This is a genomic window from Microbacterium sp. J1-1, from assembly GCF_024498615.1.
GTDB classification, from domain to species: domain Bacteria; phylum Actinomycetota; class Actinomycetes; order Actinomycetales; family Microbacteriaceae; genus Microbacterium; species Microbacterium aurugineum.
The window spans coordinates 2206899-2264569 of the sequence record NZ_CP089590.1; the positions used below are offsets into that span (position 1 = coordinate 2206899).

Annotated in this window: 54 protein-coding genes (2 of these 54 cut by a window edge); 11 read left to right on the forward strand and 43 right to left on the reverse strand. The window is 67.9% G+C overall.

The window, feature by feature from the left end; all coding sequences use genetic code 11:
* The 25 genes from LRQ07_RS10500 to LRQ07_RS10620 form a co-directional block, all read right to left on the reverse strand.
* Positions 1-230, reverse strand: partial view of a hypothetical protein gene (locus LRQ07_RS10500; protein ID WP_256534535.1) — the 5' portion only. Its footprint begins 961 nt before the window's first position; 230 of the gene's 1191 nt are visible here — the first part of the coding sequence; its start codon is at positions 228-230; its stop codon lies beyond the left edge, outside the window.
* A 71-nt stretch (positions 231-301) separates the two neighbouring features.
* On the reverse strand, positions 302-3820 hold the full coding sequence (gene dnaE, locus LRQ07_RS10505; RefSeq protein ID WP_256534536.1) for a DNA polymerase III subunit alpha: 3519 nt from the start codon (positions 3818-3820) through the stop codon (positions 302-304).
* Between the two features lie 61 nt (positions 3821-3881).
* Positions 3882-4028 carry a hypothetical protein gene (locus LRQ07_RS10510; RefSeq protein ID WP_256534537.1) on the reverse strand — a complete coding sequence of 49 codons (147 nt, stop codon included), beginning with the start codon at positions 4026-4028 and terminating at the stop codon, positions 3882-3884.
* Positions 4029-4090: 62 nt separating this feature from the next.
* Complete coding sequence (locus LRQ07_RS10515) at positions 4091-5206, reverse strand: hypothetical protein (protein WP_256534538.1); 1116 nt, start codon at positions 5204-5206, stop codon at positions 4091-4093.
* Entirely contained in the window at positions 5193-5783 is a 591-nt protein-coding gene (locus LRQ07_RS10520) for an RNA polymerase sigma factor (RefSeq protein WP_256534539.1), read from the reverse strand. Before LRQ07_RS10520 ends, LRQ07_RS10515 begins: the two co-directional genes overlap by 14 nt.
* Before the next feature lie 31 nt (positions 5784-5814).
* Positions 5815-6414 carry a GNAT family N-acetyltransferase gene (locus LRQ07_RS10525; protein ID WP_256534540.1) on the reverse strand — a complete coding sequence of 200 codons (600 nt, stop codon included), beginning with the start codon at positions 6412-6414 and terminating at the stop codon, positions 5815-5817.
* A 48-nt stretch (positions 6415-6462) separates the two neighbouring features.
* Positions 6463-7383, reverse strand: a complete 921-nt coding sequence (locus LRQ07_RS10530; protein WP_256534541.1) for an RluA family pseudouridine synthase — start codon at positions 7381-7383, stop codon at positions 6463-6465.
* Position 7384: 1 nt separating this feature from the next.
* Positions 7385-8041: a signal peptidase II gene (gene lspA / locus LRQ07_RS10535; RefSeq protein ID WP_256534542.1), complete on the reverse strand. Its 657-nt coding sequence runs from the start codon at positions 8039-8041 to the stop codon at positions 7385-7387.
* A gap of 9 nt (positions 8042-8050) precedes the next feature.
* Positions 8051-8650 carry a DivIVA domain-containing protein gene (locus LRQ07_RS10540; protein WP_047524063.1) on the reverse strand — a complete coding sequence of 200 codons (600 nt, stop codon included), beginning with the start codon at positions 8648-8650 and terminating at the stop codon, positions 8051-8053.
* Between the two features lie 181 nt (positions 8651-8831).
* Positions 8832-9131, reverse strand: a complete 300-nt coding sequence (locus LRQ07_RS10545) for a YggT family protein (RefSeq protein WP_047524064.1) — start codon at positions 9129-9131, stop codon at positions 8832-8834.
* Positions 9132-9134: 3 nt separating this feature from the next.
* On the reverse strand, positions 9135-9608 hold the full coding sequence (locus LRQ07_RS10550) for a cell division protein SepF (protein WP_131491280.1): 474 nt from the start codon (positions 9606-9608) through the stop codon (positions 9135-9137).
* A gap of 43 nt (positions 9609-9651) precedes the next feature.
* Positions 9652-10359, reverse strand: a complete 708-nt coding sequence (locus LRQ07_RS10555; protein WP_232761629.1) for a YggS family pyridoxal phosphate-dependent enzyme — start codon at positions 10357-10359, stop codon at positions 9652-9654.
* The gene (gene ftsZ / locus LRQ07_RS10560) at positions 10356-11498 is read right to left on the reverse strand and encodes a cell division protein FtsZ (protein WP_134351529.1); all 1143 of its coding nucleotides are present in this window, start codon (positions 11496-11498) and stop codon (positions 10356-10358) included. Before ftsZ ends, LRQ07_RS10555 begins: the two co-directional genes overlap by 4 nt.
* A 162-nt stretch (positions 11499-11660) precedes the next feature.
* Positions 11661-12608, reverse strand: a complete 948-nt coding sequence (locus LRQ07_RS10565) for an FtsQ-type POTRA domain-containing protein (RefSeq protein ID WP_256534543.1) — start codon at positions 12606-12608, stop codon at positions 11661-11663.
* A 3-nt stretch (positions 12609-12611) separates the two neighbouring features.
* A complete protein-coding gene (murC, locus tag LRQ07_RS10570) occupies positions 12612-14012 on the reverse strand; it encodes a UDP-N-acetylmuramate--L-alanine ligase (protein WP_256534544.1) in 1401 nt (466 codons plus the stop codon).
* 41 nt (positions 14013-14053) lie between these two features.
* The gene (locus LRQ07_RS10575) at positions 14054-15130 is read right to left on the reverse strand and encodes a UDP-N-acetylglucosamine--N-acetylmuramyl-(pentapeptide) pyrophosphoryl-undecaprenol N-acetylglucosamine transferase (protein WP_256534545.1); all 1077 of its coding nucleotides are present in this window, start codon (positions 15128-15130) and stop codon (positions 14054-14056) included.
* On the reverse strand, positions 15127-16332 hold the full coding sequence (gene ftsW, locus LRQ07_RS10580) for a putative lipid II flippase FtsW (protein ID WP_047522004.1): 1206 nt from the start codon (positions 16330-16332) through the stop codon (positions 15127-15129). Before ftsW ends, LRQ07_RS10575 begins: the two co-directional genes overlap by 4 nt.
* Positions 16301-17836 carry a UDP-N-acetylmuramoyl-L-alanine--D-glutamate ligase gene (gene murD / locus LRQ07_RS10585; protein WP_256534546.1) on the reverse strand — a complete coding sequence of 512 codons (1536 nt, stop codon included), beginning with the start codon at positions 17834-17836 and terminating at the stop codon, positions 16301-16303. The genes ftsW and murD overlap by 32 nt, the downstream gene beginning before the upstream one ends.
* Complete coding sequence (gene mraY, locus LRQ07_RS10590; protein ID WP_047522001.1) at positions 17826-18932, reverse strand: phospho-N-acetylmuramoyl-pentapeptide-transferase; 1107 nt, start codon at positions 18930-18932, stop codon at positions 17826-17828. Before mraY ends, murD begins: the two co-directional genes overlap by 11 nt.
* Positions 18929-20341: a UDP-N-acetylmuramoyl-tripeptide--D-alanyl-D-alanine ligase gene (locus LRQ07_RS10595; protein ID WP_232761624.1), complete on the reverse strand. Its 1413-nt coding sequence runs from the start codon at positions 20339-20341 to the stop codon at positions 18929-18931. The genes mraY and LRQ07_RS10595 overlap by 4 nt, the downstream gene beginning before the upstream one ends.
* A gap of 27 nt (positions 20342-20368) precedes the next feature.
* Positions 20369-22135, reverse strand: coding sequence for a peptidoglycan D,D-transpeptidase FtsI family protein (locus LRQ07_RS10600; protein ID WP_256534547.1), 1767 nt, complete (start codon positions 22133-22135; stop codon positions 20369-20371).
* A 30-nt stretch (positions 22136-22165) separates the two neighbouring features.
* On the reverse strand, positions 22166-22726 hold the full coding sequence (locus LRQ07_RS10605; protein WP_134351543.1) for a hypothetical protein: 561 nt from the start codon (positions 22724-22726) through the stop codon (positions 22166-22168).
* Entirely contained in the window at positions 22723-23661 is a 939-nt protein-coding gene (gene rsmH, locus LRQ07_RS10610; RefSeq protein ID WP_248540754.1) for a 16S rRNA (cytosine(1402)-N(4))-methyltransferase RsmH, read from the reverse strand. The genes LRQ07_RS10605 and rsmH overlap by 4 nt, the downstream gene beginning before the upstream one ends.
* A 102-nt stretch (positions 23662-23763) precedes the next feature.
* Positions 23764-24195, reverse strand: coding sequence for a division/cell wall cluster transcriptional repressor MraZ (gene mraZ, locus LRQ07_RS10615; RefSeq protein WP_017830220.1), 432 nt, complete (start codon positions 24193-24195; stop codon positions 23764-23766).
* Positions 24196-24439: 244 nt separating this feature from the next.
* A complete protein-coding gene (locus tag LRQ07_RS10620; protein WP_134351547.1) occupies positions 24440-24814 on the reverse strand; it encodes a DUF3040 domain-containing protein in 375 nt (124 codons plus the stop codon).
* Between the two features lie 97 nt (positions 24815-24911).
* On the opposite strand from LRQ07_RS10620, the gene LRQ07_RS10625 reads away from it, so the two are divergent.
* The gene (locus tag LRQ07_RS10625; RefSeq protein WP_256534548.1) at positions 24912-26000 is read left to right on the forward strand and encodes a polyprenyl synthetase family protein; all 1089 of its coding nucleotides are present in this window, start codon (positions 24912-24914) and stop codon (positions 25998-26000) included.
* Between the two features lie 13 nt (positions 26001-26013).
* Here the strand turns inward: LRQ07_RS10625 and LRQ07_RS10630 are convergent, their stop codons facing one another.
* The gene (locus LRQ07_RS10630) at positions 26014-26379 is read right to left on the reverse strand and encodes an Rv2175c family DNA-binding protein (RefSeq protein ID WP_372491382.1); all 366 of its coding nucleotides are present in this window, start codon (positions 26377-26379) and stop codon (positions 26014-26016) included.
* 121 nt (positions 26380-26500) lie between these two features.
* Here LRQ07_RS10630 and LRQ07_RS10635 point away from each other — a divergent pair, with 121 nt between their 5' ends.
* Both LRQ07_RS10635 and pknB read left to right on the forward strand, forming a co-directional pair.
* Positions 26501-27691, forward strand: a complete 1191-nt coding sequence (locus LRQ07_RS10635; protein ID WP_256534549.1) for a LysM peptidoglycan-binding domain-containing protein — start codon at positions 26501-26503, stop codon at positions 27689-27691.
* Positions 27692-27768: 77 nt separating this feature from the next.
* A complete protein-coding gene (gene pknB, locus LRQ07_RS10640; protein WP_256534551.1) occupies positions 27769-29715 on the forward strand; it encodes a Stk1 family PASTA domain-containing Ser/Thr kinase in 1947 nt (648 codons plus the stop codon).
* A gap of 75 nt (positions 29716-29790) precedes the next feature.
* On the opposite strand, the gene LRQ07_RS10645 is transcribed toward pknB, so the two are convergent.
* Positions 29791-31131: a class II 3-deoxy-7-phosphoheptulonate synthase gene (locus tag LRQ07_RS10645; RefSeq protein ID WP_131491295.1), complete on the reverse strand. Its 1341-nt coding sequence runs from the start codon at positions 31129-31131 to the stop codon at positions 29791-29793.
* A gap of 48 nt (positions 31132-31179) precedes the next feature.
* The gene (locus LRQ07_RS10650) at positions 31180-31869 is read right to left on the reverse strand and encodes a lysophospholipid acyltransferase family protein (RefSeq protein ID WP_052193411.1); all 690 of its coding nucleotides are present in this window, start codon (positions 31867-31869) and stop codon (positions 31180-31182) included.
* Positions 31870-32020: 151 nt separating this feature from the next.
* On the opposite strand from LRQ07_RS10650, the gene LRQ07_RS10655 reads away from it, so the two are divergent.
* Complete coding sequence (locus tag LRQ07_RS10655; protein ID WP_047521985.1) at positions 32021-33853, forward strand: AMP-dependent synthetase/ligase; 1833 nt, start codon at positions 32021-32023, stop codon at positions 33851-33853.
* A gap of 67 nt (positions 33854-33920) precedes the next feature.
* Here the strand turns inward: LRQ07_RS10655 and LRQ07_RS10660 are convergent, their stop codons facing one another.
* The 3 genes from LRQ07_RS10660 to LRQ07_RS10670 form a co-directional block, all read right to left on the reverse strand.
* Positions 33921-34412, reverse strand: coding sequence for a peptide deformylase (locus tag LRQ07_RS10660; protein ID WP_256534552.1), 492 nt, complete (start codon positions 34410-34412; stop codon positions 33921-33923).
* Positions 34412-35956 carry a MinD/ParA family protein gene (locus LRQ07_RS10665; RefSeq protein WP_256534554.1) on the reverse strand — a complete coding sequence of 515 codons (1545 nt, stop codon included), beginning with the start codon at positions 35954-35956 and terminating at the stop codon, positions 34412-34414. The genes LRQ07_RS10660 and LRQ07_RS10665 overlap by 1 nt, the downstream gene beginning before the upstream one ends.
* A 66-nt stretch (positions 35957-36022) precedes the next feature.
* Positions 36023-39430 (reverse strand): pyruvate carboxylase, encoded by a 3408-nt coding sequence (locus LRQ07_RS10670; RefSeq protein ID WP_256534555.1) that lies wholly within the window; start codon positions 39428-39430, stop codon positions 36023-36025.
* A 93-nt stretch (positions 39431-39523) separates the two neighbouring features.
* Between LRQ07_RS10670 and LRQ07_RS10675 the strand changes: the two genes are divergently transcribed.
* The gene (locus tag LRQ07_RS10675) at positions 39524-40336 is read left to right on the forward strand and encodes a ParA family protein (RefSeq protein ID WP_047521976.1); all 813 of its coding nucleotides are present in this window, start codon (positions 39524-39526) and stop codon (positions 40334-40336) included.
* Between the two features lie 75 nt (positions 40337-40411).
* Here the strand turns inward: LRQ07_RS10675 and LRQ07_RS10680 are convergent, their stop codons facing one another.
* The 3 genes from LRQ07_RS10680 to LRQ07_RS10690 all read right to left on the reverse strand — a co-directional run bounded on the left by LRQ07_RS10680 (position 40412) and on the right by LRQ07_RS10690 (position 42228).
* Positions 40412-40957, reverse strand: a complete 546-nt coding sequence (locus tag LRQ07_RS10680) for a MerR family transcriptional regulator (protein WP_047521931.1) — start codon at positions 40955-40957, stop codon at positions 40412-40414.
* A gap of 99 nt (positions 40958-41056) precedes the next feature.
* The gene (locus LRQ07_RS10685) at positions 41057-41743 is read right to left on the reverse strand and encodes a MerR family transcriptional regulator (protein WP_131491299.1); all 687 of its coding nucleotides are present in this window, start codon (positions 41741-41743) and stop codon (positions 41057-41059) included.
* On the reverse strand, positions 41743-42228 hold the full coding sequence (locus LRQ07_RS10690) for an FHA domain-containing protein (RefSeq protein WP_047521927.1): 486 nt from the start codon (positions 42226-42228) through the stop codon (positions 41743-41745). Before LRQ07_RS10690 ends, LRQ07_RS10685 begins: the two co-directional genes overlap by 1 nt.
* A gap of 100 nt (positions 42229-42328) precedes the next feature.
* Between LRQ07_RS10690 and LRQ07_RS10695 the strand changes: the two genes are divergently transcribed.
* Entirely contained in the window at positions 42329-42979 is a 651-nt protein-coding gene (locus LRQ07_RS10695) for a copper resistance protein CopC (RefSeq protein WP_256534556.1), read from the forward strand.
* Between the two features lie 9 nt (positions 42980-42988).
* Positions 42989-44386 carry a dihydrolipoyl dehydrogenase gene (lpdA, locus tag LRQ07_RS10700; RefSeq protein WP_232761614.1) on the forward strand — a complete coding sequence of 466 codons (1398 nt, stop codon included), beginning with the start codon at positions 42989-42991 and terminating at the stop codon, positions 44384-44386.
* A 52-nt stretch (positions 44387-44438) separates the two neighbouring features.
* Here the strand turns inward: lpdA and LRQ07_RS10705 are convergent, their stop codons facing one another.
* The 6 genes from LRQ07_RS10705 to LRQ07_RS10730 form a co-directional block, all read right to left on the reverse strand.
* Positions 44439-45557, reverse strand: a complete 1119-nt coding sequence (locus LRQ07_RS10705; protein ID WP_256534557.1) for an FAD-dependent oxidoreductase — start codon at positions 45555-45557, stop codon at positions 44439-44441.
* The gene (locus LRQ07_RS10710) at positions 45544-46269 is read right to left on the reverse strand and encodes a methyltransferase domain-containing protein (protein WP_232761612.1); all 726 of its coding nucleotides are present in this window, start codon (positions 46267-46269) and stop codon (positions 45544-45546) included. Before LRQ07_RS10710 ends, LRQ07_RS10705 begins: the two co-directional genes overlap by 14 nt.
* Positions 46266-47426, reverse strand: a complete 1161-nt coding sequence (locus LRQ07_RS10715; RefSeq protein WP_232761611.1) for a type III polyketide synthase — start codon at positions 47424-47426, stop codon at positions 46266-46268. Before LRQ07_RS10715 ends, LRQ07_RS10710 begins: the two co-directional genes overlap by 4 nt.
* A gap of 63 nt (positions 47427-47489) precedes the next feature.
* On the reverse strand, positions 47490-48104 hold the full coding sequence (locus LRQ07_RS10720) for a CYTH domain-containing protein (RefSeq protein WP_232761610.1): 615 nt from the start codon (positions 48102-48104) through the stop codon (positions 47490-47492).
* Positions 48097-48309 carry a hypothetical protein gene (locus tag LRQ07_RS10725; RefSeq protein WP_047521915.1) on the reverse strand — a complete coding sequence of 71 codons (213 nt, stop codon included), beginning with the start codon at positions 48307-48309 and terminating at the stop codon, positions 48097-48099. The genes LRQ07_RS10720 and LRQ07_RS10725 overlap by 8 nt, the downstream gene beginning before the upstream one ends.
* Positions 48310-48358: 49 nt before the next feature.
* A complete protein-coding gene (locus LRQ07_RS10730; RefSeq protein WP_256534558.1) occupies positions 48359-48829 on the reverse strand; it encodes a prepilin peptidase in 471 nt (156 codons plus the stop codon).
* Between the two features lie 129 nt (positions 48830-48958).
* Between LRQ07_RS10730 and LRQ07_RS10735 the strand changes: the two genes are divergently transcribed.
* The 3 genes from LRQ07_RS10735 to LRQ07_RS10745 are packed head-to-tail and all read left to right on the forward strand — an operon-like array spanning position 48959 to position 54743.
* Positions 48959-49744 carry a hypothetical protein gene (locus LRQ07_RS10735; RefSeq protein ID WP_248540665.1) on the forward strand — a complete coding sequence of 262 codons (786 nt, stop codon included), beginning with the start codon at positions 48959-48961 and terminating at the stop codon, positions 49742-49744.
* On the forward strand, positions 49741-51279 hold the full coding sequence (locus tag LRQ07_RS10740; protein WP_232761607.1) for a DNA polymerase Y family protein: 1539 nt from the start codon (positions 49741-49743) through the stop codon (positions 51277-51279). The genes LRQ07_RS10735 and LRQ07_RS10740 overlap by 4 nt, the downstream gene beginning before the upstream one ends.
* The gene (locus LRQ07_RS10745) at positions 51279-54743 is read left to right on the forward strand and encodes an error-prone DNA polymerase (RefSeq protein WP_256534559.1); all 3465 of its coding nucleotides are present in this window, start codon (positions 51279-51281) and stop codon (positions 54741-54743) included. The genes LRQ07_RS10740 and LRQ07_RS10745 overlap by 1 nt, the downstream gene beginning before the upstream one ends.
* Positions 54744-54773: 30 nt before the next feature.
* Here the strand turns inward: LRQ07_RS10745 and LRQ07_RS10750 are convergent, their stop codons facing one another.
* The 3 genes from LRQ07_RS10750 to LRQ07_RS10760 form a co-directional block, all read right to left on the reverse strand.
* The gene (locus tag LRQ07_RS10750; RefSeq protein WP_256534560.1) at positions 54774-55157 is read right to left on the reverse strand and encodes a hypothetical protein; all 384 of its coding nucleotides are present in this window, start codon (positions 55155-55157) and stop codon (positions 54774-54776) included.
* Between the two features lie 285 nt (positions 55158-55442).
* Positions 55443-55817, reverse strand: a complete 375-nt coding sequence (locus LRQ07_RS10755; protein ID WP_134351575.1) for a DUF2255 family protein — start codon at positions 55815-55817, stop codon at positions 55443-55445.
* Positions 55818-55888: 71 nt separating this feature from the next.
* The gene (locus tag LRQ07_RS10760; RefSeq protein WP_256534561.1) at positions 55889-56491 is read right to left on the reverse strand and encodes a TetR/AcrR family transcriptional regulator C-terminal domain-containing protein; all 603 of its coding nucleotides are present in this window, start codon (positions 56489-56491) and stop codon (positions 55889-55891) included.
* 180 nt (positions 56492-56671) lie between these two features.
* On the opposite strand from LRQ07_RS10760, the gene LRQ07_RS10765 reads away from it, so the two are divergent.
* A protein-coding gene (locus tag LRQ07_RS10765) for an MFS transporter (protein WP_256534562.1) crosses the window boundary here: on the forward strand, positions 56672-57671 show its 5' portion. It continues 236 nt past the right edge of the window; the window shows 1000 of its 1236 coding nt (coding positions 1-1000); it begins with the start codon at positions 56672-56674; its stop codon lies beyond the right edge, outside the window.

Here is a 57671-nt window from a genome sequence, read left to right on the forward strand (position 1 = left end):
ACACCAACCGGAAGGATCCACTGGATTCCGACGCCCCAGAGCGAGGCGCCCCCGGCCAGCGGGAAGAACGACACGACGAACGAGACCAGCCACACGCTGACGATGAGCAGCTCGCGGAGGGTGAATCCGAGGATCCCGTACTCCGGAGTCACCTCATCGTCGTAGAGGACACCGTCGTCATCGCTGAAGTCCGCATCTTCGACACCCGGCTCGGGGAGTTCCGTGCTCATGCGTGGTCCTTTCGTCACCGTGCTCGACGGGGGGATTCGTCGTGCTGCCGACGGCTCATGATCCTACCCGCTCACCCCAGACAGGTGGGTCCGAGAAGGGACTTGAGGTCACCGAAGAGGTCTGCCGAGACCTTCACCGGCATGGGCACCTCGAAGACCTTCGCAGTGCCGCCTCGGTGCACGCGGAGCAGCACCTCCGTGTCGCCGTTGTGCCGACGTAGGACCTCGGCGAGCTCACCCATCACCCGCTCGGTGGCACGTTGCTCCGCCAAGACCAACGACAGTGGCCCTGCGGCGTCGAACGAGCCGATGTCGGGCGCGAACGCGGACTGCGCATGCAGGTTGAGGCCGTCATCACGACGGGACACGCGCCCGCGCACGGCGAGGATCGCATCCTGTTGCAAGGTGTGCTGGAATTCGGTGTAGGTCTTGCCCATGAACATCACGGTGACCTCGCCGTTGAAGTCCTCGACCGTGATCATGCCGTACGGATTACCGCTCGCCTTGGCCACGCGGTGCTGCACGCTGGTCACGAGGCCCGCCACGGTCACCTGATCACCGTCCTGCAGGTCTTCGGAGTTGTTGAGGTCATGGATCGAGATCGACGCATGCTTCGCGAGCGGCACCTCGAGACCGGCCAGCGGGTGATCGGAGACGTACAGGCCGAGCATCTCCCGCTCGAAGGCGAGCTTGTCCTTCTTGACCCACTCGGGGCGGGCCGGCACCTTGGCCGGAGCGGCCTCTTCCACGCCGTCGTAGAGACTGTCGAAGTCGAACCCGATCGCGCCCTGTGCCTCGTTGCGCTTGCGGTCGACGGCTGCCTCGACCGCGTCTTCGTGCACTTCCATGAGCGCTCGGCGGGTGTCGCCCATCGAGTCGAAGGCGCCGGCCTTGATCAGGGACTCCACGGTGCGCTTGTTCGAGACATGAAGCGGCACGGTGTCGAGGAAGTGGTGGAACGAGGTGAACCGCTCCCCCTTGCGCGCCTGCACGATCCCTTCGACGACGTTGCTGCCGACGTTGCGCACAGCGCCGAGGCCGAAGCGGATGTCGTCTCCGACGGCCGCGAAGAAGTTGATCGAGTCCGAGACGTCGGGCGGAAGGACTTTGATCCCCATGCGACGGCACTCGTTCAGGTACAGGGCCATCTTGTCCTTGGAGTCGCCCACGCTGGTGAGCAACGCCGCCATGTACTCGGCGGGATAGTGCGCCTTGAGGTATGCGGTCCAGTACGACACGAGTCCGTACGCCGCGGAGTGGGCCTTGTTGAAGGCGTAGTCCGAGAAGGGCAGCAGGATGTCCCACAGCGCCTTGATCGCGTCCTCGCCGAAGCCGCGCTCCTTCATCCCGCCCGCGAAGCCCTCGTACTGCTTGTCGAGCTCCGACTTCTTCTTCTTGCCCATCGCGCGACGGAGGATGTCTGCTTGCCCGAGGCTGAAGCCGGCGACGGCCTGAGCGATGGCCATGACCTGCTCCTGGTAGATGATGAGCCCGTACGACTCCTCCAGGATCTCCGCGAGCGGCGCTTCGAGCTCGGGATGGATGGGGGTGATCTCCTGCACCCCGTTCTTGCGCAGTGCGTAGTTGGTGTGCGAGTTCGCGCCCATCGGACCCGGGCGATACAGGGCGATGAGGGCCGAGATGTCACCGAAGTTGTCCGGCTTCATCAGGCGCATCAGCGAACGCAGCGGCGGACTGTCGAGTTGGAAGACGCCTAGGGTGTCTCCGCGCGCGAGCAGCTGATACACACCCGGATCGTCGAGACCGAGGTGCTCGAGGTCGAGTTCTTCGCCCCGGTTCGTCCGGATGTTGTCGAGCGCATCGGAGATGATCGTGAGGTTGCGCAGCCCGAGGAAGTCCATCTTGATCAGCCCGAGCGACTCACACGACGGGTAGTCGAACTGCGTGACGATCTGGCCGTCCTGCTCGCGCCTCATGATCGGGATGATGTCGAGCAGCGGATCGGACGACATGATCACGCCGGCGGCGTGGACGCCCCACTGACGCTTCAGCCCTTCGAGACCGAGAGCGCGGTCGAAGACGGTCTTGGCCTCCGGGTCGGTCTCGATCAGCGTGCGGAACTCGCTCGCTTCCTTGTACCGGGGGTGCGCCGAGTCGAACATGCCGTCCAGGGGCATGTCCTTGCCCATCACGGGCGGCGGCATCGCCTTCGTCAGGCGCTCCCCCATGCTGAAGGGGAACCCGAGAACGCGCCCCGCGTCCTTCAGCGCCTGCTTCGACTTAATCGTGCCGTAGGTGACGATCTGGGCGACACGCTCGGATCCGTACTTCTCGGTGACGTATTCGATGACCTCGCCGCGGCGACGATCATCGAAGTCGACGTCGAAGTCGGGCATCGAGACACGGTCAGGGTTGAGGAAGCGCTCGAAGATCAGACCGTGCTCGAGCGGGTCGAGGTCGGTGATCCGCATCGCGTAGGCGACCATCGACCCGGCACCCGAACCACGGCCGGGACCGACACGGATGCCGTTGTCTTTGGCCCAGTTGATGAAGTCCGCGACGACGAGGAAGTAGCCGGGGAAGCCCATCTGCAGGATGATGCCGGTCTCGTACTCGGCCTGCTTGCGCACCTTGTCGGGGATCCCACCGGGGTACCGGTAGTGCAGGCCGGCCTCGACCTCCTTGATGAGCCAGCTGTCCTCGGTCTCACCGTCGGGGACCGGGAAGCGCGGCATGTAGTTCGCCGAGGTGTCGAACTCGACCTCGCAGCGCTCGGCGATCAGGAGCGTGTTGTCGCAGGCCTCGGGGTGATCGCGGAACAGCTGCCGCATCTCGGCGGCGGTCTTGATGTAGTAGCCGTCGCCGTCGAACTTGAAGCGGTTCGGATCGTCCATGGTGGAGCCCGACTGCACGCACAGCAGAGCCTCGTGAGCGTCGGCCTCGTGCTGGTGCGTGTAGTGCGAGTCGTTGGTCGCGACGAGTGGGATGTTGAGGTCTTTCGCGAGGCGGAGCAGGTCGGTCATCACCCGTCGCTCGATGGAGAGACCGTGGTCCATGATCTCGGCGAAGTAGTTCTCCTTGCCGAAGATGTCCTGGAACTCTGCAGCCGCCGCGCGCGCCGCGTCGTACTGCCCCAGCCGCAGTCGCGTCTGGATCTCGCCGGAGGGGCATCCTGTGGTCGCGATGATGCCCTTGCCGTAGGTCTGGAGCAGCTCGCGGTCCATGCGGGGCTTGAAGTAGTAACCCTCCATGCTCGACCGGGAGCTGATCCGGAAGAGGTTGTGCATGCCCGCGGTGCTCTGGCTCCACATCGTCATGTGGGTGTACGCGCCCGAGCCGGAGACGTCGTCGCTCTTCTGGTCCGGTGAGCCCCACTGCACGCGCGTCTTGTCGCTGCGGTGCGTGCCCGGGGTCATGTATGCCTCGAGCCCGATGATGGGCTTGATGCCTGCGTTGCGCGCCGCGTTGTAGAACTCGAATGCCGCGAAGGTGTTGCCGTGATCGGTCACCGCGATGGCCGGCATCCCGTATTCGGCGGCTGCCTGGGTCATCGCATTGATCTTCGCCGCACCGTCCAGCATGGAGTACTCGCTGTGCACGTGCAGGTGGACGAAGGAGTCGGATGCCATGCCTTCGAGTCTACGGCGGAGCCCCGACACCGGAGGTCGGCGCCGGGGCTTCGTCGAGGGGCTACGGTGCCGCGTCGACCACGCTCACCGTGATCGTCCTCCACGTGTCAGGGACGTCTTCCGGCATGATGCCGGCCCCCGCGTCTTGCCTGATCGCGGAACCGACCACCAGGCCGGTCGTCATGTCGACCGAGATCTCGATCTTCACCAACCGACCGGCGTTGGAGGAGCAACACCTCTGTCACCGTGTCGATCGACAACGAGGCGAATCTACGGAGCCTCATCGACGACTTGGACAGTCGTCGTGAGTTCGTGATCAGGAACGGAGTCCGGAACGATGCCCCCGCGCGGGCCGTCGTTGATGGTCGAGCGCACCACCTGCGCAGTGCGCGTGTCGATCGACATGGAATAGCTGCGATCAACTTGCGGGAGTCCTGAGAACAACAGCGTGACGACATCGCCCTCGCTGTCCACAATCGATACGCCAGGGATGAGGCTCAGGGCTCTGTACATCGCAGCCTTGAGATCCGCCGGTGCAGACCCCTGCTGCAACTCATCGATGAGGAATGTCACAGCACCGATACCCGCCGACGCCGCTTCGTCTGCTCGCAGGTATGCCGTCGTCCAAGCCAGGAGGGCAGCTGGATCTCGCGGCATCTCCGCGTACTGGACATAAGTCTGATTCGGAACCGGCGTCCCGACGTGCCCCCCACCCTGGTACCGCAAGACCTGCGGATCCACGCGCCAGCTGAATCGATCGAGCCACTCTTGAGACAGGCGACCCGCCTCCCCTCCGAACAGCTCGACGACCTGCAGGTCCGCGTTGAGCACCTGCACCCATTCGCCTGTCCTGTCGGCGGGGATGTACCAGGTTTGGGAGCTTGTGGAGACCCACGCCGCCGTCGCCTGCGTCCGGTTCGCATTTCCTTGGTCCTGGGGGGAGTAAAGCTCGAGGTTTCGGATCTCCTGGTGAATTCTGAGGTACTGCCCGGGGCCTGCAACCGGCCCCGGGTCGTCACCGACGACCGTCGCCGCTCCGACCAAGACCGTCTTGGCCGTCGGCGGTTCAGGCGCGGGCGAGATCGTTGGCCCAGGCGTCGCGGTCGGCTCGAGAGCCGGCCCCGGCGTGCGCGTCGGCGCCGCCTCCACGGTCGGCGTAGGCGACGGCGCCGTGATCGCACTCACGACGAGCACTCCGGCGGTGACTGCAGCCGCCGCGCCGAGGGCGCCGGCGGCGATGAACCAGGGCCGCCGCGCCGCCCGCGGACGCGCGGGTCGGCGCTCCTCCTGGATCTCGGTCAGGAGGAGCGCCCGCGCAGCGGCGAGGTTCTCTTCGGCTCCGTCTATCTCTGGCTTGGTCCACCGAACCTTCTCAAACTCGTCCACGGGTCTCTCCCCTCTTCTGCTGCTGCTCGAATGCCTGAACTCTCCGAGTGGAGTCCAGTCGTCCGCGGACCCGGTTCAGCCGCGATCGCACGGTTCCCACGGGAACCCCGAGGGCGACGGCGACCTCGTCGTAGCTCATCCCCTGCCAGGCATAGAGCAGGAGGGTCTCGCGGTCTCGGGGAGCGAGCGCGGCGATACGCGCTCTCAGTGTCGCGACCTCGCGCTCCGCGTCGACGCGAGTCAGGGCATCATCCAGGCCCCCGAGTGTTGATTGCTCATGTTGCGACACGGATGCCGCGAACGACCTCCACTGCTTGGCCTCGACCGCGCGCTGCCGGCGGATCAGTCGTGACGCGATCCCGAGCAACCACGGCGCCGCCGATTCGGCGTCCGTGTCGAAGTCGGCGCGCCGCCGGAAGGCGACGAGGAAGGTCTCGCTCAAGACGTCCTCTGCCGCATGGCGGCCGACTCTGTACGTCGCGAACGCGTTGACCGCGCGCGCGTGCCTGTCGAAGAGTTCGGCGAACGTTGCCGGACGTTGAAGAGATCGCTGGATGATCTCGCTGTCTGTGGTCACGCTATGTATTGGCCGTGAGTCACCGATCGGTTCACGCTTTCTTCGACGATCTCTGTGGCGCCCCCAGGTCGAGCCTCATCAGCACCCGTGGGAACCCGTCCAGCACGGAACCCGTATCCGCGGCTTTCGCGAATCCTGCACCCTCGAAGAGCGCTCGCGTGCCGACGTATGCCATCGTCAGATTCACCTTCTCGCCGCCGTTGTCGACCGGATAGCCCTCGATCGCGGGCGCACCGCGCTCTGTCGCATATGCGACAGCACCGTCGATCAGCGCATGCGAGATGCCCTGCTTCCGGTGCCCGGGGCGTACCCGGAAACACCACAGCGACCAGACGTCGAGGTCATCGATCTGCGGGATGAGCCGGTTGCGGGCGAAGCTCGTCTCGCGTCGCGGATGCAGTGCCGCCCAGCCGACAGGCTCGTCGTCGAGATAGGCGATCACGCCAGGGGGCGGATCCTGGTGGCACAGCTCGCGCACCCGGTCGGCGCGGGCCGGGCCTTTGAGCGCAAGGTTCTCCTTGTTGCCGATGCGATAGCTCAGGCAGAAGCACACGTTCGACGTCGGCTTCTTCGGCCCGACGAGGGTTGCGACATCGTCGAACACGGTTGCAGGACGAACCTCGATGCTCATGCGCTCAGTGTCGCGCACGACACCGACATCGAGCCGGCGCAGCGCCGACTATTCGCCGCGGAGCACGTCGAGCGCGTGCTGGAAGTCTGCCGGATAGGGCGATTCGAACTGCACCCAGTCCCCCGTCGCCGGGTGCGCGAACGCGAGCTGATGTGCGTGCAGCCACTGACGTGTGAGCCCGAGCCGGGCTGACATCGTGGGGTCGGCGCCGTACAGCGGATCGCCGACGCACGGATGCCGATGAGCAGCCATGTGCACACGGATCTGATGCGTGCGTCCCGTCTCGAGATGGATCTCGAGGAGCGAAGCGCCCGGAAATGCTTCGAGCGTCTCGTAGTGGGTCACCGAGGGCTTCCCGTCGGGAACGACGGCGAACTTCCAGGAGTGGTTCGGGTGGCGCCCGATGGGCGCGTCGATCGTTCCCGCCAGCGGATCCGGGTGCCCCTGCACGACCGCGTGATAGACCTTCTCGACCGTACGATCCTTGAACGCCTGCTTCAGCGTCGTGTACGCCTGCTCGGACTTCGCCACGACCATGAGACCGCTCGTGCCGACGTCCAGCCGGTGCACGATCCCCTGACGCTCGGAGGCACCGCTCGTCGCGACGCGGAATCCGGCTGCCTCGAGTGCACCGACGACGGTGGGCCCCTCCCACCCGACGGACGGGTGCGCGGCCACGCCCGTGGGCTTGTCGACCACGATGATGTCGTCGTCGTCGTACACGACCCCGAGCTCGGGAACCGCGATCGGAATGACTCGCGGCGCCTCCTTCGGCGCCCATTGGACTTCGAGCCAGCCACCGCCGTGCAGGCGGTCTGACTTATCGAGCGTCACGCCGTCGAGACGGACCCCGCCTGCCGCAGCGACATCCGCGGCGAAGGTGCGGGAGAAACCCATGAGCTTCGCGAGCGCGGCATCCACCCGCGTGCCGTCCAAGCCGTCAGGAACCGGCAGAGATCGGGATTCCACGTCAGCGGCCTTCCGATGCGGGAGCCGCATCCTCCGAGGATGCGTCATCGTCGCCCGCGTCCCCCTCGTCCGCGTCGGTCTCGGTCTCCGCTTCGGCGGCGATCGCCGCTGCTTCCGCCTCTTCCTCGGTCTCGACCACCGCGTGATCGCGCTCGCGCGTTCCGTCGAACCGCAGGCCGAAGACCACGAGCAGGGCCACCGAGATCATGCCGGTGACGATGAAGATGTCCGCGACGTTGAAGATGGCCGGCATCATCCACGGCATCGAGATCATGTCGACGACATGTCCCACCGGGAACCCAGGCTCCCGGAACAGTCGATCGGTGAGGTTGCCGAGCACGCCGCCGAGCAGGCAGCCGAGAACCACGGCCCACAGCCGGGACTTGAGCCCGAACGCCTTCCAGATGATGATCGACGCGACGACCGCGAGGGCGATCGTGAAGATCCAGGTGACCTCGGACCCGAGCGAGAATGCCGCGCCGGGGTTGCGGACGTAGTACAGCTGAAGGAACTCACCGAGAACCGGGACCGGTACCTGCAGCGGCAGGTTCTCGATCGTGAGGTACTTCACAAACTGATCGGCGGCCAGCACGAGCGCTGCGAGGATCGCAACGATCGCACCGGCCGCCGACCGACGAAGGGGACGACGTCCTGACAAGAGGGCGCCTTACAGACCGATCGCGGAGACGGGCGTGGAGTCCGTGGACGCCGACTTCTCGTCGAGCTCGCGGAGCTGGCCTTCGATGTATCCGCGCAGCTGCGAGCGGTAGTCGCGCTCGAAGTTGCGGAGTTCGGTGATGCGAGCCTCGAGCGTGTTGCGCTCGCGCTCCAGGCGTGCCGACTCCTCGCGCTGCTTGGCCTCGGCCTCGGTGCGGATCCGGGCGACCTCGGTCTCGGCCTCGGCGATGAGCGCGTTGCGCTTCGCCTCACCCTCGGCGACGTGCTCGTCGTGCAGACGCTGTGCGAGCTCGATGATGCCGGCGGTCGCGGTCGCGGAACCGGTCGGAGCAGGCTCTGCGGGAACCTCGGCGACGGGAGCCGGAGTCTCGGGCGCAGCAGGTGCCGCGGCAGGAGCAGCGGCCTCGGGGGCCTCGCCGGACTCGTAGGCGGCCAGCTTGGCCTTCAGCTCGACGTTCTCTTCGAGAGCCTTGCGCCACTCGATGACGATCTCGTCGAGGAAGTCGTCGACCTCGTCCGGGTCGAAGCCGTCCTTGAAGCGGACGTGCTGGAACTGCTTGGTGACGACGTCATCCGGGGTAAGTGCCATGAGTGGCTCCTCTTTCGATGAGTACGAATGCCAGTATCGATGTATGGCGTGGTCGTGATGTGGCGCGAACCCGGGGCGCGCACCTGGGTGCCAGCATAGCCCCCGCGCCTCAGCGCCGCGATGTCACGACACCCAGAGACCACGAAGTCCGCGTGGCGGATCCTGGCGGATCGCCAGGAGGTCAGCGGATGAACAGCCGCACGATGTTCATCAGGACCAGCACGATCAACAGGGTGAGCGTGAACCCGAAATCGAGCGACAGGGAACCGATCCGCAGTGGCGGGATGAGCCGCCGGAAGAACCGGATGGGCGGATCCGTGACCGTGTAGACAGCCTCAGCGGCGACCAGACCGAACCCCTTGGGACGCCACTCCCGATTGAACAGGGGGATGTAGTCCAGGATGAGGCGCGCGAAGAGCACGAAGATGTAGAGCAGCAGCACCAGATGAACGATGCTCGCTGCGACGGAGACCAACTCCACGAGCTACGACTGGTCGAAGCCCGCAGACTCAGCGTCTGCGTGCGCGATGCCCCCGTGGCCCGAAACGGCGATGTTCTCCGGCGAGAGCAGGAACACCTTCGAGGTGACCCGCTCGATGCGGCCGTACAGTCCGAGGGAGAGTCCGCTCGCGAAGTCGATGAGACGGCGCGCGTCGGCATCGCTCATCTGGGAGAGGTTGATGATGACCGGGACGCCCTCGCGGAAGCTCTCCGCGATCAGCTGAGCGTCGCGGTACTGCTTGGGGTGGACGGTGAGGATCTCGTTCACGGCTCCTGCAGAGGGCTGGCGGACGGCGACGGGACGACGGAGGGGCGTGACGGGAGCCGGAGCCGGCTCTTCGCGCTCGCGGTCGCGCTCGCGGTGAGCGCGCGCAGGAGCCTGCGTCTCCTCCTCGTAGACCTCTTCCTCGTCGGCGAGGCCGAGATACACCATGGTCTTCTTCAGCGGGTTACCCATCGTGTCCTCCGGTTCGAACGTTTGGGGCTGGTCTTTTCACAGGTTAACCCCGGTCGGGCCGGGGGCCGGTGATTGCGGAGCCGATCCGCAGGTGTGTCGCGCCGGCGTCGATCGCCTCCACGAAGTCGCCGGTCATCCCGGCGGAGATCCACGATGCGGAGGGCTGAACGGCGCGGACGCCCTCAGCGACGGCGCGCAAGCGCGCGAATGCAGCGCCGGGTTCTTCGTCCAGTGGCGCGACCGCCATGACGCCCCGCAGACGGAGCGATGGCAGCGCCAGCACGTGCTCGGCGAGTGCGACGGCATCAGCGGGTGCCACTCCCCCGCGGCCAGGATCGTCGGTGAGGTTGACCTGTACGAGCACGTCGAGGAGACCATCGTCCTGGGCCGCGCGGTCCAGCGCGTCGGCGAATCGGCCCCGGTCGACGGAATGCACGACGTCGGCGCTGCGCCGGATGGCCGCGGCCTTGTTCGTCTGCCCCTGGCCGATGAAGTGCCAGGTCAGGTCGAGGGCTGCGAGTTCCGCCTGCTTCGCCGACAGTTCCTGTTGCCGGTTCTCTCCCACGTCGTGCACGCCGAGCGCGTGCAGTTCACGGACCAGAGACGCCGGATGGAACTTCGTCACGACGATGCGGGTGAGCTCCGCCGGATCCCGCCCCGCGGCGCGCGCGGCGACGGCGATGCGTTCGTCGATCGCCGTCAGCCGCGCCGCCAGGTCCGACCGCCCCTGCCCGTCGGCCGCAGTGGTCACTTCAGGAATTCGGGGATGTCGATGTCGTCGTCTGCGAAAGCCGGCTCGATGCTGGTGGTCGGCACTCGCTGCTGCACCGGCTCTGCCGGTGCCGCGTCGCTCTTCGCCTCCGGCTCCTCCTCGAGGGAGACCTCGGGGAGAGTCGCCGCCGAGGGCCGGGAGACGACCATCGGGTCCAGTCGGAGCGAAGGCTCACCACCGTCGAATCCGGCCGCGATGACGGTCACGCGCACCTCGTCGCCGAGAGTGTCGTCGATGACGGTACCGAAGATGATGTTCGCCTCGGGGTGTGCCGCTTCCTTGACGAGGTCGGCCGCGTCGTGGATCTCGAAGATGCCGAGGTTCGATCCTCCCTGGATCGAGAGCAGCACGCCGTGCGCACCCTCGATGGAGGCCTCGAGCAGAGGCGATTCGACCGCGAGCTCGGCCGCCTTGATCGCGCGATCGGCACCGCGGGCGGAGCCGATGCCCATGAGGGCGGAACCTGCGCCCTGCATGACCGACTTGACGTCGGCGAAGTCGAGGTTGATCAGACCCGGGGTCGTGATCAGGTCGGTGATGCCCTGGACACCGGCGAGGAGCACCTGGTCCGCGGTGGCGAAGGCCTCGATCATGGAGATCCCACGGTCGCTGATCTCGAGGAGACGGTCGTTCGGCACCACGATGAGGGTGTCGACCTCTTCCTTGAGCTTCGCGACGCCCGCCTCTGCCTGGCTCTGGCGACGGCGACCTTCGAACGAGAACGGCTTGGTGACGACACCGATGGTGAGCGCACCGATGGACTTCGCGATGCGGGCCACCACGGGAGCACCACCGGTTCCGGTGCCGCCTCCCTCGCCGGCGGTCACGAAGACCATGTCCGCACCGGTCAGGGCCTGCTCGATCTCCTCGGCGTGGTCCTCCGCGGCACGGCGCCCCACCTCGGGGTCTGCTCCGGCGCCGAGACCACGCGTGAGTTCCCGACCGACGTCGAGCTTGACGTCGGCATCGCTCATGAGCAGCGCCTGGGCGTCGGTGTTGACGGCGATGAACTCGACTCCGCGGAGACCGAGATCGATCATGCGGTTGACGGCGTTGACGCCGCCACCGCCGACGCCGACGACCTTGATCACGGCGAGGTAGTTCTGGTTCTGGCTCATGGCCGGCCTCCGATTATTCGAGCCTGAAAAGGATGAACCTTAAACCTCAACTAGAGGTGTAAAGTATTTCCCGGTATTGCGTTCTCTTGATCGAAGGTAAGCGCCGCCTGGCCGCGCGCACGCAACCACTTGGGCGTGTCGCGCCATTCCCCACGAAAGAGGTCAGCCGACGACGGCGACTTCGGGTGACGTGACGTCGATCGACCGCGCCCCGGGATGGGCGCCCATCGCCGCTGAGAGGGTCAGTGCCTTGAGCCCCGAGTCCTCCGCGCTCCCCCAGACCACCGTCAGCCCACTGCTCAGCGTCAGGGTCACGTCGTCCTGGGTGGTCGCCGCGACCCCCGCCAACTGCGATCGGACATCGGCGGGCAAGGACCTCACGACGAGCCCCGCGCTGCGGAACGCGGCGGAATCGACCCCGCTGTCGATCTCGATCAGAGGCTGCCCTGCGGGCTGATCGGGCGTGGTCGAAAGCGCCACCCCCGCTGCGTCCACGAGCGTGAATCCAGCGTTCGAGCGGATCACGCCGACCGGCGTGCGTTCGACGATGCGCACCGTCAGGTCATGCGGAGGCCGCGCCTCCAGCGCATACGTCTCGATGAGAGGGAACGCCAGCAGCGCGGCCTTCACCTCACTGGAATCGACCAGAGCCAGCGGCGTGCCGAGCTGATCGCTGAGCGCCGCCTCGACCGCGGAGGGATCGAGGCTGGTCGCCCCGACGACCGTGATCTTCTCGACGGCGAACAGCGGGCTGTACGCGGCCGCGATGCTCCCTCCGATCACGACGACCACGGCGGCGAGGCTGCTCCACCAGATGATCCGTCGTCGCCGAGAGCGTTGGGTGAACCGGCGGATCTCTGCGCGGAGAGCCTTGCGCCGGGCGCGCGCCGCGCGCCAGACATCCCTCGTCGAGGTCGGTTGCGGCGCATCGACCGTCGCTTCCTCCGCCGGTGCGCGCTCCTCGGCGACAGCGGGCCTCTCCTCCGCCGCGGCAGCGGACTTCTCCTCCGCCGCGGCGCCGGGCCGACTCGGACGCCGCGTCGCCTGCGTCGCGGCGCCCTTCTCCCCCGAACTCTCCGGGGTGGACGGAAGCGGTGCGGGCCGACGCATCGGCTATGCCTCGTCGGTCCGGCGGAGGGACTCCAAGACCTGCGGGATGATCTGATACACGTTGCCGCAGCCGAGGGTCACGACGAAGTCTCCGTCGCGCGCCACGGTAGCCGTGTAGTCGGCGGCCTGTTGCCAATCCGCCACGAAGTGCACGTGCGACGGGTCGCGGAACGCGTTGCTCACCAGCTCGCCGGTGACTCCGGGGACGGGATCCTCACGCGCCCCGTAGACGTCCAGCATCACCGTGTGGTCGGCGAGTTCCTCGAGGACGTCGGCGAACTCCTGGTACATGTGCTGCGTGCGGGAGTAGGTGTGCGGTTGCTGGATCGCGATGACCCGCCCCGTGCCCGCGATGCCGCGCATCGCCTCGAGAGCAGCCCTGACCTCGGTCGGATGGTGCGAGTAGTCGTCGTACACGGCCACGCCGCGCGCGACCCCGTGCTGTTCGAGGCGGCGAACCGTTCCCGCGAAACCCTCGACGGCGCGGACCGCGTCGACGAGGGGATACCCGAGGGCGCGCAGCACCGTGACGACGCCGGCCGCGTTGATGGCGTTGTGTACACCGGGGACGGCGAGCTGCATCCGCACCTGCTCGCCACCGTGGGTGATGGTCGCTGCGACGCCTCCGACGGTCACGAAGTCGGTGACGCGCACATCCGCATCCGCCGCTTGACCGAACGTGAGCACGTTCGGATGGGTGATCCCGGCGCCGACTCGGAGCGCCCCGGCATCGTCGCTCGAGATCACGACGGCCTCCGAGGCGGCATTCGCGAACCGGACGAACGCGTCGTGGAAGGCCTCGTCCGAACCGTAGTGGTCCAGGTGATCGGGATCCACATTCGTGATGAGAGCGACCGCGGTGTCGTAGAGCAGGAAGGTGCCGTCCGATTCGTCTGCTTCGACGACGAACAGGTCGCCCGATCCGGTGGCGCTCGACGTTCCGAGCTGCTCGATCACACCGCCGTTGACGAAATGGGGGTCGGCCCCGAGCTCCCGCAGTGCGGTGACGATCATGCCCGTCGAGGTCGTCTTGCCGTGCGCGCCGGCGACCGACACCAGGCGACGGGACCCGATCAGCCAGTGCAGCGCCTGGGAACGGTGGATCACGTGCAGTCCACGCGCCTTCGCGGTGACGAACTCGGGGTTCTCGGGCCAGATCGCGCCGGTGTGCACGACCGTGTCGGCGTCGCCCAGGTACGCGGCATCGTGACCGACATGGACCGTTGCTCCCGCCGCGGCCAACGCCCGCAGGTTGTCGCTGTCGGCGCGGTCACTTCCGGAGACGCGGATGCCCGCGTCGAGGAACATCTTCGCGAGCCCGCTCATGCCGGAACCGCCGATGCCGATGAAGTGCGCGGAGGTGATCGTCTCGGGAAGTGGGAGGGAGAGGTCGGGTCTGATCATGTCCGGTTCAGTCTACTTTTCGTTCGGTGGTGTCGACCGCGTCAGGCCGCATGCAGCGCGCGGTCGATCAGGGTGATCACGTTCTCCGTGCCGTTGCGGGTTCCTGCCGTCGCGGCGGCGGCCGCCATCCGGTCGATCCGTGCCTGATCCCCCAAGAGGGGCACGACGATCCGGCGTACCGCGTCGCCGTCGAAGGTGGCGTCGTCCAGGAGCTCGGCAGCACCGGCCGCCACTGCAGAGGCCGCGTTCAGTCGCTGCTCACCGTTGCCCACCGAATAGGGCACGTAGAGCGCGGGGATCCCCAGCGCGCTGATCTCGCTCACCGTCGCCGAGCCGGACCGCGACACGATCAGGTCTGCGAGCGCGAAGGCCAGATCCATGCGATCCACGTACCGACGCAACGCGTAGCCGTCGACTCCGGGGTCCGCCAGATCGCTGCGTTCACCGGTCACATGCAGCAGCTGCCAGCCCGCTGCGAGGATGTCCTGCCAGGAATCTGCCAGAGCCTCGTTGAGGCGCTGTGCACCGAGCGAACCACCGAAGACGAGCAGCACGGGGCGCTGGGCGTCGAGCCCGAAGTGCTCCGCGGCCTCCGCGCGAGCGGCCGAACGATCGAGCGCGATCACCTCGCGGCGCAGGGGCATCCCGACCACTTCGCTGCCACGGAGAGGCGTGCCCTCGAACGCGACGCCCACGGCCGCCGCGCGGCGGGCACCGAGCACGTTGGCCAGTCCGGGCTTGGCATTGGCCTCGTGCACCACGAACGGAACACCCTCGCGACGAGCGGCGACGTACGCCGGCGCCGACGCATACCCGCCGAACCCGACGACGACGTCGATGCCGTGCCGACGGATGTGCTCGCGCACTTGGGCGATCGCCCGACGGAACCTCCCGGGGAAGGCGGCCGCCTGGCGGTTCGGTCGGCGCGGGAACGGAACCTTGTCCACGATCAGCAGGTCATAGCCTCGCTCAGGCACGAGTCGCGATTCGAGCCCCTCCGCCGTGCCGAGCACGAGGACCGAGTCGTCGGGGACGCGCTCACGGAGCGCATCGGCGACGGCGAGCAGGGGATTCACATGGCCGGCGGTGCCACCGCCGGCGAGGAGATACGAGGTCACCTGGCGACCCTACCCCGCTCCGCTGACTGCTTCTCGGTCACGGGGATCGTGCGTGCGAACGCGAGCAGAACACCGCAGGCGATCAGGACGGCGAGCAGTGCTGTGCCTCCCTGCGACATGAATGGGAGAGGGACGCCCATCACGGGGAAGATACCGATGACGACGCCGATGTTCAGGACGGCCTGACCGACGATCCACACCGTGATTCCCCCGGCCGCGACGCGGATGAAGGCATCCGGCGTCTTCCGGATGATGTGGAACGCACCGACCGTGAAGAACGTGAACAGGGCCAGGACGACGATGCAGCCGATCAGCCCGAGCTCTTCTCCGACGATGGCGAAGATGAAGTCGTTGCCCGCTGCAGGCAGCCATCCGTACTTCTCCTGGGAGTTGCCGAGCCCGAGTCCGAAGATCCCCCCGGATGCCATGCCCCAGATGCCGTGGATCGACTGATAGCAGTCGCCCTCGTACAGCGCCATGTCGTCGCACGTGGCGACGATGCGGCGCATGCGGTCCTGGCTGGACAGCGCGTAGGCGAGCACCGCGATGACGCCGAGAATCACGGGAAGGATGAACAACCGGAGCTTGACCCCGGAGAAGAACAGACACCCCAGGAGGATGAGGACCAGCACCATCGCGGTGCCGAGGTCCTTTCCGGCGAGCACGGTACCGATCGCGAGCGCACCGACCGGGATCACGGGAATGAAGACGTGATGCCAGGTGCCGAGCATCGCCTGCTTGCGCAGCAGCACCGCCGCGATCCAGAGGGCCAGGGCGAGCTTGAGGAACTCGGAGGGCTGCAGCGTGAACCCGGCGATCTGGATCCAGTTCCGGTTTCCGCCGTCCTCGATACCCAGCGGCGTGAAAACCAGCAGCTGCAGAGCGACCGCGCCGAACAGTGCGGGCCACGCCATCTTCTTCAGGAACGCGACCGGCATCCGACTGACGAGGAACATCAGCGGCACACCCAGGAGGGCGAACACCCCCTGACGCAGCACACCGCCCATCGGGTCCTTGCCGCTCGCGACCGCGGAGGCACTCGTGGCGGACAGCACCATGACCAGACCGAACAGAGTCAGCAGCAGAGCGGTCGATGCGATGAGGAGGAACTCCGTCGACACCGGAGTGAACCGACGCCCGAGGGAGACTCGGGCTGCGAGCCCGCCGGACTCAGAGCGCGGAGGGCGGGACACCTGTGTCATCGGCGCTCCCCCGGTCGATCCAGTCCTGCACCGCCTCGGCGAAGCGATGCCCGCGATCCGCATAGCCGGAGAACTGGTCGAAAGACGCCGCAGCCGGGGCCAGCAGGACTGTGCCCTCGCCGTCGACGATCCCCGACGCGATCTCCACGACACGGTTCATGACCTGACCAGTCTCGCCAGCATCCACCTCGAACACCGGCACCGTCGGCGCGTGTCGCCGGAATGCCGCGACGACGGAGGCACGTTCGACGCCGATCACGACGGCCGCACGAGCCGTGGTGCCGACCTCGGCGACGAGCTCGGCGATGTCCACGCCCTTGAGGTCGCCCCCGACGATCCACACGGCCCCCGGGTAGGCCCGCAGCGACGACGCTGCCGCGTGCGGATTCGTCGCTTTGGAATCGTCGACCCAGGTGATCCCCCGGTGTCGCGCGACCACCTGGATGCGGTGGGCGTCGAGGCGGAAGGACTGGAGCGCTGCGTGGATCGCCTCCGGCTCCACACCGAGGGAGCGCGCCAACGCACTCGCTGCGAGGATGTTCTGCACGATGTGCGGAGCCGCGAGGCCCGCCTCATCGAGAGCGGCGACGGTCGTGAGCTCGAGGGCGCTGCGCGCACGGTCGTCCAGGAAGGCCCTGTCGACCAGGAGCCCCTCCACGATGCCGAGGTCGCTCGGGCCCGGGATCCCGAGATCGAAGCCGATGGCGCGGGCCCCCTCGACGACCTCCGCCTCCTCCACCATGTGGCGGGTGGCCTCATCCGCCTTGTTGTAGACGCATGCGACACGGGTGTTCCGATAGACCACGGCCTTCGCATCGCGGTACGCCTGTGCACTGCCGTGCCAGACCAGGTGATCGTCGGCGAGGTTGAGGCAGACGGCGGAGTACGGGAACAGCTCACCCTCGGGGCGGGACTGTCCGAGGTACCAGAGCTGATGGCTCGAGAGCTCGACCACCAGCACGTCGAAGCCCGCCGGGTCGCGCACGGCATCGAGCACCGGCACGCCGATGTTGCCGCACGGTGCCGCGCGCAGGCCCCCCGCCACGAGGAGTGATGCGGTCAGCTGAGTCGTGGTCGTCTTGCCGTTCGTCCCGGTGATCAGCACCCAGTCGGCCGGCGAGCCGTCGGCACGGACGACCTTGTCGCGGACGCGCCACGCGAGCTCCACGTCGCCCCAGATCGTCACGTCCGACTCCTGTGCCCACCGGATGAGCGGGTGCGAGGGCGGGAACCCCGGCGAAGCGATGACGACCTCCGGCGCGAAATCCACCAGCACGGCGGGGACTTCGGCGAGTGATCCGAGCTCGAGGCGTGCACCGATCACCGGGAGCAGCCGCTCGTATTCCTCCTCCGCCGATTCGCTGAGCACCAGCACGTCCGCGCCGAGTTCGGTGAGTGTATCGGCCACAGAGAAGCCGGTCATGGACAGCCCGAGAACCGCGACCCGAAGACCCCGCCAGTCGGCGTTCCAACTGGTGAGTCCGGCGAGGCGCTCAGTCGACACGGGTGAGCCATTCGACGTAGAACAGGCCGACGGCCGACACGGCGAGCAGACCGGCGATGATCCACATGCGGACGACGATCGTGACCTCGGACCAGCCGCGCATCTCGAGGTGGTGATGGAACGGGCTCATCAGGAAGAGGCGCTTGCCTCGGGTGAGTTTGAAGTAGCCCCGCTGCAGGATGACCGAACCGGAAGACAGCACGAACACCCCGGCGATCACGAGGAGGAGGAGTTCGGTGCGGGTGAGGATCGCCATGGCCGTGATCACGCCACCGATGGCCATCGAGCCGACGTCACCCATGAAGACCTTCGCCTTGGGGGCGTTCCACCAGAGGAACCCGATGAGGCTCGCCGCGACCGAGGCCGCGATGATGGCGAGGTTGAAGGGATCGCGGACCTCGTAGCATCCGCCGAGCGCATCGGGGTCTCCGCCGATGCAGGGTTGCTTGAACTGCCAGAACGCGATCACGCTGTACGCACCGACGACGATGACGCCGGCACCGGCGGCGAGGCCGTCCAGCCCGTCCGTCAGGTTGACGCTGTTCGACGTGGCGACGCCGATGACCGAGATCCACACCAGATAGAGGATCCAGCCGAGCACGACGCCGAAGGCGAACAGGTTGAGCCAGGTGATGTCGCGGAAGAGCGAGATCGCGGAGCTCGCAGGCGTCTGCCCCCACTTGTTGGGGAAGTTGAGCGCGACGATGCCGAAGGGCACGATCACGATGAGCTGGCCGATGACCTTGCGCCAGCCCGACAGCCCGAGGCTCCGCTGGCTGCGCACCTTCATGTAGTCGTCGATGAAGCCCACGGCACCGAAGCCGACCATCAGCCAGATCACCAGAAGCGCCGAGAGGGCGGGAACCTCGCCGCTGACGAGGACGCCCGTGAAGTAGCCCACGATCGAGCCGAGGATGAAGATGACGCCGCCCATCGTGGGGGTCCCCCGCTTCGCCTCATGGCTCGGGTTGTGGACCGACTCCGGGGTACGGATGACCTGTCCCCAGCCCCACTTCCGGAAGAGCCGGAGGAAGACGGGGGTCAGGAACAGGGTGAAGGCGAGCGAGATCGCCGCCGACATGATGAGAGACCTCACGAGAACAATTCTCCCAGACGATCGCCGAGATGCCGGAGGCCCACGGAATTGGATGACTTCACGAGCACGCGGTCGCCGTCGCGGAGCTCGGTGCGGAGGTACTCGTACGCCGCGTCCTGGTCGGGAAGGTGCACGGCCTCACTGTCCCAGGAGCCTTCGCCGACGGCGGCGAGATAGAGCCGCCTGGCTTCCGGTCCGACGACGACGATTCGCTGGATGTTCAGACGCACGGCGAGCAGACCGATCCGATCGTGCTCCTCCCCCGCGCTCTCGCCGAGTTCACTCATGGCCCCGAGCACGGCGACCGTCCGCTCATCGGGACCGGTGATCTGGGCGAGGGTGCGCAGCGCCGCAGCCATCGAGTCCGGGCTGGCGTTGTAGGCGTCGTTGATGATCCGGACGCGGTCGCTTCCGAGCGGTTGCATACGCCATCGTTCGGCGATCTCCACCGTCTCCAGACGCGCGACGGCGTCTGCCGGGGCGATGCCGAGGACGAGGGCGGAGGCGATCGCCGCCAGGGCATTGGTGATGTGATGCGCGCCGAGCACGCGGAGTCGCAGCGGCAGCCGCTCCCCGCCGACCTCGATGACGCAGGACGTGCCCGAGGCCGATACCTCGATGTCGACTGCGCGCACGTCGGCGGCGTCACTCTGCCCGAAGCCGATGACGTCCAGGCCGCGCGAGAGCGCGAGATCCTTCATCGCGGCGACTCGGGGATCGTCGATGTTGAGCACGGCCGTGCCGGGCACTCGGGCCGCCGAGACGAGCTCCGACTTCGCCTTGGCCGTCGCCTCGATCCCGCCGAACCCTCCGGCATGGGCCATGCCGACCATGAGGACCACGGCGAGATCCGGCTCCACCAGGCCCGCGAGGTGCGCGATGCTCCCCGGCGCGGCCGCACCGAACTCGCTCACGAGGAAACGGGTGCTCTTCGTCACGCGGAGCATGGTGACGGGAGCACCGACCTCATTGTTGAACGACTTGACGGGAGCGACGGTCTCGCCTTCGTCCTCCAGGATGCGCGCGAGGAAGTTCTTGGTCGTCGTCTTGCCGTTCGACCCGGTGATGCCGACGATGCGGAGCCGCCCCTCGGCACGGACGCGAGCGACCACCTCGCGTGCGAGGGCGCCGAGGGCCACGACGGCGTCCGACACGACGACCTGGCTGACGGGGACGTCGACGGTGTGCTCGACGATCGCCACGGCGGCCCCTGCTGCGACAGCCGCACCCACGAACCGGTGGCCGTCGGTCTCCGCGCCGGGCTTCGCGACGAAGACCGAGCCGGGAGTCATCGTGCGGGAGTCGGTGTCGACGATCCCGTCGACGACGGTCTCGGTCGTGTCCTCTCCGGCCACGCGCAGTTCACCGCCGACTGCGGCGGCGATCTCAGCGAGCGTCAGGGCGATCATTTCATCTCCATGCGCGGCTCTCGCCGACTATCCGAACTTGGGAAGGAGCTCGTCCATCGGGACAGTGGACGGCATCACGCGATAGGTCTTCATCACCTGCGTCATCGCCTTCTGGAAGGCGGATGCGGTGGCCGCGGACGATACAACCTTAGTCGGCTCGTCCAGGGTGACCACGACGACGTACTGCGGATCGTCCACCGGGGCGAACCCCACCATGCTGGTGTAGTAGACGCCGGCCTTGTAGCCGCCGTGGCCGTCGGAGACCTGCGCGGTACCGGTCTTGCTGGTCACACGGTAGCCCGGCACCTGGATGCGGTCCGCGTTGCCGCCCTGCACCGCCACGTTCTCCAGCATGCGCGTCAGCTCGGCCGCGGTCTGCTTCTTGATGATCTGCTCATGCTTCGGCGCCTCGGACTTCACGACGGTGCCGTCCTCGGCCGTGCACGATTCGACGAGGGAGAGATCGATCTTCTCCCCGCCGTTGGCGATCGCCTGGTAGGCACCGGCGAGTTGCGGCGCCGTCACCGTGAAGTACTGGCCGAACGTCGTCGTGTAGATGGACTGGCTGTCCCAGTCGCCGACCGGGTGGAGGATGCCGCCGACCTCCGAGGGGAAGTCGAGGGTCTTCTGGCCGACTCCGAACCTCTCGAGGTAGTCGTAGCGCACGTCCGGGGAGACCATGGTGCCGAACTTCGACAGCGCCACGTTCGACGAATCGATGAGCCCACCGGCGAGCGTGTAGTTGTAGGCGGGGTGACTGAATGCGTCGTTCACGACGGCTCCGTTGGGGAACGTTTCCCGCGACGACGCGGTGACCGTGCTCAGCGGTGTGAGGCCCGCGCCCTCGATGACGGCGGCGGCCGTGATCGCCTTGAACGTGGATCCCGGCTCGAAGTCCTTGTGGAAGATCTGGCTGTACCGTGTCTCCGGCGTCGAGGAGTCCAGATCGTTGGGGTCCATCGAGGGCCACTCGGCTGCCGCGCGGATCTTGCCGGTCTTGACCTCGACGACCGTCACGGTGCCGCCCTTGGCGCCCTGCTTCTGCGCCTCCTCACCGATCATCTGCTGCAGATACCACTGGAGGTCGCTGTTGATGGTGAGCTCCACGGAACCGCCGTCGACGGCCTCCACCGTGCGTTCGCTGCCGGGGATCACCACGCCGTTCGATCCCCTGCGGTACGACTCCTCGCCGTCGATGGGTGCGAGGCACTTCTCGCTCAGCTGCTCGATCCCGGCCTGTGCCGTCCCCGATCCGTCCAGGAAGCCGAGTATGTTCCCGGCGACCGCACCGTTCGGATAGACGCGGGTCTCCCTTCCCTCCATGTGGAGGTAGGCGAGCTTCAGATCGCGGAGTTCGATGTACTGCTCCGTGGTGAGCGAATTCTTGAGCGGTGCGTACTGACTCTGCGGGTCGTTCGCGAGCGCATCCGACACGAGGGCGCGCACGTCGTCACCGCTCTGCCCGGTGATCGCGGCGATCTTGTCGGACGCCTCGGCCCACGGCACCTGGGGATCCTTCTCCTCCAGCTGCATGATGACCTTCGGATTCAGCTGCGCATCGTAGACCAGCACGCTCGATGCGAGCACGGTGCCCCCCGCGTCGACGATCGATCCGCGTCGACCGGGGATCGTGTTCCCCGCGCCGATCTTGGTGAGGGATTGCGCGACGTGCTCGTCGGCGCTCACGACCTGGATGTCGATCAGGCGCACGACGAAGGCCGCCAACACGGAGAGGATGACGGCGAGGGCGACGACGGTACGTCGCCGAGGACCGCGGGTTGCTCGTGTCGTCATGCGATCTCTCCATCGATCATTTCGTGCTGGTCAGTGCGTGGTGGGACTCGGGAGCCCGTCGGTGATGGCCGGCGGAAGGTCCGGCGTCGTCTGGGCCGTGTCGCCGTCGTCGGTCACGGTCTCCGCCGGCGGCGGTTCCACGATCAGGGAGTTGGCCACAGCCGCCGCACCGTCGGGGTTGACGGTCGAGATCCCCTCCGCGCCGGCTCCGGTGCCGAAGAGCGCTCCGTCGCTGAGCCGCAGGTACGAGGGAGAACCGGCGACGACCATGCCGAGATCGGCAGCGCTGCTGGCGAGCACCTGCGGCGAGCTGAGGCCGGTGAGCTCTTCCTGCAACGCGTGGGACCGGAGATCCAGTTCACGCTGCTGCGAGGAGAGCGCGGCCAAGGTGAACGAATCCTGGGTGATCGCGAGCGAGAACCCCACCTGTGCCGCACCGATCGCCAGGGCCCCACCCAGGGCGACGAGCGCGTACGCGAGCTTCGGCTTGCGACGGACCGCCGGCCGTGTGACGGGCTGCAGCCGCCTCTGCGGCTCGCGGGTCGGTGTGAGGGGCGTCGCGGGCTTGCGGACCACCGCGTTCAGACTCATGCGCTCTCCCGCAGTTTCTCGGCGGCGCGCAGCCGCACCGGGATCGCCCGGGGGTTGCGCGCGCGTTCGTCGTCGCTGGCGAGTTCCGCACCCTTGGTGAGGATGCGGAACCGCGGAGCATGTTCGGGCAGTTCCACCGGAAGCCCGGCCGGCGCCGTCGAGGCAGACGCCGCGGCGAAGGCCTGCTTGACGAGCCGGTCCTCGAGCGACTGGTACGACATCACCACGATGCGTCCGCCGACATCGAGCGCATCCATCGCTGACGGGATCGCGTCGGCCAGCACGTTGAGCTCGGTGTTCACCTCGATGCGCAGGGCCTGGAACACGCGCTTGGCCGGATGCCCGGCACGCTGTGCGGCAGCGGGAGTCGCCGCGATCAGGATCTCGACGAGCTCGCCGGAGCGGGTGATCGGCTGCTTCTGACGCGCCTCGATGATGAAGCGCGCGTAGCGACCGGCGAGCTTCTCCTCCCCGTACCGCTCGAAGATGCGGCGCAGGTTGCCTTCGCTGTAGGTCGCGATGACATCGGCAGCGGTGACGCCCTTGGTCTGGTCCATGCGCATGTCGAGAGGAGCATCCTTCGAGTACGCGAATCCGCGCTCGGCCTCGTCGAGTTGGAGGGAGGAGACCCCGAGGTCGAAGAGGATCCCTGCCGCGCCCTGCGCATGCAGTCCGATCTCGTCGTACACCGTGTGCACCAGCGTGACGCGGTCCCCGAATCGGGCGAGCCGCTCCCCCGCGATGCGCAACGCGTCGGTGTCGCGGTCGAGCCCGATCAGTCGGATGTTCGGAAAACGCTCGAGCAGAGCTTCGGAGTGGCCGCCCATACCGAGCGTGGCGTCCACGAGCACCGCTCCGTCCGCTTGAAGGGCGGGAGCGAGCAACTCGACGCAGCGGTCGAGCAGGACGGGGGTGTGGATGTCTCGGAGGTTCATGATCTTTCTCGGGGTGACCATCGGCTCTGATCCCCCTCCGCTTCTCGACCCGGCACCGGGGAAGTGTGTCGGGGCGGGAGCGGCGGGGCATCACAGCCGTGGTCAGAAGAGTCCCGGAATCACCTCCTGCTCGAGGTCGGAGTAGGTCTCCTCGCCAGCGGCGAGGTAGGCGTTCCAGCTCTCCGCGTCCCAGATCTCGGCGTGAGCGCCGACACCGGTGACGATGAGCTCCTTCTGCAGCCCTGCGTACTGACGCAGGTGCGCGGGGATGGTGATGCGGTTCTGACTGTCGGGCATCTCCGCACTCGCACCGGAGAGGAACAGACGCATGAAGTCACGCGCCTGCTTGTTGGCGAGCGGAGCCTGGCGGATCCGCTCGTGCATCGCCTCGAACTCGGCCGTGCTGAACACGTAGAGGCACCGTTCCTGGCCGCGGGTGACGACGATGCCGCCACCGAGGTCCTCGCGGAACTTCGCAGGAAGGATGACCCGTCCTTTGTCGTCCAGCTTCGGAGAGTGCGTACCCAGCAACATCGGCCATCACCCCCTCTGCGTCCGGCCAACTCGAGGTGCGCCCCACTTTACTCCACTTTCCTCCACTTACCTACGACCAATCCGGGAAATCACGGGTCGCGCGCCAAGGGGCATGCTGAAATCCCGCGGAATTCCGCGGTGGAGTGAAGTGGAGGCTCAGTGGAGGAGCGTGGCGGCCCGCGCGTTAACGACAAAAGCCCGGATGCTCAGCATCCGGGCTTCTGTCGTGAGAAGTGAGTGGGGGTCAGTGACCGTCCTGCCGACGATCCCAGCGGTCGTTCATACGGTCCATGAACGAGGCGGAATCCTGCCGCTTCGCCGCAGAGCGTTCCCGAGGCTGCGCAGGAGCCGTGCGCCGCACGGGCGTGACGGCCACGATGACACCGGCGAGCATCGCCACGAATCCGATCACGCCGACCACGATGCCCCATACGCCGCCGAGGATGACGCCGGCCACGAGGCCGCCGACACCGGCGAGGAGAAGGAGAGCACCGTAGACCAGATTTCGGTAGCTCAGTGCGCGGTCGCCGGACGGCGCGCTCACGACGTCGGCATCATTGTGAAGGAGATGGCGTTCCATCTCGTCGAGCAGACGCTGCTCCTGTTCGGAGAGTGGCATTTCGTCCCCCTCGGGTATCGTGCCTCCCATTCTACGCGCGCGGAGGCGTCCGGGGCTAGCAGTTCGACGTCCCCTTGCTTTACGTATGCTGGGAGTCGTGTCGTCCTCCTCCCCCGTCCCCGGCGCGGTCGCCGCTCGCCTCGACCGCTTCCTCGCACGGATGCGCGACGAATCCGCCGACTACGGCCCGGACGCCGTCTCCTTTCTCGATGCCGCGGCCGGCACCCTCGAAGGAGGGAAGAGACTGCGCGCCCGGTTCTGCCACGCCGGCTGGCGCGCCGTCGCACGCTTCCACGAGCGTGACGCGGCAGAGACCGAGGCGCTCTGGGACGTGTGCACCGCGTTGGAGATCTTCCAATCCGCGGCTCTCGTGCACGACGATCTGATCGACAACTCCGACACCCGTCGCGGGAGGCCGGCGGCCCATCGCGCGCTCCAGGCGTCGCACGACGAAGCCGGGTGGTCGGGAGATGCCGAGTCGTTCGGCCGCGCCTCCGCGATTCTTCTCGGCGACCTTCTCGTCGCCTGGAGCGACGATCTGCTCGAGGCCGCGCTGGACGACCAGCCGCACGCGCGCGCCGTGCGCTCCGAGTACGCCCGGATGCGCCGGGACGTGACCACGGGGCAGTTCCTCGACATCGCCGAGGAGTCGGCCTGGAGCGTCAACGACGGAGCCCTCCACGCCGATCGGGCGCTGCGGGTGGCATCTCTCAAGTCGGCCAGATACAGCATCGAGCAGCCCCTGGTCCTCGGCGGCGCACTTGCCGGCGCCGACGTCGATCAACTGGACGCGCTTCGCCGTTTCGGTCACCCGATCGGGATGGCCTTCCAGCTGCGCGACGACGTGCTCGGAGTGTTCGGCGACGCCTCCGTCACCGGGAAACCGGCCGGTGACGACCTTCGGGAAGGCAAGCGCACGGTTCTGATCGCTCTCACGCGGCAGGCGCTCGACACGTCAGCGAGGAATCTGCTCGACGAGATGCTCGGAGACGTCGAGCTGACACCGCAGCAGGTGACCTCCTTGCAGGCGACGATCACCGACTCGGGTGCGCTCGCTCAGGTAGAGACCATGATCGCGGACTACGCCCGGGACGCCGACCGCGCGCTCTCGGGCGCCCGGCTCGACAACGCCGCGGTCGGCGAACTGCGTGAACTCGCACGCGCAGCGACGGTCCGTTCCGCCTGACCCGACGGACCCCTCAGGCGAGAGTGCGTGCGAGTCGACGCACGGCGCTCTTGTGCCCCGCCAACAGTGCGTCGATCGGCGAACGCCCCAGGCTCTCCTCGTCCGCGAGCAGCCAGTCGATCAGCTCGTCGTCGGTGAAGCCCGCATCCTGGAGCACGATGATCGTTCCCCGCAAAGAGCTCAGAGGACGCCCGTCGACGATGAACACCGCCGGCACGGCGAAGGTGCCGGTGCGACGGGACCCGACCAAGTAGTGCTCGTCGATCAGACGGCGCACGCGACCGAGCGGCTCGTCGAGCACCTCGACGAGGTCGGGCATCGTCAGCCACTCGACGGCGGCGGCAGGGGTTCCAGCAACGTTCTCAGACACGTTGCCCACTATCTCATCTCCGCCGGGATGCCGCATATCGACCCATCAGCCCCATACGTCACTTCCGTCACTTCTGTTGACTTCCGTTTACATCCGTGTCAGCGTGAAGTGCTCGAAAAGGGGGCTCGCCTTGGGAATCAAGACCGCCACGCGTCGAACGCGCAACCTGCAGCTCGGACTGCCTGCGGCCGTCCTGGGGGCTCTGGCCGCCACGCTCACCACCGCTCCCGCCGACGCCGCCTCGACGACGACGACGACGGACTTCTCGCCGATCGAGCGCCCGCGCAGCGTCCCCGTGCGCACGGTACCCGCCCAGTCCGCACCGTCGAGCTATGTCGTCCAGCCCGGTGACACCGTCTCGGCGATCGCCTCACGCTTCGGGCTCCGCACCGTCGACGTGCTGTCCTGGAACGGGCTCTCGTGGCGTTCGGTCATCTACCCGGGCCAGACCCTGACCCTGCAGGCGTCGGCCGCACCGGCCGTCGCGCCGGCGCCGGCTCCGACGGCGACCGCGACATCGCATCAGGTCGTCGCCGGCGACACCGTGTACGCGATCGCCCGGAAGTACAGCACCACCGTGGATGCCGTGCTCGCTGCGAACGGGCTGACACGCGCTTCGGTGATCTATCCGGGACAGCGCCTCGTCGTCTCCGGCTCCGCTGCGCCGCAGGCGGCCGCCGCGCCGGCTGCCACGCCTGCCACTCCGCCTGCATCCGCGGCGGCCCACACCGTCGTCGCGGGTGACACCCTGTTCGGCATCGCGCAGAAGTACGGGACCACCACTCACGCGCTGTTCACCCTGAACGGACTCGGCCCGTCATCGATCATCTACCCCGGTCAGCGACTCGCCGTGGAGGCCGCCCCTGCCCCTGCGGCGTCGAGCACCGCCGCGACCGGCGGGCAGCGCTCCGCGAGCCTCACCGCCGAGCAGGCGTCGAACGCCGCCCTCATCATCCGCATCGGCCGCGAGCTCGGCGTGAGCGATCGCGCCATCGCTCTGGCACTCGCGACCGGCATGGTCGAGTCGGGACTCCGCAACCTCGATTGGGGCGACCGCGATTCACTCGGGATCTTCCAGCAACGCCCGAGCACCGGATGGGGAACGCCCGCGCAGATCACGGACGCGGAGCGCAGCACGCGAGTGTTCTACGGTGGTCAGCACGATCCGAACGGGCAGGCGACGCGAGGGCTCCTCGACATCCCCGGCTGGGAGAGCATGCCGTTCACCTCGGCCGCTCAGGCCGTGCAGATCTCGGCCTATCCCGACCGATACGGCCAATGGGAGACGCAAGCTTATGCCTGGCTCGCGCTCTACGGGTGACGACATCCGGAAAACCGACACCGCCGAGAGGTGAGCCGCTCCCCTGACTTTCAGGCAGTCCTCCATAGAATTCTGACGTGACGACCAATCAGCAGGCCGACCCCCTCATCGGGCGGCTTGTCGACGGCCGCTACCGTGTGCGTGCTCGGATCGCCCGTGGCGGGATGGCGACGGTGTACGTCGCCACCGACCTTCGGCTGGAGCGGCGCATCGCCCTCAAGGTGATGCATGCGCACCTCAGCGATGACTCCGCGTTCCAGAGCCGCTTCATCCAGGAAGCCCGCGCGGCCGCCCGCCTGGCGGATCCGCACGTGGTCAACGTCTTCGACCAGGGGCAGGACGGCGAGCTCGCCTACCTCGTGATGGAGTACCTCCCCGGGATCACGCTGCGCGAGCTGCTGCGCGAGCAGAAACGCCTCACCATCCCGCAGACCATCACGATCATGGATGCGATCCTGGCCGGGCTCTCCGCCGCGCACCGGGCCGGCATCGTGCACCGTGACGTCAAGCCGGAGAACGTGCTCCTCGCGGAGGACGGACGCATCAAGATCGGCGACTTCGGCCTCGCCAGAGCGACGACGGCGAACACGGCGACCGGGCAGCAGCTGCTCGGGACCATTGCGTACCTCGCGCCTGAACTGGTCACCCGAGGCACGGCCGACGCGCGCAGCGACATCTACGCGCTCGGCATCATGCTCTACGAGATGCTCGTGGGTGAGCAGCCGTACAAGGGCGAGCAGCCGATGCAGATCGCCTTCCAGCACGCCACGGAATCCGTCCCGCGTCCGAGCGTCCGCAACCCCGCGGTGCCGGAGCAGCTCGACGAACTCGTGCTCTGGGCGACCGAGAAGTCGCCGGACGAGCGCCCGGACGACGCCCAGCAGATGCTCGAGCGTCTGCGTGAGATCGAACGCGAACTCGGCATCACCCCGATGGCCGCCCGCGCGACCGCTCCGCAGCACAGCCCCGGCGACTCCGGCGACCTCACCAAGGTGATGCCGAGCACGATGGTCATCGCGGATCCTGCCGCCCCGGTGGCCGCCCCGATCGACAACGCGACGCTCCTTCGACGGCGCGCGTCGAAGCGGCGCGCGCGCGGCGCCTTCCTCCTCACGCTCGTGCTGCTGCTGGCCGTGCTCGCGGGTGGCGTCGGCTGGTGGTTCGGCTCCGGCCCCGGGTCGCTCATCGCTGTGCCCGGCGTCACCGGCAAGACCTACGACGACGCCGCGGCCGTGCTGGTGGATGCCGGCTTCGTCCCCACACAGAAAGACGAGTTCTCCGTCGACGTCGACGCCGGAACCGTGATCGAGACCGACCCCGGCGAAGGCACTCGGCTCGACAAGGGTGACGCCGTCACGGTGATCGTGTCCGCAGGCCCCGCCTCGCACGACCTCGAAAAGCTCAACGGACGAACGGAGCAGGACGCGCGCGACTATCTCGCCGGGGTCAACGTCAACGTCGACGACGAGACCCTCATCCTCTTCTCGAATGCCGACGCGGGCATCGTCATCAACGCCTACGTCACCCCGCGCGCAGGCGGTGACGCCTATGCCTGCGGTGACGGATGCACCGTCTTCGAAGACGACTCCGTGGAACTGTACGTCTCAGCGGGTGCTTTCCCCGACGTGTCCGGCATGTCGGTCGACGAGGCGACCTCGACCTTGACCGGAAAGGACCTGGTCGTCAACGAGGAGTCCCAGTACGCCTTCAGCAACGATGTCGCCAAGGACATCGTCATCGGCGTGGCGGACCGGGCTTCCGAGGGCAATTGGCGCCCCGGAGACACGGTGCAGCTGATCGTCTCGAAGGGACCCGAACTCTTCCCGGTCCCCGATGTCACCAACAGGACCCTGAACGAAGCGAAACAGATCCTCGCCGACAACGGCTTCACGGCCAGCTACGCGGCCTGGGGCGACCTGCCGGGGTTCGCGGAGATGGCTACAGTGACCGGCCAGGACCCGGGAGCGGACAAGTCACTGCCGCGAGGCGGCACCGTGAACCTCTCCATCCAGCTCACCGGCTGATCCCACAGCTCACACGAGAGAGCCGCCCTCCCGAGGTTCGGGGAGGGCGGCTCTCTTCGTGACGCGAGGAGCTGATCAGCGCTTCTCGAGCTCCTCAGCCACCAGGAACGCGAGCTCCAGGGACTGCATGTGGTTCAGACGCGGGTCGCACAGGCTCTCGTAACGCGTCGCGAGAGCCGCCTCGTCGATCTGCTCGGATCCACCCAGGCATTCCGTGACGTCGTCGCCGGTGAGCTCGACGTGGATGCCACCCGGGAACGTCCCGACTGCGCGGTGCGCCTCGAAGAAGCCGCGCACCTCGTCGACCACGTCGTCGAAGCGACGCGTCTTGTAGCCCGTCGGGGTGGTGATGCCGTTGCCGTGCATCGGGTCGGTGACCCACAGCGGCTGCGCACCGGAATCGCGGACCGCCTCCAGCAGGGGCGGCAGGGCGTCACGGATCTTGCCCGAGCCCATCCGCGTGATGAACGTGAGTCGGCCGGGCTCGCGGTCCGGGTCGAGCTTGTCGATCAGCTGGAGCGCCGTCTCGGGCGACGTCGTCGGTCCGAGCTTCACGCCGATGGGGTTGCGGATCTTGGAGAAGTAGTCGACGTGCGCGCCATCGAGCTCGCGGGTGCGCTCGCCGATCCAGAGGAAGTGAGCCGACGTGTTGTACGGAGTGTCCGTGCGCGAGTCGATACGCGTCATCGGTCGTTCGTAGTCCATCAGCAGGCCTTCATGACCGGTGAAGAACTCGACGCGCTTCAGCTCGTCGAAGTCGGCGCCGGCCGCCTCCATGAACTTGATCGCGCGATCGATCTCGGCCGCCATGCGCTCGTAGCGCTGATTGGCGGGGTTCTGCGCGAAGCCCTTGTTCCACGAGTGCACCTCGCGGAGGTCGGCGAATCCACCCTGGGTGAACGCGCGGATCAGGTTCAGCGTCGACGCGGCGGTGTGGTAGCCCTGGAGCAACCGACCCGGGTCGGCCGTACGAGAGCCCTCGGTGAAGTCGTAGCCGTTCACGATGTCGCCCCGGTAGGCCGGCAACGTGACGTCGCCGCGCGTCTCGGAGTCGCTCGAGCGCGGCTTCGCGAACTGACCGGCCATGCGGCCCATCTTGACGACCGGCATCGATGCGCCATAGGTGAGCACCACAGCCATCTGCAGCACCGTCTTGATGCGGTTGCGGATCTGCTCGGCCGTCGCGCCGGCGAAGGTCTCGGCGCAGTCGCCGCCCTGGAGCAGGAACGCCTGTCCCGAAGCCGCGCGGGCGAGCCGGTCGCGGAGGTTGTCGACCTCACCCGCGAAGACCAGCGGCGGGAGGGTTGCGATCTGGCGCGAGACGTCGGCGACGCGGTCCGCGTCGGGCCACTGCGGCTGCTGCTTGATGGGAAGCGAACGCCATGCATCAAGTGCTTCGATGTGGTGCGGGAGCATGCCTTCCAGCCTAGTGGTCGCGGGGACCACGCAGATGCGCGCGGGAGGCTATGTGACGCGAGTGGGGAGCCGGTCCTTGACCGTCGACGCGTAGACGTCTTCGTACTTCTGCTCACCGAGGCGCTGCAGGGCCACCATGATCTCGTCGGTGACGGAGCGGAGGATGTAGCGGTCGTTCTCCATCCCGGCGTAGCGGGAGAAGTCGAGAGGTTCCCCGATGACGATCCCGACCCGGACGATGCGCGGCAACCGCCGTCCGATCGGCATCGCCGTATCGGTGTCGACCATGATCACGGGGATCACCGGGACCTTGGCTTCGAGAGCCATGCGGGCGATCCCCGTGCGGCCGCGATACAGCGTGCCGTCGGGACTCCGTGTCCCCTCCGGGTAGATGCCCAGGAGGTCGCCTCCGCCGAGGACCTGGAGGCCCGTGTTCAGGGACGCCTCCGAAGCCTTGCCGCCGGAACGGTCGATCGGGATCTGTCCGGTGGCTTTCATGAAGAACTTCGTGGACCACCCCTTCAGACCCCGGCCCGTGAAGTAGTCGCTCTTGGCCAGGAACGACATCGACCGGTCGATCATGAGCGGAAGGAAGATGGAATCGGCGAAGGACAGATGGTTGCTGGCGAGGATCGCCGCACCGCTTGCGGGCACGTTCTTCCGCCCCACGATCCACGGTCGGAAGACCGCCTTGACCACGGGGCCGATCACCACGTACTTCATCAGCCAATAGAACATCGAGTGGAAGTCTAGCGCCGAGGGTCGCATCCACCCCGGTCTTCTTCGCGGCGCTTCCGCGCGAGCGACCCAGTTTCACCCCGAACGCAACTCGGTTCCATGCCCTAGACTCGAAGCCACGCCCTGCCCGACCGGTACCGAAGGAGCTGCCGTGGTCCAGTTTGAAGTCCCCGCGATCGTCCCCGCCGACCCCGATGCGAACGTCGCCGACCTCCTGGTCAAGCGCGTCGAAGCCACTCCGGATCGCGCCCTCTTCTCCGTGCCGGAGGGCGACGGCTGGCGCGACATCTCCGCCGCCGATTTCCAGACGGCTGTCGTCGCCCTGGCGAAGGGCTTCGCCGCCGCCGGGATCCAGCCCGGTGAGAAGGTCGGCTTCCTGGCGCGCACCACGTACGAGTGGACGCTCATCGACTTCGCCCTCTTCTACGCCGGCGCCGTGATGGTGCCGATCTACGAGACGAGCTCGCCCTCGCAGATCCAGTGGATCCTCGAAGACTCGGGTGCGATCGCGCTGATCGTGGAGTCCCCCGAGCACTTCGCCCGCTTCGATGAGGTCCGCGGCGACCTGCCGCTGATCCGGGAGGTCTGGCAGCTGCACCTCGGAGCGATCGACACCCTCACCGCGCAGGGTGCGTCGGTGACGGACGGAGAGATCGAGCGCCGCCGCAGCCTCGCCGTCGGATCCGACATCGCGACGCTCATCTACACCTCCGGTTCGACCGGCCGCCCGAAGGGGTGCGTGCTCACGCACAGCAACTTCGTCGAGCTCTCCCGGAACTCGGCCAAGGCCCTGGACGAGGTCGTGCAGACGCCCGGCGCGTCCACGTTGCTGTTCATCACGACCGCACACGTGTTCGCCCGCTTCATCTCCATCCTCGACGTCCACGCCGGCGTCCGCACCGGACACCAGCCCGACACCCGTCAGCTGCTGCCGGCGCTCGGTTCCTTCAAGCCGACCTTCCTCCTCGCGGTCCCGCGCGTCTTCGAGAAGGTCTACAACTCCGCGGAGCAGAAGGCGGAGGCGGGCGGCAAGGGCAAGATCTTCCGCTCGGCGGCCGACGTCGCCATCGAGCACTCGAAGCTGCTCGAGCAGGGCAAGAAGATCCCGTTCGGCATGAAGCTCAAGTTCGCGCTGTTCAACAAGCTCGTCTACAGCAAGCTCCGTGAGGCGATGGGCGGCAACGTCGTGTATGCCGTCTCGGGCTCCGCTCCCCTGGGCTCGCGCCTCGGCCACTTCTTCCACAGCCTGGGCGTCGTCATCCTCGAGGGCTACGGCCTCACCGAGACGACTGCCCCGGCGACGGTCAACCTGGCCGACAAGTCGAAGATCGGCACGGTCGGCCCCGCTCTCCCGGGTGTCGGTCTGCGCCTCGCCGAGGACGGCGAGATCGAGGTCCGCGGCATCAACGTCTTCAAGGAGTACTGGAACAACCCCGAGGCGACGGCCGAGGCCTTCAGTGACGGCGGGTGGTTCCACACCGGCGACATCGGCAGCTTCGACTCCGAAGGCTTCCTCACGATCACCGGGCGCAAGAAGGAGATCATCGTCACCGCCGGAGGGAAGAACGTCGCTCCCGCCGCGCTCGAGGATCCGATCCGTGCGAACCCGATCATCGGGCAGGTCGTCGTGGTCGGTGACCAGCGTCCGTTCATCTCCGCTCTGATCACGCTCGACCCGGAGATGCTTCCGACCTGGCTCGCGAACAACGGCCTCGATGCCAAGATGTCGCTGGCGGATGCGTCCACGAACGCCGCCGTCCGCGCCGAGGTGCAGCGGGCGGTCGACGCCGCGAACGACCGGGTGTCGCGCGCGGAGTCGATCCGGAAGTTCACGATCCTCGACTCCGAGTGGACGGAGGCCTCCGGCCACCTCACACCGAAGCTCTCGATCAAGCGCAACGTCATCATGAACGACTTCGCCGACGAGATCGCCGCGATCTACGACGAGCCGGTCGCCACCACCAACGTCGCCATCGGCGGCTGACACCCCGGACAGCAAGAAGGGCCCCGCTCGCGCGGGGCCCTTCTTCGTGCGGTCGGAGTTCAGGCCGTCAGAACCAGGCGCTCTCCCGCACCTCGCGCATGGCGACCTTGCGCGTCTCGGCATCGAGCCTCGTCAGGAAGAGCTTGCCGTCGAGATGGTCGGTCTCGTGCTGCAGAGCCTGCGCGAGGAGTCCCTCCCCCTCGAGCACCACGGCATTGCCGTCGAGATCGATGCCCTCCACGCGCGCCCACGGATACCGCAGTGCGTCGTGCCACAGTCCGGGTACCGAGAGGCAGCCCTCGCCCGTCGGCTCCGGCTCCCCCCGCACTTCGGTGAGGACGGGATTGAGCACGTAGCCGATGTCGCCGTCGATGTTGTAGCTGAACGCACGCAGTGCGACGCCGATCTGCGGTGCGGCGACGCCGGCCCGCCCCGGCAGCTCCACCGTGTCGACCAGGTCGGCCACGAGTGCGCGCACCCCCTCATCGATCTCCTCGATCGGGGCACACACCGTGCGCAGGACGGGGTCGCCGAAGATGCGGATCTCTCGGACCGACATCAGGCGGCCCTGGCCCGCAGGCCCTCGACCAGGAGCGCCGCCAGCTCACGCGCGGCGATGCGGGTCTCCGGCGACAGGTTCGCGAACACGATCGTCCCCCCTCCCGCGATCTGCGGGTCGTAGGGGACGCGGACGACGCTCCGCGCACGGGTGGCGAAGTGGGATTCCAGCTCGTTCAGCCGCACCAACGGGGTCCCGGGCGTGGACTGGTTGAGGACGACGATCGCCTCACGCGCCTGCTCCGCGAAGCCGTTCGTCTCGAGCCAGGTGAGCGTCTCGGATGCCAGACGGGCCTCATCGACGCTCAATCCCGAGACGATGACGATCTGGTCCGCGAGGTCGAGCGTCGCCGACATCACGGAGTGGACGATCCCGGTGCCGGTGTCGGTCAGGACCAGCGAGTAGTAGTGGGCGGCCACGCCGGCCACGTCACGGTAGTCGCTGTCGCTGAACGCCTCGGCGACGCGCGGATCGGAATCGGAGGCGAGGACATCGAGACGGGTCGCGTCGCGCGCGACGATGGCGGAGATGTCGTGGTAGCCCTTGACGTCATCGTGGATCCGGACCAGATCGCGCACCGACTTGCTGTGATGCGGCCGCACGATGCGCTCCGCGAGGGTTCCCCGATCGGGGTTGGCATCGACAGCGATCACCCGGTCCTCGCGGGCGTCGGCGAGTGCCATCCCCAGCAGCGCGGTGATCGTCGTCTTGCCGACACCTCCCTTGCGGGAGAGCACCGGGACGAAGCGTGCACCGCCCGCGAGCGGAGCCGCGATCCTCGCCGAGAGCGCCTTGCGTTCCCGCGCGCGCCTGCCGTCGCCGATGTTGATGCGACGCCCGGAGATCGTGTACAGGAAGTGGCTCCACGCTCCCTCCGGCTCCGGCTTGGCCACCCGATGCGGATCGAGCAGTCTGTCGGCGGTGAGGAGATCCGCGGACTCGCGCGAGGACTCTCCCAGGTCGTCCAGACGCTTGGACGTCAGCGTCACGTCGGTGCGCGGTGCCGTGCGGGAGGACTGCGAGATGAGGGTCTTCTTCTCCTCAGGAGCGGACACGGTTCTGTTCTCCTTATCGACGGATGTTCGTACGGGAGCAGATGCCGACGGGGACGGCGGCGCTTCCGCGCTCGCTCGTGCAAGGAATCGTGCCGCGACGGCTGCCTCTTCGGCCTGGTCCCGGGCGTCGTCGGTGACCTCGACGACCGCAGGGGTCTCGGAGGTCTCGGGCTCGTCGACCACGATGGCATCGATGACCCTCTCCGAAGACGGCCGCACGATTCGAGGCGCCGCGACGGCGGGGGTCTCGACCGGACGGGCATCGGTCGCCTGCTCCTCGACGCGAGGCGGATCGATCACGAGCTCGCCGACGACCTCGCCGTCCACGACCCCGTCGTCGGCAAGGTCATCGTCCTCGTCCTTCGGCAGCGTCACACTGACCTGCGCGGTCGCCCCGAGGATCCCGATGCCTGCCGTGTCGAGTGATGCGGCTTCGTCGAGCACCCCCAGCGGGTTATCCTCGGGGTCCGTGGTGTTCTTCGGTGTCACGATGTCGCTCCCAGCCTGTGCGGGCCCCGGGTACGCACATCGTGCGCTGGCCTCGCCCGCACAAGATTAGTGCGCCGGACGGATCACGACCAAAAGATCTCCGGCATCCACCTGCTGCGTCTCGGCGATCGCGTGACGTTCGATGACGCCGTCCACGGGGGCCGTGATGGCCGCCTCCATCTTCATCGCCTCGATGGATGCGACGGGTTCGCCGGCGCGGACGGCTGCACCCACCTCGGCCTTCAGCGTGACCACCCCGGAGAAGGGCGCCGCGACCTGGCCGGGCACGGAGGTGTCCGCCTTCTCCACCTCGTGCACGTCCACGACGATCGACCGATCCCTCACGAAGACGGGCCGGAGCTGCCCGTTGAGGGTCGTCATCACGGTGCGCATCCCCTTGTCGTCCGCATCGCCGATGGCTTCGAGACCCACGTAGAGCTGGACGCCGCGATCGATCTCGATCAGGTGCTCCTGCCCGGCCACGAGCCCGTACAGGTAGTCGGCCGTGTCGAGCACGGAGAGGTCTCCGAACAGTTCCCGCCGCTCCGCGAACTCAGCGCTCGGACCGGGGAACAGCAAGGTGTTCAGCCGTGCGCGGCGTTCGGCACTGGTCCCGGCGAGTGCGGCCTCATCGTCAGCACTGATCTCGGTGAGGCCGACGCGCACCGTGCGTCCGGCGAGCACCTTGCTGCGGAACGGCTCGGGCCATCCACCCGGAAGATCGCCGAGTTCGCCCGCCATGAAACCGACGACCGAGTCCGGCACGTCGTACTTCTCGGGGTTGGCCTCGAAGTCGGCCGGATCCGCCTTCACCGCGGCCAGGTGCAGGGCCAGGTCACCGACGACTTTGGAGGACGGAGTGACCTTGGGAACGCGACCGAGCATGCGGTCGGCCGCGGCGTACATGTCCTCGATGAGCTCGAAATCGTCGGCGAGCCCCAGCGCCTTGGCCTGCTGACGCAGGTTCGACAGCTGGCCACCGGGAATCTCGTGGTGGTAGACACGTCCCGTGGGTCCCGGAAGCCCGGATTCGAACGGCGCGTACTGCCGCCGCACCGCCTCCCAGTAGGGCTCGAGATCGGAGACGCCGTCGAGCGGGATGCCGCTGTCCCGGTCGGTGTGGGCGAGGGCGGCGACGAGGGACGACAGCGATGGCTGGCTCGTGGTGCCGGAAAGCGGCGCGGACGCAGCATCCACCGCATCCACCCCGACGGCGCTCGCGGCGAGCAGGGTCGCCAGCTGCCCACCGGGGGTGTCATGCGTGTGCAGATGCACCGGCAAGTCGAACCGCTCCCGCAGCGCTGCGACGAGCTTCACCGCGGCGGCCGGGCGCAGCAGCCCCGCCATGTCCTTGATCGCGAGGATGTGCGCCCCCGCGTCCACGATCTGGTCTGCGAGGTGCAGGTAGTAGTCGAGGGTGTAGAGGTCTTCGGCCGGATCGAGCAGGTCGCCGGTGTAGCAGAGCGCCACCTCGGCGACCGCCGTTCCGGTCTTGCGCACGGCCTCGATCGCCGGCCGCATCTGTTCCACGTCGTTGAGCGCGTCGAAGATGCGGAAGATGTCGACACCGCTGGCCGCAGCCTCGGCGACGAACGCCTCGGTGACCGCCGTCGGGTAGGGCGTGTAGCCGACCGTGTTGCGTCCGCGCAGGAGCATCTGGATCGCGACATTCGGCAGTGCGGCGCGCAGCTTGTCGAGGCGCTCCCACGGGTCCTCACCGAGGAAGCGGAGGGCGACGTCGTAGGTCGCCCCACCCCAGGCCTCGACGGACAGGAGTCCGGGGGTCGACCGGGCGACGTAGGGCGCTGCGGCCACGAGGTCCTTCGTGCGCACCCGCGTCGCCAGGAGGGACTGATGCGCGTCGCGGAAAGTCGTGTCGGTGATCGCGAGCGCCGTCTGTTCCCGGAGGCTGCGGGCGAATCCCTCGGGCCCGAGCTCGAGGAGGCGCTGGCGTGAGCCGGGAGCCGGTTCCGCGCTCAGATCGATCGCCGGCAGCTTGGATGCGGGATCGATCACACCGGGGTGGGCACCGTTCGGCTTGTTGACCGTGACGTCGACCAGCCAGTTCAGGAGCTTCGTCCCGCGGTCCTTCGAGACACGACCGCGAAGCAGTCCGGGACGCTCGTCGATGAAGGAGGTGCTCACGTCTCCGGCGATGAAGGCGTCATCCTCGAGGAGAGCCTGCAGGAAGGGGATGTTGGTCGCGACGCCGCGGATGCGGAACTCGGCGAGTGCTCGGCGCGCCCGAGCGACCGCGGCCGGGAAGTCCCGCCCGCGACAGGTGAGCTTCGCCAACATCGAATCGAAATGCGGGCTGATCTGTGCGCCCTGGTGCACGGTGCCACCGTCGAGACGGATCCCGGCCCCACCGGGAGAGCGGTACGTGGTGATCTTCCCCGTGTCGGGACGGAAGCCCTGCGTCGGGTCCTCGGTCGTGATCCGGCACTGCAGCGCGGCGCCGCGCAGGTGCAGATTCTCCTGCTGCAGACCGAGCTCGGCCAGCGTCTGCCCCGAGGCGATCCGCATCTGGCTCTGCACGAGGTCGACGTCGGTGACCTCCTCGGTCACGGTGTGCTCGACCTGGATGCGGGGGTTCATCTCGATGAAGACGACTTCGCCTGCCCGCTCCCCCGCCGTCTCGAGGAGGAACTCGACCGTGCCCGCGTTCTCGTACCCGATGGAGCGGGCGAACGCGACGGCGTATCCGTGAAGTGCCGTGCGGATGTCGTCGTCGAGGTTCGGCGCCGGAGCGATCTCCACGACCTTCTGGTGCCGACGCTGCACGGAGCAGTCGCGCTCGAACAGGTGCACGGTCTCGCCGGTCTTGTCGGCGAGAATCTGCACCTCGATGTGTCGGGGGCGGACGACAGCCTGCTCCAGGAACATCCGCGCATCACCGAACGCGCTGGCGGCCTCGCGCATGGCCTCGGCCAACGCCGGAGCGAGGTCACCAGACGTCTCGACGCGGCGCATCCCCCGGCCACCGCCACCCGCGACCGCCTTCGCGAAGAGCGGGAACCCGATGTCCTCTGCCTGGGCGACGAGTGCGTCGACGTCGTCGGAGGCCTCCGTGGAACGCAGGACGGGGACTCCCGCTTCGATCGCGTGTCGCTTGGCCTCGACCTTGTTGCCCGCCATCTCCAGCACGTTCGAGGGAGGACCGATGAAGACGATGCCGTTCGCCGCAGCCTTCTCCGCGAGCTCGGGATTCTCCGACAGGAAGCCGTATCCCGGATAGATGGCATCCGCTCCCGATTCCAGCGCAACGCGGATGATCTCGTCGACATCGAGGTACGCCCGCACCGGGTGCCCGCGCTCGCCTATCTCGTAGGCCTCGTCGGCCTTGAGACGATGCACAGAACCCCGGTCTTCATGGGGGAAGACCGCGACGGTGCGCGCCCCCACCTCGACAGCCGCACGGAAGGCGCGGATCGCGATCTCGCCGCGGTTCGCCACAAGGATCTTCTGGAACATGCACACCTCTGGGAGCTCGATGCACAGCGTTTTCGATGCACATGGGGCGGGGCTGAGTGTTCCCCCAGCCTAGGGGAAGGTAACGTGGTGTCCGTGCACGTACTCAGCGTCAGCTCTCTCAAGGGGGGCGTCGGCAAGACGACCGTGACACTCGGGCTGGCCTCCGCGGCTTTCGCTCGGGGCGTCCGGACTCTCGTCGTCGACCTCGACCCTCAGTCCGATGTCTCCACCGGGATGGACATCCAGGTGGCAGGTCGGCTCAACATCGCCGACGTCCTGGCGAACCCGAAGGAGAAGGTGGTCCGGCAGGCGATCACGTCAAGCGGATGGGCGAAGGTCCACCCCGGCACCATCGACGTGCTGATCGGGAGCCCCTCCGCGATCAACTTCGACGGGCCGCACCCGAGCGTGCGTGACGTGTGGAAGCTCGAGGAGGCGCTCGCCTCGGTCGAGGCCGACTACGACCTCGTCCTCGTCGACTGCGCTCCCTCCCTGAACGCGCTCACCCGGACCGCCTGGGCCGCCAGCGACCGCGTCATGGTGGTCACGGAACCCGGACTGTTCTCCGTCGCCGCCGCCGACCGTGCCCTCCGCGCCATCGAGGAGATCCGTCGGGGGCTCTCGCCCCGGCTCCAGCCCCTCGGCATCGTCGTGAACCGCGTGCGCCCGCAGTCCATCGAGCACCAGTTCCGCATCAAGGAGCTGCGTGACATGTTCGGACCTCTCGTGCTCTCCCCTCAGCTGCCCGAGCGCACCTCGCTGCAGCAGGCCCAGGGTGCCGCGAAGCCGCTGCACATCTGGCCCGGCGATTCCGCGCAGGAACTCGCCGCCGACTTCGACCAGCTTCTGGACAGGATCATCCGCACCGGTCGGATCGCCGTTCCGGAGAACGGCCCACAGAGCTGATCCGCACGACGCGCACGACGAAACGGCCGCCCTCATCGAGGGCGGCCGTTTTCCGTCTGAAGCGGAAAGTCGTGGTCAGGCGGAACGCTTCGCGCGACGAGCGGTGAGTTCGTCGACGGGGTCCGGAGCGGTCGGGTCGAATGCCACGAGGGTCGACTCCACCTCGCGGAGGACCTTGCCGACGGCGATGCCGAAGACACCCTGGCCGCGGCTCACGAGGTCGATGACCTCGTCGTTCGACGTGCAGAGGTAGACGGATGCACCGTCGCTCATCAGCGTGGTGCCCGCGAGATCGCGGATGCCTGCGCGGCGCAGCTCCTCGACGGCGGTGCGGATCTGCTGGAGGGAGATGCCGGTGTCGAGAAGGCTCTTCACCAGCTTCAGGACGAGGATGTCGCGGAAGCCGTAGAGGCGCTGCGAACCGGAGCCGCTGGCGCCGCGCACGGTGGGCTCCACCAACTCGGTGCGCGCCCAGTAGTCGAGCTGACGGTACGTGATGCCAGCTGCACGAGCGGCGACCGCACCGCGGTATCCGACCTCGTCGTCCATGGCCGGGAGGCCGTCGGTGAAGAGGAGTTCGGGTACGAACCGCGGGTCGCCTGCGAGCTCATCCGCATTCATCTGAAATCCTCCCTGGAACGGTTTCTTCCACGGTAGAGCAGTGCCTGGGCACCGGCAATGACATCCGTGCGACAACGAAGGTGTGTCGCAATCAGTTCGTTACGAAAGCACTCGCGACAGCGCATCCTTGACGAAGAGCGAGCGCACTTCGTCGATCCGCGTCGCCAGTTCCGGCGCCAATTCGCTGGCCTTCGCCCGGGATGCGGCGTCGGTCCGCCGCAGGAGTGCGGACATCGCCGACTCGATGAGCGCGACTTCCCGCTCAGCCCCTTGGCGCAACGACCGCAGGTGCCGGGGTTCGATGCCGTGGCGATCCAGGGCGACGAGACCGCGCAGCAGCGTGACGGTGGCTTCCGGGTAGCTCTCCTGCGCCGTGATGACGCCGGTGCTGATCGCATCGTTGAGCAGCTGCGGCCCCGCGCCGGCGGCGGCGAGCAACTCGTCTCGGCGGTAGCGACGCGGCGCCGGCGTGATCGAGGGCGGCGGAGCGAGGGCGGACGCCTCCCCGCCGGCGGCGGCGTCATCGAGCTGCTCCCGGATGACGCTCAGCGGAAGATAGTGATCGCGCTGCAGCGTGAGACCGAGGCGCAACCGCTCGATGTCCGAGGCGGAGAACTTGCGGTAGCCCGACTCCGTGCGGGAGGGGCTGACGATGCCCTGCACTTCGAGGAAGCGCAGCTTGCTGGAGGTGAGGTCGGGGAACTCCGGTGTGAGCCGAGCAAGGACCTGGCCGATACTCAGCAAGCCCGCGGACGCGGAACGTTCGCGGGCGGGAGTGGCCGCCATCAGTCGTTCGCCGCCGCGCGATCGTGAGGGGAGACGAAGAAGTTCAGACGGAACTTGCCGACGCGCACTTCGGAGCCGTCGACCAGCGCGCTGCGGTCGACGCGCTCCCCGTTGACATACGTCCCGTTGAGGGAGCGCTGGTCGATGATCTCGAAGGCGGATCCGCTGCGGGTGATCTCGGCGTGCCGGCGCGAGACGGTCACATCGTCGAAGAAGATGTCGGCCTCGGGGTGCCGCCCGACCGTGGTCACATCGGTGTCGAGCAGATAGCGCGCACCGGCGAGAGCGCCCGAGCGCACCAGCAGCAACGCGGATCCCGCAGGCAGTGCGGCGATGGCCGTCTGCTCCACGTCGGTCAATTCCACCCCGAACGGCACGAAAGACAGGTCGGAATCGTGTCCGAACGTCTGCGTCACGTCGTGTTTCTGCTCGCCGGAACGGTGGATCGCGTCCTCACCGGCCGGTCGGCTGTCGCTGTCTGTCACTGTGCCCTCCTGATCATCCAGACTAACGGATGCCGAGGCGCTCGCGGGAGGCCGCATTCACACTCAGCCGTCACATACTGCTTATCCATAAGGTGGAGTGGTGAAGATCAAAGCTCTGCGCCCGTCGGCCACCCCGATCGCCCTCGCCGCGACCCTGCTCGCCGCGTTCCTCGTGCTCTTCTCCCCGCTCTCGGCGTCCGCGCACGACGCGCTCGTGTCGTCGTCTCCCGCTGCCGATGAATCGGTCGACACCGTCCCCGAAGAGCTCACGCTGACCTTCAGCGCCAAGCTCATCGACGGTGAGGGTGCGACGGAGGTCGTCGTGACCGCCCCCGATGGCACGTCGGTCACCGAGGGCGCGGCGACGGTCGAAGGCGCGATCGTCACCCAGCCCTTGCAGGGGTCCGGTCCGGCCGGCGAATACCACGTGATCTGGAAGGTCGTCTCCAGCGACGGACACCCCACTTCCGGCGAGTACTCCTTCATGGTGACCGTCGGCGACGACGGGTCTGCGACCGCGGAGCCCACGGCGGCCCCGACCAGCGCAGCGCCGACGACGGAGCAGACCACGGAGCCTGAGGCGACCTCGACACCGACTCCGGTCCCCGACGATGCCGACACCGGTTCCGCATGGGTCTGGGTGCTCGCGATCATCGCTGTCCTGGTCGTCGCCGGAGTGGTCATCTGGATCGTCGCGAGCCGCCGCCGAGGTGGGGCTCCGACCGATTCCGACACCCCGTCGGAGCGATAGGCTTAAGGCATGCCACACTACGACGTCGTCATCCTTGGTGCAGGTCCTGGCGGATACGTCGCTGCGGTTCGCAGCGCGCAGCTCGGTCTGTCCACCGCCATCATCGAGGAGAAGTACTGGGGCGGTGTCTGCCTCAACGTCGGCTGCATCCCCTCCAAGGCGCTCCTGAAGAACGCGGAGCTCGCGCACACCCTGAACCACAAGGCGGACTTCTTCGGGATCTCCGGCGAGTTCACGATCGACTTCGGCAAGGCGTTCGATCGCAGCCGCGAGGTCGCCGAGGGTCGCGTCAAGGGCATCCACTTCCTGATGAAGAAGAACAAGGTGACCGAGTACAACGGTCGCGGCACCTTCACCGGCCCGAAGGCGATCTCGGTCGCCAAGGCCGACGGCACGTCCGAAGAGGTCACCTTCGACAACGCCATCATCGCCACCGGCTCCAAGGTCCGTCTGCTGCCGGGCGTGACGCTCAGCGAGAACGTCGTCACCTACGAAGAGCAGATCATGACCCGTGAGCTGCCGAAGTCGATCGTCATCGTCGGCGCGGGCGCGATCGGCATGGAGTTCGCCTATGTGATGACGAACTACGGGGTCAAGGTCACGATCATCGAGTTCCTCGACCGCGCGCTCCCCAACGAGGACGCGGACGTGTCGAAGGAGATCACGAAGCAGTACAAGAACTACGGCGTCGACATCCTGACCTCCACCAAGGTGGAGACCGTCGTCGACAACGGCTCCTCCGTCACCGTCACCTACACGGGCAAGGACGGTCAGCAGTCGTCGATCGAGGCCGACAAGGTGCTGATGTCGGTCGGCTTCGCGCCGAACATTGAGGGCTTCGGCCTCGACAAGACCGGTGTGAAGCTCACCGAACGCGGCGCGATCGACATCGACGATCACATGCGCACGAACGTCGAGGGCATCTACGCGATCGGTGATGTGACGGCCAAGCTGCAGCTCGCCCACGTGGCGGAGGCACAGGGCGTCGTCGCCGCCGAGACGATCGGTGGCGCGGAGACGCAGACCCTCGGCGACTACCGGATGATGCCGCGTGCGACGTTCTGCTCGCCGCAGGTCGCATCGTTCGGGCTCACCGAGCAGCAGGCCAAGGACGAGGGGCGCGAGATCAAGGTCGCGAACTTCCCGTTCATGGCCAACGGCAAGGCGCACGGCCTCGGCGAGCCGGTCGGCTTCGTCAAGCTGATCGCCGACGCGGAGCACCTCGAGCTCATCGGCGCGCACATGATCGGCCCCGACGTCTCCGAGCTCCTGCCCGAGCTGACGCTGGCCCAGAAGTGGGACCTGACCGCACTCGAGCTCGCGCGCAACGTGCACACCCACCCGACGCTGTCGGAGGCACTGCAGGAAGGCTTCCACGGCCTCGCAGGACACATGATCAACTTCTGATCCTCACATCACGAAGGCCCGGTTCGCAGAGTGCGGACCGGGCCTTCGCGCGTCACAGGCCGCGCATCGTGAGGAGCCCTGCCGTCCAGCCGCGCAACGGAGCGGACCCGAGGGTACGCATCAGCAGCTCCCTGCCGCGCACCACCGGCGCCGGGGCGGGCGCCCCCATCGCCATATAGAACGCGGAGCGGCGCTGCGCCCGGGATGCCGATCGGCGCACCCGTCGGTCGTACGGACCCAGCTCCGGCACCGCGCCGGGCGGCATGCCGGAGAGTCGTTCCGCGAGACGAACGGCATCGACCCACCCGAGGTTCATGCCCTGTCCGCCGATCGGACTGATCTCGTGTGCGGCATCGCCCAGAAGCACCACCCGGCCCTGATGGAGGCGCGTCGCCGCGTGCTGGGCGGCGAGAAAGGGAGTGGGGGCGTCCGTGGCGGCCGGTTCGATGCCGATCCCGGTACGCCGCTCGATCGTCGCACGGAAGTCATCGGCGGTGCGAAGGGCGTCTGCACTGCCCCGCACCACCCATCGAAGGCGACCACCGGGGAGGGGGAAGGACTCGACCAGACCCTCCGGCTCGCAGTGCAGGACGGCCCGGTTCTCCGACGTCGGCTCCTCGACATCGAGCATCGAATACGCGGCGCGTCCGGCCCGACGACGCCATCCGGTATCGAGCCCCTCACGCAGACGGCTCCGCACGCCGTCGGCCACCACGACCACGGCCGCCGAGATCATGCGTGCTCCCTCCGCGGAGTCCGCCGTGACGTGCACGGCATCCGCGTCCTGCCGGACGAGGCGCACGGCGCATCCGGTGATCAGGGCCTCCTCCGAGAGCGAGTGCATCCGGCCCCGCAGAAGCGCGCCGCTTCGCGGCTGCGGGAGGATCAGGACCGGACGATCCGATGCGAAGTCGACGGACGCCAGGGTGCGCCGACGACTGCGCACCTCCCCACCGTCGAGCCGAAGCGCCTCCGCGCGCACCTCATCTCCGACGCCCGCAGCCTCCAAGGCGTCCAACCCGGGGCGGTGGATGCCGATCGCCCTGGTCCGCTGATCCGCGTCCGCTCGACGTTCGCACACCACCACCCGCAGGCCGCGCTGCAGCAGCAGGCAGCCCAGCAGCAGACCCACCGGCCCCGCGCCGACGATCAGCACGTCATGGTCGGGCATGGGCCCCGTCCCATCGCAGCTCCACGCGGAAGGGCGCACCGCCGCGTACGGCCCACCCGTCCGGGGCGACCGCCGCGAGTTCGGCGACCGTGTAGGAGCGACGGATGCTGATGAGTCCGTCCTCCCGGATGAAGGAGTCGGCGAGGAGGCTTCCGGAGATCGGCCAGGTGGCCGCGTCGAACAGGGCGTACGCGGTGCGGCTGCGGGCGATGTCGTGGTGCGCCACCATCCCGTCGGCAGCCGCGAGCCGCACGGAATCGCTGAGCACCCCTTGGAGCTCGGCCGCGTCGAGGTGGTGCAGCACGTGGTTGGACAGCACGACGTCGTAGGTCTCCCCCGCGGCGACGAGCTCCGTGGTCAGCGCGCAGCGGTAGCGCACGCCCGCACCGCCATCATGCGCCGCTGCCCAGCGGATCGCACGGTCGTCGGCGTCGAGCGCGGTGACCTCCGCCGAGAGACCGTCTCGACGCAGACGCCACGCGAGCAAGCGGCAGAGGTCTCCCCCACCGGCCCCCACATCGAGGATCCGCAGTCGCCCGGTACGCGCCGCGCGAGGACGGATGTCGCGCCGATACATCGCCCCGGGCCGGGAGACGAGCGCGTTGACGAGACCGAACCGTCCGTAGGTCCGCGCCAGCTTCCGAGCGTCCGCATACGGATCGTCCATCCGCTCGCGGGCCTCCACATCTCGCAGCGTGAGATCGGGGCTCATGACCCGGTCGGCGCGACGACGGTCATCAGCGCGCTCTCGGCCGTGAGCCCTGGCCCGAAAGCCATCGCCGCCACGCGCTCTCCGCCGCTGGCCCCCTCATCCTCCAGGATCCGTTTGAGGACGAAGAGCACCGTCGCGCTCGACATGTTGCCGTTCTCCCGCAGGACCTCCCGCGCCGGGAGGAGCTGCGCGTCGCTGAGCTGCATCCGCTCCTGCACCCGGTCGAGGATGCTGCGGCCGCCGGGGTGGATGGCCCAGTGCTGCACCTGGTCTCCCACCGTCCCGGCCTCGAAGGCTTCGGCCAGGCCATTCTCGGCCGAGTACAGCGGTCGAAGGGCACCGATGATCGTCTCCCCGATGATCTGCGGAACGGACGTCGAGAGGATCATCTCGAAGCCGGTGTCACCGATCGTCCAGGCCATGTCCTTCTCGCCCTCCGGCGCGATGGCCGTATGGAAACGGTCCAGCTGCAGCGAGGAGGACGGCGACGGAAGATCACGGGACGTCACGATGCCGGCTGCCGCACCGTCGGCGAACAACGAGGACGCGACGATCGTGTCCGGGTCCTCGGAGGAACGCAGATGGAGGGTGCACAGCTCGACGCTGACGACCAGGACCACGGCGTTCTCATCGGCGGCGCAGAACTGGCTCGCCGCACGCAACGCCGGCATCGACGCGTAGCAGCCCATGAAGCCGAGATGGAAACGCTGCACTGCATCGGACAGTCCGAGTCCGCGGACGATCTCGTACTCCGGTCCCGGGGCGTGGAAACCGGTGCAGGAGACCGTGATGACGTGGGTGACGTCTTCGGGGCCGATCTCAGGATCGGCGTCGAGGGCCTGCCGCGCGACCTCGACGAAGAGCTTCGCCGCCTCCCGGGTGTACAGGTCGTTGCGTGCTCTCGTGCCCGGCGCGAGGAGCATCCCGGTACGACGGTCGAAGAAGACGGGGTCGGCCGGTTCCGACTCCAGCGACAGCTCATCGATCACGGTGTGCCGGGTGTCGATGCCCGAGACGTTGAACGACGTCGTCACGATCCGCTGCGCGAGCCGTCCGAGATCGGGCTGCTGCGCGAAGACGTCGCGCACCTGCTCCTGCACGAGAACGGTTTCGGGGACGATCGTCTGCAGCGATCGAAGCACAGGCGGTCGGCTCATGCTGTCACTCAAGCATGCGCCGCGCCCCTGTGGGAAGGGGTTGCGTTCGCGAGCGGCCTCTGCCTAGAAACCGAGCGCGCGAGCGAGCTTGGAGCCGGATGCCGATTCGCGGCCGCCCGCGGCGAGGACGGCGTGCTCCACGGCGTCGAAGAACGCCGTGCGCCGCAGCTCATCGTCAGGAGCGGCGGGCCCCAGCTCCATCTCCCACTCGCGCCATTCGCGCTGCACGCCGCCGCGGAGGTCGGTGGCCCGCACCCGGTCGTCGACGAACTCGGCCACGACCCCGTCCGGACCGGTGAGCAGATAGGCGGTGCGATCGTTCTCGATGCGCGCCAGCGGGGTGAGCGGTGCGGTCGTCCAGGTCGCGACGGTCTCCGCGACGGCCGGAGGAAGGTCGTCACCGTCGCCGAGCGGCCAGCCGAGTTCGAGCCGGCCGTCGCCCTGGCGAGGACCCTTCACGTGCCAGCCCGCGTCCGGCCCGCCGGTACGACGACGCAGCGCCACGCCGGCACGGGCGAGCGCACCGTCGGCGGTGTCGAAGTATCGGGCGTCCAATGCGCGACCCTCGCCGGCGGTGACGGCGTCGACGCCGGGGATCGCGTCCCAGCGCGGCAACGGGGTCTCGATGTCGACGTCGTACTTGCGTTCCACCTCGACGGTGCGAGACGGTTCAGTCATCGTCGAGCGTGAGATCCTCGAGAGACTCCTCGAACCAGTAGTCGACCTCCGTGGGCCCATCGTCCGGACCGGTGTTCTGAGGCCCACCGCGGCGGTTGTACACCACCTGCGTCTCGCTGTAGGGGACGATCAGCTTGTCGTCCGCATCGCCGAGAGGGATGATCTGCCCGTCCAGCGGGCCGCCGTGAAGTCGTGCGAGTGCCATGTGCTCAGGGTAGCCCGTCCTCGCGGTGTCGGCACGAGGACGGGCGGATTCAGCCGAGGACGATGCCGAGAAGGGCTCCGGCGATCATCCAGGGCCCGAAGGCGATGCGGGTCGCCCCCGTCGCGCGACGCAGGAGGATGAGCACCAGTGCGTAGAACGCGCCCAGCACGAATGCCGCCGCGGCACCGATCACGAGCGAATCCCACCCGTGCCACCCCAGCACGAGGCCGATCACCGCGGCGAGCTTCACGTCGCCGCCGCCCATCCCCGCGCGGCTGATCGCCCGCAGCACGGCATAGAACCCGCCGAGGATCACCAGGCCGAGGAGGGCGCGGAGGAGCGCGTCGCCGCGCCCGGTGATCAGGGCGTCGACCGCGGTGAGGGCCGCGAGTGATGCGAGCGTCGGCAGCACGATCAGGTCGGGCAGTCGGTGCGTGCGGGCGTCGATCACGATCAGTGCGCCGCCGACGACGACCAGGGCGACGTGCACGAGGGCGATGAGCGCGAATCGGATGTCCATCCCCGCAGGTTAGGAGATGGGCGGATCGCCCGCGTGGGCCCTGTGGAGAACTCGACACGATGTCCGATGTACGAACTATCGTCATCCGTGCGACTTGTTTTATTCGTACATATCTTCGAGAATGGACACATGGTGATCGGGCTCGATGCGGTGACCTCGCTCTCTCCGGCGAGCGACTCCCGCGCGGGTGAAGTACTGCGACTGCGCCGCGAGATCAGCAGGATGCAACGACGCCGCAGCGAGCATACGCTGCTCCCCCTCGATCCCGCCTTCGCGGCGCTCCTGCCGGAAGAGGGCCTGCAGACCGGCACGTCCTATACCGTCTCCCCCTCGCCGAGCCTGGTGCTCGCGCTGCTCAGCGCCGCATCCCGGAAAGGGCACTGGTGCGCGGTGGTGGGCATGCCCACGCTCGGCGTCGAAGCAGCGGCCGCGTTCGGCATCGACCTCGCCCGCCTGATCCTCGTGCCCACCCCCGGCGAGCGCTGGCTCGCGGCGACCTCCGCGCTGGCCGAGGTCGTGCCTCTGATCGTCGTCGCCCCCGGCACCCGGGCCGGAGACGCCGACGTCTCCCGACTGAGCGCTCGCCTGCGTGATCGCGGCTGCACGCTTCTGGTCACCGAGTCCCCCGGCACCGGACGATGGCCGCAGAGCGAGGGCACGATACGCCTTCATGACCCGCACTGGCACGGTCTCGGCGCCGGCTGGGGGTTGCTCTCCGACTGCACCGTGACGGTGACGGCGCAGACACGACACAGCCCTCGCCCCTCGAGTGTGCGCGTGCAGCTGCCGGGAGGGCACGGCGCTCTCGAGGCCGTCGGGGCAGAGCTCACCGCACTCCCTGCGCTCTCGCCGGAGAGGTCCTCCCTCGGTGAATCCGCTCCCCCGGAGCTGTTGCGATGGGCGGAAGCAGGATGAACGCCCCTCTCCGTGTCCTCGTGCTGTGGTTCCCCGACTGGCCGATGCGAGCCGCGCTCGGCGGCGCATCTCCACATCCGCCCACCGCCCTGGTGCAAGCCAACACGATCGTCGCCTGCACCGCCTCCGCTAGGGAGCACGGTGTCCGCACCGGTCAGCGCCGCCGAGTCGCGCAGGGCCACCTCTCCTCCCTCCAGGTCCTCCCGCACGACCCGGCCCGTGACGAACGCGCCTTCCTTCCCGTGCTCCAGCTCATCGAGAAGCACGCCCCGGGAGTCACCCTGCTGCGCCCCGGACTCGCGATCCTCCGCGCCAGAGGCATCTCCCGCTATCACGGTGGGGAAGCGGAGGCCGCCGCGTCACTCGCCACCATCCTCGGAGAGGCCGGTTTCCCCGAGGTACGCATCGGCATCGCAGACGGCCCCTTCACCGCCGAGATCGCCGCGCGAGGCCCGACACCCTGGACGGTCGTACCGTCCGGCACCGCCCGGGAGTTCCTGGCCCCCTACCCCGTGCAGGTGCTGCGCGACGAACAGATCACCGGACTCCTCCTCCGGCTCGGCATACGCACCCTCGGCGAGTTCACCGCCCTCGCCGCGCCTGACGTGCGCGACCGCTTCGGTGAACACGGTGCGCGTCTGCACGCCCTCGCCGCGGGTGCCGACTCCCGCCCCCTGACCCCGCGCCCACCCGACCCCGAGCTCGTGCGCAGCGTCGAGTTCGACTCGCCGCTGGGCGGAGCAGATCAGATCGCCTTCGCGGTGCGTCAGACAGCCGACGCGGTGATGCTCGCTCTCGGTGAGGCCTCGGTCGTCTGCACGGAGGTGCGGATCGATCTGACCGACGACAACGGGGCGGTCTTCTCGAGATCCTGGCTGCACCCCACCTGTTTCGACGCCTCCGACCTCGTCGATCGGGTGCGCTGGCAGTTGGAGGCCTTGGCCACGCAGTCCGCGAAGGAACCGATCGACGAGGCACGAGCGTTCGGCGGCATCACCGCCGTACGGATCACCCCCGCCGCTGTGGATGATGCCGCCCATCACCAACCGGGGCTCTTCGGCTCCGGCACCGATGAGCGCCTGCACCACGCGGTCTCGCGCGTGCAGACCATGTTGGGCCATCAGGGCGTGGTCACCGCGGCGATCTCCGGTGGTCGCTGGCTCGCCGACCGTCAGGTGCTCACCCCGTGGGGGGAGCGCGCCGTCCCTCCACGGGATCCGGGGTCGCCGTGGCCCGGCAGCCTCCCCGACCCTCTGCCCGCCGAGGTGTTCCACCCTCCGCGCCCCATCGGAGTCCTCGCCGCGGATGAGACCACGGTCAGCGTCGATGAACGCGGAACCCTCTCGCAAGACCCCGCCCGCATCGAGGGTGTCTCCGTGCAGGCCTGGGCCGGTCCCTGGCCCGTACACGAACGCCGCTGGGCCGCAGGGGGCGGAAAACGCGGGCATCGGCTCCAGATCGTCGATGACCAGGATCGCGCCTGGCTGGTCTTCCACACCGGCGAGCGCTGGTGGGCCGAGGGGAGGTATCGCTGATGGGCTGGCACAATCCGCCCCTGTCGTGGAACGAGTTGGAGCGCACCCTCAGCGGCGAGGAGTCCCCCTCGCCCCCTCCGGGCGCCGAGCCGAAGAACACACGGAGCGATCCCGGACCGGTCAGCCGTCGCCGCAAGCGCACTCCCCCCATCGGCATCCCCCGTCCGCACGATGCCGTGCCCTACGCCGAGTTGCACGCCCATTCGTCCTACTCGTTCCTCGACGGGGCCTCTTCCCCCGAAGATCTGCTCGCCGAAGCCGACCGCCTCGGACTGACCGCACTCGCGCTCACGGACCACGACGGCTTCTACGGTGCCGCACGCTTCGCCGAAGTCGCCGATCTCATGGAGAGTCCGCTGCAGACCGTGTTCGGGGCCGAGCTGTCCCTCGATCTGCCCGCGCCGCAACGAGGTTCCGCCGACCCCGCGGGAGAACATCTGCTGGTCCTCGCCAGGGGGAAGGAGGGGTACCACCGCCTTTCGGGGGCGATCACCGCGGCGCAGTTGCGCGGGGGCGAGAAAGGACGACCGGTATACGACCTCGACGATCTGGCCGAACGCGCAGGAGGCCACTGGACGATCCTGACCGGTTGCCGCAAAGGTGCCGTGCGCCGCGGGCTCGAAGCAGGCGACGGCCTCACCCCGCTGCGAACCCTGGTCGACCTGTTCGGAAACGATCACGTCGCCGTCGAACTCTTCGACCACGGGGACCCGTTGGACACCCGCCGCAACGACGCTCTCGCCGGGCTCGCACGACGGATGCGGTTGCCGGTGGTGGCGACCAACAACGTGCACTACGCCACTCCCGCACAGGCGCCACTCGCCGAGGCAGTGGCTGCGGTCCGCGCGGTGCGGAGCATGGATGAGCTCGACGGCTGGCTGCCCGCGCACGGAGGCGCCCATCTCCGCAGCGGCGCAGAGATGTCGGCGCGCTTCCACCGGCATCCCGGAGCGATCTCCTACGGGCTCGAATTGGCGACGGCTTCCGCCTTCCCCCTGCGCCTGGCACGACCCGCGCTCCCGCAGCAGAAGGTGCCGGAGGGGCATACACCGATGAGCTGGCTGCGTCACCTGGTCTGGGCGGCCGTGCCGTCGAAGTATCCCCGCCTGGACGAGGAGGGCAAACACCGGATCGCCCGTGAGCTGGATGTGATCGAGGAGAAGGACTTCCCCGGATACTTCCTGATCGTGCACGGCATCGTCACCGAGGCACGCAGACGCGGCATCCTCTGCCAGGGACGAGGTTCGGCTGCGGCGAGCGCGGTCTGCTACCTGCTCGGGATCACGGCGGTCGACCCGATCCTCTACCGTCTCCCCTTCGAGAGGTTCCTCGCGACCACGCGGACGGAGGAGCCCGACATCGACGTCGACTTCGACTCCGACCGTCGCGAGGAGATCATCCAGTGGGTCTATCAGGAGTACGGCCGGGAGCGAGCGGCCCAGGTGGCGAATGTCATCCAGTACCGGCCGAAGAACGCGGTGCGCGACATGGCCAGAGCGCTCGGTCACTCCCCCGGTCAGCAGGATGCCTGGTCCCGCCAGGTCGACGGCTGGGGTGCGGGGCTGGAGCCGGCCGAGGACCACGACATCCCCGAGAACGTGCTCGCCTATGCCGGCGAACTGCTCAAAGCCCCCCGCCACCTCGGCATCCACTCCGGCGGCATGGTGCTCACCGCGCGTCCGGTCGGCGAGGTCGTACCGGTGGAGCATGCGCGCATGGAGAACCGCACCGTCATCCAGTGGGACAAAGACGACTCCGCCTTCATGGGGCTCGTGAAGTTCGACCTCCTGGGACTCGGGATGCTCGCCGCCCTCCAGCACTGCTTCGATCTGATCCGACAGGCCACGGGTGAGGAGTGGCGGCTCGAGACCATCCCCAAGGAGGAGCCCGCCGTCTACGACATGCTCTGTCGCGCGGACTCCATCGGTGTCTTCCAGGTGGAGTCCCGCGCACAGATCGGGCTGCTCCCCCGTCTGCAGCCGCGGAGCTTCTACGACCTCGCCATCCAGATCGCCCTCATCCGTCCCGGCCCCATCCAGGGCGGTGCGGTGCATCCGTTCGTGCGGCGGAAGATCGCCAAGGACCGGGTCGACGAGGAGAACCGGGAGCGTGCACGGCGTGGTGAAGACCCCGTGGAGTTCACGATCCCCTATCCGCACAGCGATCTGGAAGACATCCTGAAACGCACGCTGGGCATTCCGATCTTCCAGGAGCAGCTCATCCAGATGGCGACGGCGATCGGTGATTGCACCGCGGATGAGGCCGACCTGCTGCGGCGCGCCATGGGCTCCAAGCGCGGCCTGGAGAAGATCGAGAAGGTCAAGGACAAGCTCTACGCGGGCATGAGCAGACGAGGGCTCGATGCCGACGCCGCCGACCGGATCTACGCGCAGATCCAGGCGTTCTCGAACTTCGGGTTCGCCGAGTCGCACTCGCTGTCGTTCGCCCTGCTGGTCTACGCCAGCTCCTGGGTGAAGCTGCACTATCCCGCCGCGTTCCTCGCCGGGCTGTTGCGCGCGCAGCCGATGGGCTTCTACTCCGCCGCGACCCTCACTGCGGATGCACGGCGGCATGGAGTGGAGGTCCGTCGGCCCGATCTGCACCTGTCCGGAGCGACGGATTCGTTGGAGCCGCTCGCCGATGACTCCGAAGGCGGACCCACCGGCCGGACGCAGTGCCTCGCCGCTCCTCAACCTGCTGTCCTCCGCTTCGATCGGGAGGCTCCCGACGAGTCCGCTGCCCACCGCAGGGACGGCGGATTCGCGGTGCGACTGGGCCTCAGCGGCATCCGGGGGATCGGTGTGCCGTTGGCGGAGAGGATCGTCGCGGAACGTGACGCACACGGCCCCTACGGGGATCTGCACGATCTGGTGCGGCGTACGGATGCCACCGCCGCACAGCTGGAGGCCCTCGCCACGGCAGGGGCCTTCGACTGTCTGGGGATGGAGCGCCGAGAGGCGATCTGGCTGGCCGGAGCCGCGGCGGACGACCGCTCACGCTTCCTCCCGGGGACCACGGTCGCCGTGCAGCCTCCCCTGTTCGCCGACCAGACCAGCTACGAGCGTCTCTCCGCCGATCTCTGGGCGACCGGCGTGTCCACCGATGACCATCCGATGGCGCATTTCCGCGAGGCACTGCGCACCCGCGGGGTGCTCACCGCCGTCGATCTGCAGAGCCACGAGGTCGGTCGGCGCATCGAGGTCGCGGGACTCGTCACTCACAGGCAACGACCGGCGACGGCCGCCGGGATCACCTTCGTGAACCTCGAGGATGAGAGCGGTCTGGTGAACGTCGTCTGCTCGGCAGGGGTCTGGAACCGCTACCGTCGCGTCGCCCGGGATTCACCGGCTCTCATCATCCGCGGCATCCTGGAGCGGTCGAGCGAGGGGGTGGTCAATGTGCTCGCAGACGGGTTCGAGGATCTCCGCACCGGCCTCACACACCGGTCCAGGGACTTCCGATGAGCGACGGGAGCCCTGTACCCGGCTTCGGCGTCACCAGAAGCGTTCGTGTTCCTCGGGAGGTGGACGGTCGGCGCCGCCCCATCTGTCGGCCTCGGCCTTCGCTGCATCCGCGGCGGCGTCCGCGCCACGCAGAGCGCGCTTCGCTCCGGTCGCCCCAGGACCGATGGGATCGACGAGCAAAGAAGTGTGGGAGTCGGCTCCCCCGATGGTCACCGTGCACTCCAGCACACGTCCGATCCACCGAGAGAGGTCGCCACTCGGATCCTCTGCACGTCGGTAGCGGATCCCGGTGTCGAGGTCGACGATGGACAGGACCACAGGCTCCCCGGCGAGCGGGTCGATCTGCTCCGTCACCTCGACCCGGTGCCCATGAGCGATGGCGACCTGCGCGGCGATGACGAGCAACCTGTCCATGTGTCCACCCTAGGCAACGCCGCCCGGAAGGCAACAGAACGTCTCTGCGGGAAAGTTCCGAAATATCTTTGTCCCCCAAATGGCGGACAAGACGATTAAGCGATACTCTGCTCACGTAGCGGGGGCTACGAGGCTGATGGACTGGGGATTCAGCCGTGAGCGCAGCGAACTTCGCCGCCTCCCCCACCGTCCGGGAAGGACGGAGAGCCCTCTCGGCGATACGTCTGGGGCGGATCGTTCGGGAGGGCCCACTCCCGCGGCACACCCGACGCCTCGGAACCGCACTCAGTCGATCGGGATGACCTCGAGGGTGTTCGACCGCACCGGCTCCTGTCCCATCTCCGGCGCGTAGGGGCTCGGCGTGTACTTGTCGAGGTACTCGGCATCGATCGCCACATTGGTCGCCTCGTCGGTGACGGGCTCGAAGCGGACGTCCTTCGTGATGCCGCCCGCCGACACACGCCCTCGCAGGCTCGCGAGAGCCGGGGCGTACCACTTGCCGGCAAGGCCCGTGTAGGAGCGAACGAACAGGCGGCCATCCACGGCGACCGCCCAGATGCCGACCGTCTTCGGCGTCGTGCCGTCTGCGAGCTGCGCGGACAGGTCGAACATCTCCGGCGCGGCGATGCGGGCCAGCTCCTCGGGGTTCCAGGTCGTCATGAGTCCTCCTCGAGATCGGTGGGTGAGGCAGAGTGCATGCTACGTCAGATCGAGGAGGATCTCACGATCGATCATCGGGTGAGCCGCGCACGCAGGGAGTCGATGAGAAGACCGACGCCGAGCTCGAACGTGCGATCCGATCGCGCACTCCCCTGTTCGGCTCCGTCGATGAGCCGACCGAGAGTGCGCGTCTCGCCCTCGGGCTGCCAGATCTCGTCGGGTGAGGCGAGGTCGAGACCGAAGCCGATCGCGAAGGCGTCGAGCACGGCGATGATCGAGAGCACCTCATCTTCGGGAAATCCCCCGTCGACGAGCACCGATGCCAGGTCGTCGTACACGGCGATCACCGCGGGGCTCGTGATCGTCTTGCCGACCAGCAGGGGCACGAGCTGCGGATGATCCGCGTACATCCGGCGTTGCGTGCGGAGCATCACGTGCAGGAACTCGGGCCAGGGCTCGCCCCGCCACTCGACGCGGTATTCCTCCACGAGCCTGCCGCGCATGAGCTCGAGGATCTCTTCCATGCCGTCCGCGTGGTTGTACAACGAGGACGGCCGCACGCCCAACTCGCGCGCGATCGCGTTGACCCCGAACGGCTTCCCCGCCTTCGCGAGCGCCAGCCCGGCGGATCCGATGATCTCCGGAGAGAGCAGCGGGGACGAAGGCCTGGGCATGGTGGGCTCGCTTTCTCCGGAAGACCGGACATGAAGATCGGGGTTCCGCACAAACCCTCTCCTGTGCATAATAGTGAACACCATTCGTTGACGAACACCATTCGTTTATGAAGTCGTGCCCACCGACGCACGCCCCCGCCCTCCCTCGCGCACAATGCCGTGCCCTCCCCATGGAGCCTCATGACCACTCTCGACCTCCGCACCCGGATCCCCCTCCGTCTCCCCACCGCCACCGCCACCTTCGCCATCGGGATCGCGGGATACCTCGGGGTCAACCTGTCGCCGTACATGATCTCCGCCGCCCAGAGCGGCCTCGGGATCGACGTCCTCTCCGCGAGCTGGCTGGTCACCGCGACCCTCCTGCTCACGGCGGTCACCGGATTGGCCATCGCTCCGCTGTGCGCCGGGATTCACCGTCGGACCGTGGCACGCGCCGGCCTCAGCCTCGCCGTGGTCGGCTTCGCGACCGCGGCGCTCGCCCCCGCGGCCATGCTCCCGGGCTTGCTCCTGGGCGGCGCAGGAGCCGGCGGTGCCGTCGCCGCTTCCGGCGCCGCCCTCGCCGCCTTCCGGAACCCGGACCGGGTCGCCGGCTTCAACGGGCTCGCCAATCGCGGTGTCATCACCGTGGTGCTCGCTGTGATCCCCCTCATCGGGCTCGCACCGATCGACGTCTTCGGCGCGCTGGCCCTGTTCAACCTGATCGGCCTGGTCGCTTCGGTGTGGCTCCCCGCCGCACCGGTCGTCGCTCCACAGGCGGGAGCAGCCGTCGCCGAGGCGATGCCGATCGAGATCCCGCCGACCGGGACGGTTCGTGTCTCCCCGGCCCGCTCGCGGAAAGTCACGATCGCGGGCTTCGGGCTCCTCATCACGTTCGCGCTGTGGGCGGTGAGCGAGGATTCGCTCTGGGCCATGGCCGGGGTCATGGGCGCGGAACAAGCAGCCCTGACACCGGAAGGCCTCGGGATCGCACTCAGCGGTGCGACCGCCGGCGGACTCCTCGGTTCGATCCTGCTCATGATCGTCGGTGCCCGTTTCGGGCGCGCCGTCCCTCTCGTGATCCTGCTGATCGCCGGTGGAGTCCTGAAGATCTGCGAGGGCTTCGTGACCGCCCCGACCACCTTCATCGTCGTCTTCATCGCCTGGAACTCCGTGTATGCCATCGCGTTCATGTACTTCGTCT

Bases quoted from the DNA above. Each gene is read 5' to 3' on its own strand.
- dnaE (WP_256534536.1), bottom strand. From the start codon at position 3,820: ATGGCATCCGACTCCTTCGTCCACCTGCACGTGCACAGCGAGTACTCC.
- LRQ07_RS10525 (WP_256534540.1), bottom strand. From the start codon at position 6,414: ATGAGCATCGAGGTTCGTCCTGCAACCGTGTTCGACGATGTCGCAACC.
- LRQ07_RS10540 (WP_047524063.1), bottom strand. From the start codon at position 8,650: ATGGCACTTACCCCGGATGACGTCGTCACCAAGCAGTTCCAGCACGTC.
- LRQ07_RS10550 (WP_131491280.1), bottom strand. From the start codon at position 9,608: ATGGGTAACCCGCTGAAGAAGACCATGGTGTATCTCGGCCTCGCCGAC.
- ftsZ (WP_134351529.1), bottom strand. From the start codon at position 11,498: ATGAGCCAGAACCAGAACTACCTCGCCGTGATCAAGGTCGTCGGCGTC.
- LRQ07_RS10565 (WP_256534543.1), bottom strand. From the start codon at position 12,608: ATGCGTCGGCCCGCACCGCTTCCGTCCACCCCGGAGAGTTCGGGGGAG.
- murC (WP_256534544.1), bottom strand. From the start codon at position 14,012: ATGATCAGACCCGACCTCTCCCTCCCACTTCCCGAGACGATCACCTCC.
- ftsW (WP_047522004.1), bottom strand. From the start codon at position 16,332: ATGACACAGGTGTCCCGCCCTCCGCGCTCTGAGTCCGGCGGGCTCGCA.
- LRQ07_RS10595 (WP_232761624.1), bottom strand. From the start codon at position 20,341: ATGATCGCCCTGACGCTCGCTGAGATCGCCGCCGCAGTCGGCGGTGAA.
- LRQ07_RS10600 (WP_256534547.1), bottom strand. From the start codon at position 22,135: ATGACGACACGAGCAACCCGCGGTCCTCGGCGACGTACCGTCGTCGCC.
- LRQ07_RS10605 (WP_134351543.1), bottom strand. From the start codon at position 22,726: ATGAGTCTGAACGCGGTGGTCCGCAAGCCCGCGACGCCCCTCACACCG.
- rsmH (WP_248540754.1), bottom strand. From the start codon at position 23,661: ATGAACCTCCGAGACATCCACACCCCCGTCCTGCTCGACCGCTGCGTC.
- mraZ (WP_017830220.1), bottom strand. From the start codon at position 24,195: ATGTTGCTGGGTACGCACTCTCCGAAGCTGGACGACAAAGGACGGGTC.
- LRQ07_RS10620 (WP_134351547.1), bottom strand. From the start codon at position 24,814: ATGCCACTCTCCGAACAGGAGCAGCGTCTGCTCGACGAGATGGAACGC.
- LRQ07_RS10645 (WP_131491295.1), bottom strand. From the start codon at position 31,131: ATGCTCCCGCACCACATCGAAGCACTTGATGCATGGCGTTCGCTTCCC.
- LRQ07_RS10650 (WP_052193411.1), bottom strand. From the start codon at position 31,869: ATGTTCTATTGGCTGATGAAGTACGTGGTGATCGGCCCCGTGGTCAAG.
- LRQ07_RS10660 (WP_256534552.1), bottom strand. From the start codon at position 34,412: ATGTCGGTCCGAGAGATCCGCATCTTCGGCGACCCCGTCCTGCGCACG.
- LRQ07_RS10670 (WP_256534555.1), bottom strand. From the start codon at position 39,430: ATGTTCCAGAAGATCCTTGTGGCGAACCGCGGCGAGATCGCGATCCGC.
- LRQ07_RS10680 (WP_047521931.1), bottom strand. From the start codon at position 40,957: ATGAATGCGGATGAGCTCGCAGGCGACCCGCGGTTCGTACCCGAACTC.
- LRQ07_RS10685 (WP_131491299.1), bottom strand. From the start codon at position 41,743: ATGGCGGCCACTCCCGCCCGCGAACGTTCCGCGTCCGCGGGCTTGCTG.
- lpdA (WP_232761614.1), top strand. From the start codon at position 42,989: ATGCCACACTACGACGTCGTCATCCTTGGTGCAGGTCCTGGCGGATAC.
- LRQ07_RS10705 (WP_256534557.1), bottom strand. From the start codon at position 45,557: ATGCCCGACCATGACGTGCTGATCGTCGGCGCGGGGCCGGTGGGTCTG.
- LRQ07_RS10710 (WP_232761612.1), bottom strand. From the start codon at position 46,269: ATGAGCCCCGATCTCACGCTGCGAGATGTGGAGGCCCGCGAGCGGATG.
- LRQ07_RS10715 (WP_232761611.1), bottom strand. From the start codon at position 47,426: ATGAGCCGACCGCCTGTGCTTCGATCGCTGCAGACGATCGTCCCCGAA.
- LRQ07_RS10720 (WP_232761610.1), bottom strand. From the start codon at position 48,104: ATGACTGAACCGTCTCGCACCGTCGAGGTGGAACGCAAGTACGACGTC.
- LRQ07_RS10725 (WP_047521915.1), bottom strand. From the start codon at position 48,309: ATGGCACTCGCACGACTTCACGGCGGCCCGCTGGACGGGCAGATCATC.
- LRQ07_RS10730 (WP_256534558.1), bottom strand. From the start codon at position 48,829: ATGGACATCCGATTCGCGCTCATCGCCCTCGTGCACGTCGCCCTGGTC.
- LRQ07_RS10735 (WP_248540665.1), top strand. From the start codon at position 48,959: ATGGTGATCGGGCTCGATGCGGTGACCTCGCTCTCTCCGGCGAGCGAC.
- LRQ07_RS10740 (WP_232761607.1), top strand. From the start codon at position 49,741: ATGAACGCCCCTCTCCGTGTCCTCGTGCTGTGGTTCCCCGACTGGCCG.
- LRQ07_RS10745 (WP_256534559.1), top strand. From the start codon at position 51,279: ATGGGCTGGCACAATCCGCCCCTGTCGTGGAACGAGTTGGAGCGCACC.
- LRQ07_RS10750 (WP_256534560.1), bottom strand. From the start codon at position 55,157: ATGGACAGGTTGCTCGTCATCGCCGCGCAGGTCGCCATCGCTCATGGG.
- LRQ07_RS10755 (WP_134351575.1), bottom strand. From the start codon at position 55,817: ATGACGACCTGGAACCCCGAGGAGCTGGCCCGCATCGCCGCGCCGGAG.
- LRQ07_RS10760 (WP_256534561.1), bottom strand. From the start codon at position 56,491: ATGCCCAGGCCTTCGTCCCCGCTGCTCTCTCCGGAGATCATCGGATCC.